Source organism: Chitinibacter tainanensis DSM 15459 (assembly GCF_000429785.1).
GTDB lineage: Bacteria > Pseudomonadota > Gammaproteobacteria > Burkholderiales > Chitinibacteraceae > Chitinibacter > Chitinibacter tainanensis.
In genome coordinates this window covers 1-52,078 of sequence record NZ_KE386951.1, presented here as the reverse complement: position 1 = coordinate 52,078, position 52,078 = coordinate 1, and the positions used below count along the sequence as shown (strand labels likewise).

The following is a 52,078-nucleotide window of genomic DNA, read 5'->3' as shown; positions in this document are numbered from 1 at the left end:
TGGAGCGGGATAAGAGGCTCGAACTCTCGACCTATACCTTGGCAAGGTATCGCTCTACCAACTGAGCTAATCCCGCACATCCAACTCGCTGTCACATTGCTGCGAAGCGATTTGCAGAGGAGGCGAATTATGGGCATCTGGCTGGGGGCTGTCAACCCTTTTGTCGAAAAATTTTCGCCGAAGTGGGGCAAGTGGCGGAGGCAAAAGGCGAAATTTCAGCCCGCCGCGCGGGGCGGGCATGCTAAAATGGCGGCCAGTTTTTGCTGCGCGCTTGCCGCAGTCTATCCATTGCCTGATCGAGGATTTGTTATGCCACGCGTTGTCACGCTTGCCCATTACTACACGCAGCCAGAAATTCAGCAAATGGCTGACAAGGTGGGCGACAGCCTGGAACTTTCCCTGTTTGCACGCGATGCCGATGCCGACATCATCGTGTTTGCCGGGGTGCGCTTTATGGCCGAAACGGCCAAGATTCTGAATCCGAATGCCACGGTGATCCTGCCGGACGCCGGCTCGACCTGTTCGCTGGTGACCCAGACGGATGTCACTGCCCTGAAGCAATGGCGCGAGGCGCATCCGGATCATGTGCATGTGTCGTACATCAATAGCTCGGCCGAGCACAAAGCGCTGAGCGACTGGATCGTCACTAGCCGCAATGTGGACGACATCATTGCTCACCTGTATGCCGAGGGCAAACAAGTGATTTTCTCGCCGGATCGCAATATGGGCGCGTATCTGAACTTCCAGCATGGCTACGATATGCCGCTGTGGTCGGCCGTGTGTGAAGTGCACGATAAATTCAATCAGGCTGCGCTGGATGAAGCGTTTGCGGCAGTGAAAACCGCCAAATACCTGATCGCACACCCGGAAAGCCCGCTGCCCGTGCTGCAGCAAGCTGATTATGTGGGTTCCACTTCAGGCATGCTGAACTGGATCAAGTCGTTCGACAAAGAGCCCGATGCGGCGATTTTCGTCGCGACCGAAGATGGCATTTTGTATAACATGCGCCAGGCTCGCCCCGATCTGAATATCGAGCAAGCGCCGATTTACGCTGGCTGCCAGTGTAATTCCTGTCCGTATATGAAGATGAATACCATCGAAGCGGTGAAACGCGCGCAAGCCGGGCAGGGCACGGTGATTGATTACCTGAGCCCCGCTGATATGGATGCCGCCCGCGCCCCGATCGAGCGCATGCTGGAATTCTCTAAACGCTATTACGCCTAAGCATGGCGCCTGTGTTTTGGCCAATCAAAAAGCCCGCAACAGCGGGCTTTTTGATTGGGTATGTGCTACTAATCTAATGAATATATTGGCTGCAGGGCAATACCCCTAAGTGAGTGCCGCGAGGAGTTTGCCGTGAATGCCGCCAAACCCCCCATTACTCATCACCAGAATCTGATCACCCGGCTGCGCCTCGGCCACGATGGCGGCGATCAGGGTATCTAGCTCAGTAAAGCTCTGCGCCTTGCTGCCCAGCGGTGCCAGCGCTTCGGCGGTATCCCAGCCTAAATTCGCGCCGTAGCAAAACACCCGATCGGCGTCGGCCAAGCTGCCGGGTAGGGCTTCTTTCATCGTGCCCAGTTTCATCGTGTTCGAGCGCGGCTCCAGCACGGCCAGAATGCGCTGGCTGTCCACTTTTGCACGCAGTCCAGCCACGGTGGTGGCAATGGCGGTGGGGTGGTGGGCGAAATCATCGTACACCGTGATGTCGTTGACCACGCCTTTGATTTCCATCCGGCGTTTTACATTTTCAAAGCGGCTCAGCGCCTCGATTGCCACTTGCGGCGTAACGCCCACATGGCGGGCGGCGGCGATGGCGGCCAGTGCGTTGTGAGCATTGTGTTCGCCCATCAGGCTCCAAACCAGACGCCCTTGCCGCTCGCCATTAAAGATGACCTCAAAGCCATCGGGGTAGACGGTGCCCAGCGCCCAGCCCGCTTGGCCAGTCGGGGTGGCGAAGTGCTCCACCTCAGACCAGCAGCCACGTTCGAGCACACGCTGCAGGCTGCCTTCCTTGCCATTCACAATCACGCGGCCTTGGCCGGGGATGGTGCGCACCAGATGGTGAAATTGCGTTTCGATGGCAGAGAGATCGGCGAAAATGTCGGCGTGATCGAATTCCAGATTGTTCAAAATCGCCGTGCGCGGGCGGTAATGGACAAATTTGCTCCGTTTGTCGAAAAAGGCGGTGTCGTATTCGTCGGCTTCCAGCACAAAAAATGGCGAGGTGCTGGTCGCATCTTGCCGCGGTGTGCCCGGTGCACGCGCCGAAACGCCAAAGTTTTCCGGAATGCCGCCGACTAGAAAGCCCGGTGCCAAACCAGCGTCTTCCAAAATCCACGCCAGCATCGAGGTGGTGGTGGTTTTGCCGTGCGTACCTGCTACGGCCAGTACCCATTTATCGCGCAGCAGGTGTTCGCCTAGCCATTGCGGGCCCGAGGTATAGGGCAGCCCGGCGTTTAAAATCGCCTCCATCAGCGGCATACCCCGCTTCACCACATTACCAATCACGAATAAATCGGGCTTGAGCTCAATTTGCTCGGCGCCAAAACCTTCGATCAATTCGATGCCCAAACTTTCTAATTGGGTCGACATTGGTGGATAGACATTGGCGTCGCAACCGGTGACCTTATGGCCCGCTTCGCGCGCCAGCGCGGCAATCCCGCCCATAAAGGTGCCGCAGATACCCAAAATATGAATATGCATAATCGATCGATCCTGGTTGCCGAGTGCTAGCCCATCTTGGCGCAATCAGCAATATTGATTTTGAATAAAAAGGTGCATCATTGTAGCGAAGTTGCTTGGCTCAGTGGGAGCGCACGCCTTACAATCAAGCCGACTAGCTCTAACGTCCTAATGTATTAACCTAGGTTTTGATTGATGACCTCTGCAACACCGGTGAACCCGGTTGAGATTGCGCGTATCGCACTCAAACGGCTGTCCGAGCGGGGCCTGCCCCCCACGCCTGAAAATTACGCCCAGTTCTACAATGCCATTCTCACCATCAAGGCGCCCGAGAGCAAAACGGCCACCGAGATGCAGCTGGCTTGGCAGGTGCTGTATAAGCTCGATGATGCTGCGACTGATGTCGCCGACATCACCGATGGGCTGCTGCAGAATCTATCTGGCTCCAGCTCAGTGATGCAACAAAGCCTAGGCGATCTGCAATCGATGCGCGAAGCGCACGCTGAGCAGCGCGTAAGCCCCGAGCAGGCGCATGCCTCGCTGGAAGACTTGCTCAATGTGGTCATCAACACCACTAGCAATGTGCACTCTACCGTCACCAGTTCGCACACCGATCTGCAAAGCATCCGCGATTCGATCCGTCATATCGAAGAAGACCTCGCTTTCAACCGCAAAGTGCTGGAACAAGATGCACTGACCGGCGCGCTGAATCGGCAGGGCCTCGATCATTTGCTGATGCGCGAAGTGAAACGCGCCCAGCGCAATGGCGCTCGCCTGACCGCGGTGCTGGTGGATCTGGACGAATTCAAGCAAATCAACGATCGCTTTACCCATCTGGTGGGCGATCAGGTTTTGATTCACATGGCCAATCTGACCAAGGCTGTGTTGCGCGAATCGGATATTCTGGTGCGCTATGGCGGCGAAGAATTTCTGATTTTGCTGCTGGATACCGATCTAAAAGGCGCCAGCTACGTGATCGACCGCCTGCGCCTGGTAACTGGCCGCACGCCGTATATGCATCACGCCCAGCGCATCGAAGTGCGCTTCTCGGCCGGGATTGCCCAGCTGCGTGATGATGAAAATGGCCGCGCCATGGTGTTGCGAGCTGATGAAGCGCTATATCGCGCTAAAAACAGTGGCCGCAGCAAAACCGAGTTGGCGGATTAAGCCGCCGCGATCTACTTTGAAAACTATAAAAAGACCCGCAGTTGCGGGTCTTTTTTGCGTTAGAGGGTTCCAGCGCTTAGGCGCGGGGCTGGCCAGATGAGTTCGATGCACAACCCCCCGCTGGCGCTGTGGCTCAGTTTAAGCTCGGCCCCATGCAGCTCGGCAATGCGTCGCACAATCGACAAACCCAGACCAGAGCCACTTTGCGCCTGTCCTGGCGGACGGAAAAAACGCTCACCCAGTCGTGCCAACACGGCCTCATCCACGCCTTGGCCATGATCGCTGATGCTAAGGCCGTGCTGCGTTAGTGTGACCACCAACGGTGGCTGACCATAGCGCAGCGCGTTTTCAAAGACATTGCGCAGTAAGAGCTGCAGCAGGCTGGCATCGACCGCTGGCGCGAAGGGGGCTAGCTCGTGTACTTGTAAATCACTAGCTGGCGCATCGGGCGCCACTTCGTGCCAGGCCGCCCAAATCAGTGGTGCTAGCGGCTGGGGTTGGCAATCTTGCTGTTGCAGCCGGTCGAGCCGTGATAGCGCTAAAAGCTGATTAACCAGATGGGTCGCGCGATCCACCCCGAGCAAAGCTTTACCCAGCGCATTATGGCGAGTTTGCTCGCGCGGGCTGCTGCTGGCCAGCTCCAGCTGGATGCGCAGCGCGGCCAAGGGGGTGCGTAATTCGTGCGCGGCATCGGCGGTGAAGCGCTGCTCGCGTTCGATGGCGGTGCCGATGCTGGCGTATTGCTGATTGAGGTTATTCACCAAGGTGGCGATTTCCTGCGGGGCAGGGGTGGCCAATGGGCTTAGATCCATGGGCTCGCGCCGGGCAAGCTCCTCGCTGAGTGCGGCCAATGGCTGCAGCGCGCGCCGGCTGGCCCATTGCAGCATGAGCAGCAGCCCCAACGCGGCAACCAGCAGCGGCCAGCCAAGATGCTCCATCAGTTCTTCAAACAGCTCTTCTTGCCATTCGCTACGTTCGGCCAGTACCAGCAGCACTCCGGCGCGCTCCACCCGAATACTGACCCAGTGATGGCCATCATGACGCAAAGCGTGTAAATGGCCACGCCGCCCGGTTTCGCTGAGCGTAAAAGGGTGCGGGTCATTGCTGCTAATCAGCTGACCATCGGCACTGTAAAGAGCGTAACTCATCCGCTCCGCGGCCGCGAGCTCTTGCCGGGAGTTGAGCTGCCCATTTTGATGCAACTCGATCAGCATTTCGCCCGTCGCGCGCAAACGGTCTTCCAGTAGCTCGGCAAAGCCATGCCGCGCGACAAAGAAAAAAACCACTAACAACACCGCCCAGACGCCCAGTGTGGCCAGCCCGGTAAACCAGGTGAGCCGGTTGCTGAGCGATTGGCCAAGGTGTTGACGGATGGCTTGGCGAAGGCGGGCGATGCCCGTGCGTAATTTAGACATCGGCTAAGCGCCAGCCCAGCCCCCGCACATTGCGGATGGCTTCGCTGCCCAGTTTTTTGCGCAGATGCGATAGATGCACATCGAGCGAATTACTCTCCAGCTCGCTTTGCCAGCCAAACAGTTTTTCTTCCAGGGCATTGCGCGATAGATAGTGCGGATAGTGGTGGAGCAGTAGATACAACAGGCGGTATTCGGTTGCAGTCAGCTCCAGTGCTTGCTTGGCGAGCCATACCTGCTGGGTGGCCGGGTTTAGCTCCACATCGCGCCAGCTCAGCAGATGACTTGCCCGCTGCTGGCTGCGGCGCAGCAGAGCATTCAGGCGCGCCACCAGCTCACCCAGCACAAAGGGCTTGGCCAGATAATCATCGGCGCCGGTATTTAGGCCGGTGATGCGTTCATCCGGCTCGGCGCGGGCGGTGAGCACCAGAATTGGCGTGGTGTCGCCCAAGGCACGCAGCTGGCTTAATACCTGCAGCCCATCCAGCCGGGGCAGGCTTAAATCGAGCACGACGGCATCAAATTGATGCGGGCTGGATAGTACATGCCAGGCATCTTGGCCGTCTTGCAGCCATTCCACCGTGTAGCCGGCATCAATCAGGCCTTCTTTTATGCCATCGCCCAGGAGGGGGTCATCTTCAACCAGAAGTAGTTGCATCGTGTGAGTCGGTGTCTGCTGGTGGGCGCTTATAGCCATGAATCATGGCCAGCACCAGATTATCTTGGTGGCGGATGCTTTCGGCGATGGCGGCCAGCACGTGCAAGGCGACGCAGCCGATCAGCACATTGGCAATGCCTTCATGCAGCTCTTCCAGCCACTCTTCTCCCCAGTAGGCATCCAGTCCCATCATATAACCAGTGGTGCCCAAGCTGATCACCAGCGCCAGCAGCAATAACATCATCACTGCGCCGGCGGGATTATGCCCAGTGTAATGGGGCGGCTGGCCACGCAGCAAGGCACGCAGGTAAGGAAACAGCCGTGAAGGCCAGGGAAACCAGTCGCGAAAGCGCGCATACGGTGTACCGATAAAGCCCCAAAGTAGGCGGGTGAGCACCACGCCAGTGGCAACATAACCGGCATAGCGATGCACAGTGGCGCCACTTTCATTGATAAAGTTACCCAGTACGCACAGTACCAAGGTCCAGTGCAGAATGCGGACTAACGGGTCCCAGACTCGTAGGCGAGACATGATGATGCTCCTTTCGCTTGTGGCCACAGCAGCCAGGCACACAGCAGACTAACGATCAGCCAAGACAGCCACAGCGTAGCCAAGGTGTGACTGAGAAAATGTGCGCCTCGCAGTTGCTGAATCCAGCCCAGCATGAGTCCGGGCAATAACAGGAGGGGTAGGCGAATCAAGGCTTGGCGCCGCTCAAGCGGAAGCCACAGCGCAATAAAGCCCAGCAGCCAACTGCCGCTGCTGGCATGCCCAGCCGGATAACACTGCCCCGCGCCCACGCCCAGCGGCAGGCGATCAAATAGACGCAAGTACGGCGCATGGCCGCCAAACTGCTGTAAATCCCAGGGGCAATGCAACACACTCAGGTGTTTGAACTGAGTCACCAGCACCGGAACCAGCAGGGCCGAGAGCCCCACCACCAGCCATTGCCGGGTGGCTAAATCTTGCCAGCCCGCAAGGCGCTGCTGGCGATACAGTTGCCAGGCCACGGCCACGCCCAGCATGACGGAGAGTTTTTTCATCCAATCGTGCCCCAGCTTGGCGGTGAGCCATTGATCCCGCCAGGGAAACTGCCCACTGGCCGGATCAAACACCCAGTTGGCCAGCCACAAATCCACATTGCTGTATTGCTGCAGAATAATCAGTCCGACTAGGCTGCTGATCAGCAAGACGGCATTGCCCAGCAACCACTGTTGCCGGCTAAGAGATGGGCTGGCGTGCGGCATGGCTTACTCGATTTCAGATTTCACGACATCCATGGTTTTGGTGTCGAAATAGATCTCGGCTTTTTTGCCATCTTTGGTTTTGCCATACATTTCATAGCAATTGCCATCGACTTTGAATTTCTTGATGGTGTAGCCCTGTTCGGCCAGCTTGGCTTTCACTTGGGCTTCCGGCATCCATTCTGCTTTCGGGTGCGCGGTACATTTGGCTGCGGCCATGGCTTGGCCAGCAAAAACTGCAGTCACGAGGGCAAGTGCGGTGTACTTCAGCATGATGTGCTCCTTGAGCAGGGTGAAAAGACCAGCGTATTTCACCACCGCTGTATGAAGCGAAACTTAAGCCAACCACCGTTCGTCGCTTGTGATAATGTGTCGCCGCCCTGTCGCGAAACCGTATTATCTTTTTATGGGGGCACAGTTTAGGCGCTTCATTTTCGCTTAAGTCTGCCTGCGCACACTGGCGCGCATCGCCCGATTGTTATTTTTGAGGAAGTCCATGTTGGCCCGAATTTTGGCTCGTCGCTTTGCCTTTACGCTGCCCCAGCTCACGGCCCTATTTGCGCTGTATCTGGTGGCGCTGTGCAATACCGCTTTTTGGAGCAAAGCCTGGCAAGCCATCGCCGGCACGCCGGGCAGTAAATTGCCCTTGTTTGCCGGTATGGCGGTATTGCTGATCGCCGGTTTTCAACTGATTCTGACTTTGCTGTGCTGGCCGCGCTGGGCCAAAGGCCTGCTGATGGTGCTGGCCCTGCTGGCGAGCATCACCGCCTATTTCACCGCCAGCTATGGGGTGATGATCGATAGCGCCATGCTGCGCAATGTGTTTCAAACCGATACCCGGGAAGCGCTGGAATTACTCAATCTCAAGCTAGTGCTGGATGTATTGCTGCTGGGCGTATTGCCCGCCTGGCTGATTAGCCGCGTGGAGCTACAGCCTGTGCGCTGGCCACGGCTATTGCTGGGTAAATTGGGGCAGCTGGTGCTGTGCCTGGTGTTGATGGTGGCGGTGATTGGCGTGTTTTATTCGGCGCTGGCCTCGTTTACCCGCAATCACAAGCCGATTCGCTATCTGATCAACCCCGCCAATGGCATTTACGCCACCATTCGCTATGTGGTGGGGGAGCGCATGAAAGCGCCGGTAGTGGCCGAGCCCTATGGCCGGGACGCGAAAAAAATCGCGCCAACCCAGCCGCATAAACCTACCCTGCTGGTGCTGGTGGTGGGCGAAACCGCCAGGGCGGAGAATTTCTCGCTCAATGGTTACGCCCGGCCCACCAATCCAGAATTGGCCAAATTGCCGATTATCAATTTTAGTCAGGTGAGCTCATGCGGCACTGAAACCGCTGTCTCGGTGCCCTGTATGTTCTCGGGTTTTCCGCGTAGCGACTTTAGCGTGAACAAGGGCGAGGCGCGTGAAAATCTGATCGATATTTTGCGCACTGCGGGGCTGAAAGTGGTGTGGATCGACAATAATTCGGGCAGCAAAGGCGTGGCCAAGCGCCTCGGTGAAGTAACGATCCCCGATGGTGGCCCGGCACCCGATTGCCGTGCAGATGAATGCTACGACACGGCGATGTTGCCGCAGCTGCAGCAAGCGCTACAGGGCGCGGCGCAAGATACGGTGGTAGTGCTGCATCAGAAGGGCAATCACGGCCCGGCCTACTGGTTGCGCTATCCGGCGGAATTTGAAGTCTTCAAGCCCGTGTGCCGTACCACGCAATTGCAAGATTGCCCGCGCGAGCAGATTTTGAATGCCTACGACAATGCGATTCGCTTTACCGATCATTTCCTCGCGCAATTGATCGGTCAGCTGCAGCAACGCAGCGATTACGATAGTGCCATGCTGTATGTTTCGGATCATGGCGAATCCACTGGCGAAAATGGCCTGTATCTGCATGCTGCGCCATATATGATCGCCCCAAGTCAACAAACGCATGTACCCATGGTGGCGTGGTTTTCGCCTAGCTATGCGGCCAGCCGGCAGCTGGATCTGCAGTGCCTGCAAGGCGAGCGTAGCAAAGCCTTTAGCCACGACAATTGGTTCCATACCGTCTTGGGGGCCATGGGTGTGAGCACGAGCGTGTATCAGCCGCCGCTGGATATGCTGGCGAGCTGCCGCAAGTAAATCGCGGCTAGTAAACCAAAAGGCCAGCAATGCTGGCCTCAGGCTGCGAACAGGCTGGCAAAACAATATGCTTCAAGTCTCGGCAAAGCCGAACCTAGGAAATCAGGCTTTGAATCTGCAGCCTTGATGTTCTATCCCCACCCCTCCCGTCCCCTCCTTGAGGGGAGCCTCGCTGCGCGAGTGGGCTTGCTGATCAATTTGCGGGGGTGCTGCCGGCCTTTTTAATGGGCTAATTAGGGCGCATGCACCCGGCTTTATTTGAGCAGAGCGTGATAGCCGTTGGTGATCACCAGCCCGGCAAAATACAGATACAGCATCGCCGAAGCGAGGTGGCAGCCTTGTTTAAAGCGCGGCCCCAGCGTTTGGCCGCCATGATGCGCCACCAACACGATGAAGGTGCTCCAGGCCAGGCCACCGAGGAAAAACCCACTGAGAAAATCGGCCGTGCTGCTCAGGCTACCATCGGTAGCGCGGGCAATCAGCGTGCCGCCCACGGCGGCAAACCACAAAATCGAGGTGGGCGAGGCCATGGCCAGCGTTAGCCCGCGGGTAAAGAGCTGGCGGCGCGCAGGTAGTGGTGGATGCTCGCCCTCAGCGGCGCTGGCATCGCGCCAGGCTTCGCGGGCCATTTTATAGGCCAGCCACAGCAGCAGCGAGCCGCCGCCCAGCCAAGTGAGCCATTGCACCAGTGGAAATTGCAGCAGAAAGCTCATGCCGATCAGCGCCAGAATGGCATAGGCTAGATCGCCAAAGCAGGAGCCAAAGCCCATCCAGAAGCCAGCCTGACGGCCATATTTGAGAGTGGCGTCGATCATGGCCACATTCACAATGCCAATGTCGAGGCAGAGCGAAATCGACAGCAAAAAGCCGGTAATAAAGGTTTCCATGCCGTTTAGCTTACGGCGCAGGCGCTGGCCTGACTATTGGGGATGCTCGCGATTCGCGGGTTGTATAGGTGTATTTAGGGGTATTGCCCGCTAGCCAATTTAATATATAACGTAGCGGGCAATACTGGCCTGGGTATGCTTAATTGCGCCAGAATGCGCGGGTAAACAGGATCAATACCGAGAAAATCTCTAGCCGGCCCAGCAGCATGGTAAAGCTGCACACCCAAGTCTGAAAATCGGTCAGCCCCTGGAAATTGCGCGCCGGGCCCACTTCGCCCAGGCCCGGGCCGGCATTATTAATGCAGGCAATAATCGCCGAGAAACTGCTGATGAAATCCAGCCCCGACACCAGCAACACCAGCGTCAGTACCACAATGCTGGCGAAGTAGATAAACACAAAGCCCATCACGGAAAACAGGATATTCGGTGGAATCACCTGCCCGTTTACCCGCAGCGGATGCACGCCCTGTGGATGCAGTAGCACCGACATCTGGCGGCCCACTTCGCGCACCTGAATAATGGTGCGGATCATCTTGATCCCGCCGCCGGTGGAGCCGGCGCAAGCGGTGATGCAAGATAGAAACAGCATCACCAACGGCACAAAAATCGGCCACGCACCAAAATCCACGCTGGCAAACCCGCAATCGGTGGCCAGCGAAACCAGATTAAACGCCACATGGCGCAGGGCGGTGAGGTACTCCGGGTACACCTGTTGCCAGTACAAATAGCCGGCCAGCGTGAGTGTGCTGCCCAAAATCAGCAGCAGCATGGCTTTGAATTCGCTGTCTTTCAGGTACACCGATAATTTCCGCCCTGACAGCGCAAAATAGTGGGTGGCAAAATTGGTGGCCGCCAGCAGCATAAAGACAATCAAAATGCCTTCGATCAGCGGCGAATTGAAATATCCGACGCTGGCATCGTGGGTGGAAAACCCGCCCAGGCACATGGCCGCAAAGGCGTGGCACACCGCATCCAGCCAGCTCATACCGCCAGCGTATTTCAGCAGCAGCGCGCAGATCAGCGTGAGGCCAGCGTAAATTAGCCACAGATTGCGGGCGGTTTCGTGAATGCGGGGCGTGAGTTTGGCGTCTTTGATCGGGCCCGGGGTTTCAGCCTTGAAAAGCTGCATACCCCCCACCCCTAATAGCGGGAGAATGGCAACAGCCAAGACGATGATCCCCATACCCCCTAGCCAGTTGAGCAAGTGGCGCCACAGATTAATCGAGGGCGGTAGATGATCCAGCCCGGTAAACACCGTGGCACCGGTGGTGGTGAGCCCCGACATGGTTTCAAAATAGGCGTCGGTAAAACTGGTGGCCGGATTAAACAGCAGCAGGGGTACGGCCGCGACTGCAGGCAGCAAGCTCCAGATGCCCACTACCAGTACAAAGCCATCGCGCGGCCGCATTTCGCGTTTATAGCGGCGGGTCGCCAGCACGGTGAGCCCGCTCACCAACATTAAGCCGCCCAGCGCATCAATAAATGGCCACAGGCCAGCGTCGCCAGTGAAAAGAGCGACGACGATGGGCACCACAATCGAAATCGAAAACAGTGCCGACACCCGGGCCAGCACATTGACGGTGGGGAGAATACGTTGCGCCAGCGTCATTTAGAAAAACCCGATTTTGACCGCGAATAATTGCTCGATTTCGCGGATATGCCGTTTATTGTCGATAAACACGATCACGTGGTCTTCGTTTTCGATCACGGTATCGTGATGCGCCATCAGGACTTGCTCGCCGCGGATCAGCGCCGCCAGATTAGCGCCTTGCGGTAGTTTGATTTCTTCGACTTTGCGCCCGACCACGCGCGAATTATTGCGATCACCATGAGCAATCAGCTCGATGGCTTCGGCTTCGCCGCGGCGCAGGCTGTGGACCGCCACAATATCGCCTTGCCGTACGTGGGTGAGCAGCGCGCCGATGGTAGCTTGCGCAGGGGAGATCGCCACATCGATTTTGCCGCCTTGCAGCAAATCGACATAACGCGAGCGATTGATGATGGCCACGACCTTGCGCGCGCCCATTTGCTTGGCCAGCAACGAGGACATGATGTTGTCTTCATCATCCGAGGTGAGCGCCATAAATAAATCACAGCGGTCGATCTGCTCGGTATCGAGCAGGTTTTCATCGGTGGCTTCGCCGCGCAGAATCAGGCAATTGGGCAGGTGTTCGGCCAGCCATTGCGCCCGTTCGCGCTGCACTTCGATGATCTTGACCTGATAGTCGTCAGCCAGCGCGCGTGCCAGCCGGTAGCCGACATTGCCACCGCCGCAGAGGGTAATGCGTTTGATGGTGCGCTCGCTGGCGCGAAACTGGCGGATCACGCTGCGAACATGCTGCCGCGCCGCGAGGAAAAATACTTCATCACCGACGCTGAGGGTGGTGTTGCCATCGGGGGTGATGCGTTTATTGCCGCGGTAAATCGACACAATGCGGCAATCGATTTTTTCTAGATACAGCGGCAGGGTGGAGAGGTCTTTGCCATCCATCGCGGCGCCCGCTTCAATGCGCACAGCCACCATTTGCGCTTTACCGGCGCCAAATTCCAGCACTTGCAAGGCCTCGGGCGTGGCCACCAGCCCTTGCAGCAGATCGGTCACGATCTGCGCCGGGGTAATGATATGGTCGATGGCAAAGCCATCTTCGGTGAATAACTCTGGGCGGGCCAGAAGATCCTGATCGCGAATGCGGCCAAGGCGGGTGGGCACATTAAACAGGCTATGCGCGATTTTGCAGGCCACCATATTGAGCTCATCCGATGGCGTTACCGCCAAAATCAGATCGGCATCGGCCGCGCCGGCTTGTGCCAGCGTTACCGGATTAGAGGCATGCCCGCACAGGGTACGCAAATCGAGCTTATCGGCCAGTGGCTGCAAATTGCTTGGCTGTTCATCCACTATGGTGACATTGTAATTTTCGCGCACCAGCTGTTCGGCCACCGATGAGCCAACCCGGCCAGCGCCCAGAATCAGGATATTGGGCAAGTGGTATTCCTTTGCCTGCTGAGCAGGCGATCAAACAACAACGCCGACAAGGGGAGGAGCTTGTCGGCGTTGGTGGGGCGTAGTGGTTTACGCTTCTTCCAGATTGCGCAGCTTGCGCGGCATCTGAATGCCCAATTGCTTGAGCTTGCGATACAGATGCGTGCGCTCCAGACCAATGCGCTCTGCCACGCGGCTCATATTGCCGTTGGAGAGCTCGATCTGGCGTTCCAGATAAAAGCGTTCAAACTGATCCCGCGCTTCGCGCAGCGGCAAATCCAGATCGATTTGCGGCAGCGGCATCGCTTGCTGCACTTCGGTGGTGGCAACTTGCGATTCGGGCGAGAGCTGGGCCAGAAGGCGGCTCACCGGCAGAATATCAATATCGCCATCCCGACCGGTAAGGGCCAAGCTTTTGACCACATTAGCCAGCTGGTCGATATTGCCAGGCCATTCTTGCTGGCTGAGCAGCTGCAGAGCCGATTTGGAAAAACGCCGCACGCCCAGTTTATTGGTGGCTACGGTCTGCGCCAGCAGGCTTTCCGCCAACGCCGGGATATCCTCGGCATGATTGCGCAGCGCCGGCACCGGCACAATGATCTGCGTCAGCTGGCGCAGCAATTCCGGCTCGATTTGGCCGGTGAGCTGATCCAGAGGGCGGGTAGAGGCCGTTACCAAGCGAACTTTTTGTTTTTCCAGTTTTGGAATCAGATTCAGTAAGCCGGCTTGGGCTTTGCGATCCAACCAGGCGATATCCCGCACGAAAATCGTGCCGTTGGCGGCGCGATTGAGCATGTCTTGCGGCGGCAAAGCCAGCTCTTCATTCGAAGTGGGCGACACAAAGCCGCCATTGGCTTTGGTCAGATGACGCGCGCAGGCTTCAAAGCCGGCGCCAGGTTCGCCGGTCAGGATGATGGGCAGGGTCTGACTTGCTACCTGATCAAGTGCCTCTCGCAGCGCCTGAATGGCACTGCTATTCCCGAGGCTCTGCAGGCCCTGCGTCGGCTTTACCGTGGCAGCGGGTTGAGCAAAAGCCCGTTTGACTGCCGCCAGCAGTTTTTGCAAGCCGATTGGCTTTTCCAGAAAATCCAGTGCGCCAATGCGGGTGGCCTCAACGGCCGTATCCACGGTGGCGTGGCCCGACATCATGATCACCGGCATGGTCAGCTGACCATTGCGCGCCCATTCTTTGAGCAGGGTGACGCCATCGGTGTCGGGCATCCAGATATCGAGCAAGACCAGTTTTGGTTCGGCTTGATTACGGTATTTGCGTGCAGCCTCAGCATTTTCGGCTAGTGCAACGCTATACCCCTCATCAAGCAAGATTTCTGACAACAGTTCGCGAATGCCAACTTCGTCGTCAACAATCAAAATTTCCTGATTAACCACTTGTTGTTTCCTCCCAGAGCGGCAACTCTATCCGAACGAAGGCGCCAGTGGCATTGCCCACTTGTACCCGCCCGTGATGTTCTTCGATAATTTTTTTCACGATCGCCAGACCTAATCCGGTGCCTTTGGCCTTGGATGTTACATAAGGCTCAAAAACCCTAGGCAGTAAGTCTGGAGCAAAACCTTTGCCGCTATCTTCGATGTAAAGACGCGCCCATTTTTCGTCTTTTTCGAGAATAAGGCAAATCTGTTTTTCTTCGGCCTCGGCAATCGCGTCTTGCGCATTTTGCAGCAGGTTGTGAATGACCTGGCGCAGATGAGTCGCATCGCCATTCACCATTAGGGCATCGTGTACCCTAAATTCACGTAATACTGGCGCAGCTTCGTACAGCACCAACACCTCTTGCACCAGCGCCAGTAGATCCAGTGGCTTTTTCTTGCCCGATGGCTTGCGCGCATAATCGCGGAAGGCATCCACCATCTGCTTGAGGGCCGCCACCTGCTTGATGATGGTTTGGGTGTTGCGGGTGAGAAATTCCGCGCCAGTCTGGTCGAGTTTATCCACCAGTTTGATTTCCATCCGCTCGGCCGAGAGTTGAATCGGCGTGAGCGGGTTTTTAATTTCATGCGCCAGGCGGCGGGCCACTTCGCCCCAGGCCGCGTCGCGCTGGGCTGACAGGAGCTCGGTGATGTCATCAAAGACCAGTACATAGCCATGCAGATCTTCTGCGTCATCAATCAGCTGGCTCAGCCGCGTGCCGCGTACCAGCAGTACCCGTTTTTCTTCGGCCAGCTCAATCTGACGCTGCCAGACTTCTTCATCCGACAAAAAGCCGTGAATAGTGTGGGCCGAAAACGCGGTGAGGGCCGGGTAGCTTTCATTCCAGCGTGATAAGGGCTGGCCATGAATGCGCTCTGGGTCTAAGCCCAGAATGCGCAAGGCGCTCTGGTTGGCCGATTGCAGCTGCCATTCTTCATCAAACGACAGCACGCCGGCTGATAGCGAGCCCAAAATTGCTTCGACATAGGCCTTGGCCTCGGCCTGCTCGGCCTGGTTTTCTTCCAGCTTATCGCGCGCATCGGCCAATTGGCGGGTCATGCGGTTAAAGGAGTGGGTGAGGATGCCCAGCTCATCGCGGCTGATGACCGGATGCTGCTGGGTGAAATCCCCTTGCGCCACTGCGCGCGTTCCCGCGGCCAGCACGCCCAGTGGCGCGGCGAGTTTGTCCGAAAGGTAAATCGCCAGCGCCAATGCGCCCAGCAGGGCAATAGTGAGCGCAATGGTCAGCGTTAGGCTGTAAATGAGTTTAAGCCCTTGCCGCGACTGCGCGAGCTGTTTGTAATCACTGCGCACTTGCTCGACCAGCTCGGCATCTTGCGCCAGCTGGGTCGGCACGGGCTGCATCAGTTGCAGTAGCCGCACGCGATTGCTGATGTCGCTGTCGGGCATCGGCACGATCACCCGCATCATCAGCGCGCCGTTATCGCCTTTTTCAATCCCTTTGTAGCTACCGATCACGGCTTTGCGCACCAGATCACGTGAGGGTAGCTGCGGGATTAGTGGCGCCATTTCGTTGCCGATATTGGCGTAGAGCTGGTTGTTGTCATCAAACAGCGTGATTTCCTGCACGCCGGTTTGCTCGCGCAGCTTGGATAGGCGGGGTAGTAGGCTGCTTACGCTATTGTCGTGGACATCCCAGGCAATGACCGAGGCTTTGCGTTCTAGCTCAGCTAGCTGAAACTCGATGGCGTTGTGACCTAGATTCAGGCCGCGATCCAGGGCGTTATCTACCCGAACATCAAACCACGCCTCGATTGAACGATTTAAGAACTGCACCGACAGCGTGTACACCAGCGCCCCGGGTAAGACCGCCACCAGCGAGAACATAAACACCATGCGCAGGGTCAGGCGGGAGCCAAATACCTTGCGTTTCACCCGACCCAGCAAGCGTGTCATGCGCGTGCCAACAAACAGCGCCATGCCCAGTAGCAGGGCCACATTCAGCCCCAGCACTAAGCCGTAATAATTAGAAAAATGCGAGGTGTTGCCCGAGGCTGTGGCGAGCAAGAACAGTAGGACGGTGGCCAGAACCCCAATAATCAGCAACCAGCGTTTCACTGCACAGGCTCCGTTTCGGCCGGCCGCCGCAGCTGAATCTCACTCCAGCCTGATTCCAGTTGCCAATTGGTGTTGCCGATGGTGCTCAGCTGAAAGGCTTTGGGTAGCTGTGAGCCATCCAGTCGCAGTCGCAGCTTGCCGGCAAAATCTTCGCTTTGCAGATCCGCGCCATCCATCACTACCCAGTTTTTCAACGTGCCCAAGGCCGTGAGGGCTTCATCGAGGCTATTAAAATGCCGCACTACACCGGCGGCCGCGATGCGATATTGCTTGGTCAGTGGCTGAAAGCTCAGCCGATGGGTGGCCGTGGCATTGGGGCCAAACCCTTCGGCCACTTGCCGGTACCAGGCATACAGGCGCGGTTTGGTGAGTTTGAATTCGTAAACAAAGGGGAGAGTGAGGCCATTGCGCAAAGCCTCGTCCAGCTCTGGATTCAGGCTCACGGTAAAGCGGGCAAACAGCTCAATGCGGGGCGGAAGGATATCGGCTTCGGTTTTGATGGTTTTAATGCCGGCAGCATGGGTGCTAAACGCACCCATGAGCCCGGCCAGCAGCAGGAACAGGCGAAGCCAGGCCGCCAGATTAAGCTGCAGCCTTGCGAAATAACGCGTAAAAGAAACCATCATGATCTGCATTGGGTAATAACTGCCCACCCTGTCCGTCGCGAATCAGATCGGCAGGAATGGCCGGGTGCTGCAAAGGTTCGGCGATGGCATCGGGATGGCGCGCGGCAAATGCTGCCACGGCGGCCTGATTTTCCGCCGGAAACACAGAGCACGTAGCGTACAGTAGTTTGCCGCCTGACGCTACGAGTGACCAAAGCTGATCTAACATTTTTTCTTGTTGACATTGCAATTCAGCAAAGTCGTCGGGGCGGCGCAGCCATTTGATATCCGGGTGGCGGCGAGTCACACCCGTGGCCGAACAAGGCACGTCGGCCAGAATGCGATCAAACAATTGGCCATCCCACCAGTTCGCGGGTTCGGCGGCATCGGCGCAGGCCGTGCGGGCCGATAATTGCAGCCGTTCGAGGTTATTGCTCACGCGCTCTAGGCGTTTGGCATCAGCGTCCAGTGCCAGTAAGTCCAGCTCGGCCAATTCCAGCAAATGGCCCGTTTTACCGCCTGGAGCCGCGCAGGCATCGAGCACGCGCTGACCATCGCGCACATCGAGCAGATAAGCGGCAGCCTGAGCACCCCAATCCTGCACCGACACCCAGCCCGCGGCGAAATCAGGCAGCGCATCCACCGCTTGGGGTTTATCCAGCTGGATGGCTTGCGGGCCCAGTATGCGGCCGGTGATGCCGACTTCGTTGAGGCGCGCCAGATAGGCCTCGGCGCTCGTGTGGCGACGATTCACCCGCAAAGTCATTGGTGGGTGGCTGTTATTGGCCTGCAAGATTTGTTGCCACTGCTTGGGATAAGCCTGCTTCATGGCGGTGAGCCACCATTTCGGATGGCTAAAGCGGCCGCGTTCGTTCTTTTGCGCGGCGCTAATCAGCTCGGCTTGCTGACGCAGGAAATTGCGCAGCACCGCGTTAACCAGCCCTTTGGCTTTGCCGCTGCCGATTTTGCTGGCCACTTCAACCGCGTGATCGACGACCGCATGCGCGCCGGCGCGGGTGAATTGCAGCTGATACAGGCTGATTAGCAGCAATATCCGCACTTCCTGCTCTTTCACTGGCTTGGTGGCCAGCTGCTGTAATACCGCCTCCAGCAGGCCCAGATGCCGCAAGGTGCCGTAGCTAATATCTTGCACGGCGCCGCGCTGCTGCGGGGTGAGGTTGGGGTTTTGTCGCCAAGTGGTGCCAAGGGCTTCGGTCAGATTTTGTCCGCCGAGCACAGCAAACAGCGTTTCACAAGCCAGGGTTTGGGTCAGTAACATCCGCTTCTTCTAGGGTATGTGGCGCTAGGCCTTATTAAATAATAACTGCAGGGGTATACCCATTAGACGCCAAAGCGTTGCCCTGCTGTGAGCGGGCTGCCAGCGAGAAAAGCCTGGGTGGGGAGACGCTTGCCGCCAGCCTTTTGTAATTCGCTGATGCGCAAGGCGCCGCTACCGCAGGCGACAATCAGCGCGTCTTTTTCTACCGCCAGGATTTCACCTGCGGTGCCATCGCCCGCGCATACGCTGGCTTGCCAGATTTTTACCGCTTGGCCATCGAGCGTGGTTTGTGCGCTGGGGAAGGGGTTAAACGCGCGGATCATGCGGCACAGCGCGTCGGCGCTTTGTTGCCAGTCGATTTGCGCCTCTTCTTTTTTTAGCTTTTCGGCGTAAGTGACGCCGGCTGCGGGCTGTACCTGCCGCTGGGCTTGCAAGGCGGGTAGATCGGCCAAAGCGGCTACAATCGCCTCGGCACCTTGGGTAGCCAATTTGTCATGCAGAGTTTGGGCGTTGTCTTGCGCGCTGATCGGCGTGGTGTGGATGCTGAGCATATCGCCCGTATCCAGGCCGGCATCCATTTGCATAATGGTGATGCCAGTTGCGTCATCGCCCGCCAAAATCGCCCGCTGAATCGGCGCCGCTCCCCGCCAGCGTGGTAGCAGTGAGGCATGAATATTCAGGCAGCCAAAGCGTGGTAAATCGAGTACGGCTTGCGGGAGTATAATCCCGTAAGCCGCAACCACCATCACGTCGGCGTTGATACCCTGCAGGGGTTCCTGTTGTTCGCTGGTGCGCAGTTTTTCCGGCTGATACACCGGCAGGCCATGTGCCAAAGCAACGCTTTTCACCGGCGAGGCGGTCAGCTTCATGCCGCGGCCGCTGGGGCGATCGGGCTGGGTGAGCACTAGGGCAATCTCATGGCCGGCTGCAATCAGGGCGCTGAGGGCGCTGGCGGCAAAATCCGGGGTGCCGGCAAAAATAATCTTCATGCTTCAATCTCGGGTGGGCAAAAGCAAAAACGCCAGCCGCTGCTGGCGTTTACCGTGGGCCATGCGTTTACATGGCTTTGCGTTTTTTCAGTTTTTGCACAATGCGGTTCAGTTTCAGGCGCGAGAGCTTTTCGACAAACACTTTGCCATTGAGGTGATCGATCTCATGCTGGATACAGATTGCCAGCAGGCCATCCGCCGCCAGCTCAAAGGCTTGGCCGCTGCGATCAAGAGCGCGGATTTTAATGGTCTCGGCCCGCTCCACTTCTTCGTAGATGCCAGGCACCGACAGACAGCCTTCTTCGTAAGTTGTGACCCCGTTCATTTCGATAATTTCGGGGTTAATCAACACTAATAAGTCGTCTTTGCTCTCGGACGTGTCGATCACGATCAGCCGATAGTGGTAGTTGACCTGCGTGGCGGCCAAGCCGATACCCGGCGCGGCATACATGGTCTCGGCCATGTCATCGATTTGCCGTTGTAAAGCCGCATCAAATTCGGTAACGGGCTGCGCCACAGTGTGCAAACGCTCGTCGGGGTAGTGCAAAATATTAAGAATTGCCATCTTTGCTTGCTAGACCAAAAGTTTATGCTGCAGAATCGGTTAAATAATTGCTTTAGCTTAATTCATCATATAGATATTTGAATAGTGGCAGCATTGCCCTGCAAAGGTTCAAATATCAAAAAATCCTTGCTGTTGCTGGCGAGAACTGGGCTCACACTATGCGTAAATCGATTATATCCTTTCTACTGGCCGCCGGCGTGATGGCCGGTGCCGTCCATGCCGACGAGTTGAAGCTGGCTGACAATGCGCCAGATCGCTACGTGGTGGTCAAAGGCGATACGCTGTGGGATATCTCGGGCAAATTCCTCAAACAGCCTTGGCGCTGGCCAGAAATCTGGCAACTGAACAAAGCTGAGATCAAAAATCCGCACTGGATTTACCCTGGTGACGTGATTGTACTGGATCGCAGTAGTGGCAAACCACGCCTGAAACTGCTGAAAAACAGCAAAGCCGACGGACGTGGTGGCAATGGCAAACTCAGCCCGCGCGTGCGCGTGTCACCACTGGATCGCGATGCGACCCCAAGTATCTCGCTGCAATCGATCGAGCCTTTCCTCTACAAACCGCTGGTGATGGATTTACCCACCTTCAAGGCTGCCCCGCGGGTGGCTGCGGGCTCGGATAATCGGGTGATGTATGTGCCGGGTGACCAAATCTATGCGGTGGGGTTAAACGAAGCTCAGGCCGGCGATACCTACCAGGTGTTCCGCCAAGGCAAAGACATCAAAAATCCGGATAACGACAAAGAAACCCTTGGTATGGAAGTGCAGTACCTAGGCGATGTTCGCATTCAGCGTGAAGGCGATGTAGTGACATTGAAAGTCGTGTCGGCGGTGCGGGAAATTCAGGTGGGCGACCGCCTGATGAAGGCGCCGGAGCGCACTTTTATCAACTACGCGCCGCATCTGCCGCCGCAAGCCTTGCAAGGCAAAGTGGCCGCAACCTTTGGTCGAGTGAGTGAAGTGGGCTCACTGATGACCGTGGTGGTGAATAAGGGCGCCCTTGATGGCGTGGACATTGGTACGGTGATGTTTAGCTACAAGCCACCTCGGCAAGTAGTGAAGGAAGATAAAAGCGAGCCTGATCGTCTGACGCCGCCGATCAAAAATGCCAATCTCTTTATTTATCGCGTTTTCCCGCAGCTCTCTTATGCGCTGGTGCTGGATAGTACGATGCCAGTGAACCAAGGAGATGTGGTGGCTGCTGAAGCGGCAACGCCAGCGGAGTAAACTTGACGCTGGATCAAGATCTGCAGCAATGGGTGCGCCTGAGCTTAGTGAATGGGCTGGGCCCCCGTGGTTGGGTCGGATTACTGCGGGCTCTGGGTGAGCCCGCTTTTATTTTATCCGCCACCGAGAAAACACTGGCCGAGTTGGTATCGCCCTCAATTGCGACAGCGATCTGCCAAATGGCCGAGCGCAATCTGGATGCCGAATTTGCGCAGCTAGCCAATTGGTTGGCGCAGCCTAATTGCCAACTACTTACCCTGGCCGATGCGGCCTATCCCAAGCGCCTGCTCGATCTGCCTGATCCTCCACCGCTGCTATATGCGCAGGGCGATTTGAGTTTGCTCACTCGTCCGGCAGTGAGTGTTGTGGGGAGTCGCAATGCCACGGCACAGGGCATTGCCAATGCCGAGCAGTTTGCCGCGTTTCTAGCGCAGCAAAGCGTGTGTGTGATTAGCGGCATGGCTAGCGGGATTGATGCTGCAGCCCATCGCGGTGGACTGAGTGGGGCGGGTAGCAGCATCGCAGTGGTGGGGACTGGGCTTGATCGCGTGTATCCGGCCGCGAATCGGGCGCTGGCACATCAATTGGCCGCGCAAGGGCTATTGCTCTCTGAGCTAGCCTTAGGTTCGCCGCCCAAGGCTGAGCACTTTCCCCGCCGTAACCGCCTGATTGCGGCATTAGGGGCGGGGTGTCTCGTGGTGGAGGCAGCGCTGGAAAGTGGCTCGCTGATTACTGCGCGACAGGCGGCGGATTTGGGCCGTGAAGTGTTTGCCATTCCGGGCTCGATTCATTCGCCGGTGGCCAAAGGATGCCATCGCTTGATTAAGCAAGGCGCAAAATTAGTCGAGGCCGGGGCAGATATTCTGGAAGAGCTGTCCGGTAATTTGGCGCTGGATTTTTCGCCGCAAAAAACGCCGAATGCGAGCCCAGAAACTCCAGACGAAGAGTCTCCATTATTGGGTTTAATGGGGTGGGACGCGGTCGAATTTGATTGGCTGGTGTTGCAAAGCGGCTTGACGAGCGAGGCGCTGTGCGCGATTCTGTTGGGTTTGGAACTGGAAGGGAAAGTGGCCAGTCTGCCGGGGAACCGGTATCAGCGACTGGGCATTGCAAAATAAGACGCCAATCATGCTTGAAGTACTTGCCTATTTATTTGAACAATTTTACAACGCAGATGGCCTGCCGGATGTCTCGCAGGTGGCCAAAAAGCTGTCGTTGGCCGGTTTTGAGGGCGAGGATATTCATGATGCGCTGACTTGGCTGGGGGAGCTCAAACAGCTGGATATCACCCCTTATTTGGCACTGGACGAGCAGGGCATTGCCTATCGGCCGCTGCAGCAAAATGAAGTACAGCGTCTGTCAGACGACGCGGCGCAATTTTTCTTTTCGCTAGATGCCACCCGCCTGCTGAGCACCGGTGAACGTGAGCTGGTGCTCGATCGCCTCTGGCGTGAGCCCGATGGTGAGGTGGGCGCCGAGCGCCTGAAGCTGATCGTGTTGATGGTCATTTGGCAAAAGCGAGATGCATTGTCTAATCTCCTGATCGAAGACCTGTTGTTCGGCCGCGACGGCGCGGCCTACCATTGAAAAGCATCCGCAAAGCTTGATATATATATTGGCGGTGACCATAGCATGGTTGTCGCCATCCTTCGAACTTGTAACCGTAACGGGGAATCATGCCCGCTAATCTCCTGATCGTTGAGTCGCCTTCTAAGGCGAAAACCCTGCAAAAATACCTCGGCAAAGACTTCCAGATTCTGGCCTCGTATGGCCACGTGCGTGGTCTGGTGCGCAAGAGTGGTTCGGTCGATCCGGATAACAGCTTCAAGATGAAGTATCAGGTCATCGACAAAAACAAAAAACATGTCGATGCCATTTGTGAGGCCGTTGAGCGTGCCGATCATGTCTTTCTGGCTTCCGATCCGGACCGCGAAGGCGAGGCGATTTCCTGGCATATTCTGGAAATCCTGAAAGCGAAAAAGCTGCTGAATCCGGAAAAAACCTTCAAACGGGTGGTTTTCCATGAAATCACCGAAACAGCGGTGAAGCAGGCGGTGGCCCACCCGCGTGATCTGGATTTCAACCTGGTTAATGCCCAGCAGGCGCGCAGTGCGCTCGATTATCTGGTGGGCTTTAATCTCTCGCCATTGCTATGGCGAAAAGTGCGTACCGGCTTGTCCGCCGGGCGCGTACAAAGCCCGGCTTTGCGGCTGATCTGTGAACGTGAGCTGGAAATCCGTGCCTTCACCGCGCAGGAATACTGGACGATCCATCTGGATACCAAAAAAGGCCGCAGCAAAGTCGCGGCCAAGCTCACGAGCTGGCAAGGTAATAAGCTCGATCAGTTCGATATTCCGGACGAAACCACCCAAGCCAAAGTGTTAGCCAGTCTCTCAGGCCAGCCCGCACAAGTGCACGCGGTGGAAAAGAAAAAGAAATCGCGCTCACCCACTGCGCCATTCACCACGTCCACCTTGCAGCAGGAATCGGTGCGAAAACTGGGCTTTACCACCGATCGCACCATGCGCACGGCTCAATCGCTGTACGAGGGGGTGAACTTAGGCGGTGAAACCGTCGGTTTGATTACCTATATGCGTACCGACTCGGTGGCGTTGTCCAATGATGCGCTCACTGAAATCCGCGAATTTATCGCCAACCACTTTGATAAAGACTACCTGCCCAATGCGCCGGTGGTGTACAAAAACAAAGCTAAAAACGCGCAAGAAGCCCACGAAGCGATTCGTCCTACTTCGATCTTGCGCACGCCCGAATCGGTTAAAACCTTTTTGTCGCCAGAGCAATTTAAGCTCTATCAGATGATCTGGAAGCGGACATTGTCCTGTCAGATGACTGCGGCCAAGTTTGATACTGTGGCCGTGGATATCGCCGTGGGTGGGCCGGAAAATCTATTCCGCGCCACCGGGCAAACCTTGGTGTTCCCGGGCTTTATGGCGGTTTATCAAGAAGACGCCGATGATGTTGAAGACGATGAAGACGAAGCGCGCCTGCCGGTTCTGACCGAAGGCGATGTACTGCCCGTCGAGCAGATCTATGGCGAGCAGCATTTCACCCAGCCACCGCCGCGTTTTACCGAGGCCAGCTTGGTCAAATCGCTGGAAGAGTTCGGCATCGGCCGGCCTTCAACCTATGCCTCGATCATCTACACGCTGAAAGACCGTGAATACGTCATTCTGGATAAAAAGCGCTTCACCCCCACCGACACCGGCGAAGTGGTGAATAAATTCCTGACCGAGCATTTCACGCAGTACGTGGATTACAACTTCACCGCCAAGCTGGAAGACAAGCTAGATGAGATTTCCACTGGCTCGCGTGAGTGGGTGCCGGTGCTGGAAGAATTCTGGAAGAAATTCCACAAGCAGGTCGAAGACAAGCAAGCGCTGTCGCGGGCGGAAGTCACCCACGAGGCGCTGGACGAAGATTGCCCGAAATGTGGCAATAAGCTCTCGATCCGGCTGGGTAAGCGTGGCCGCTTTATCAGCTGTACCGCTTATCCGGAATGTGACTACACCCGCAATCTGGGTGATGATCCGAATGCCGCACCGGTCGAGCCGGAAGTGGTGCCTGATCGCACCTGCCCGAAATGTGAATCGGCGCTGCACATCAAAGTGGGGCGCTATGGCAAGTTTATTGGTTGCTCCAATTATCCGAAGTGTAAGCACATCGAGCCATTGGAAAAGCCGAAAGACACTGGCGTAGAATGCCCTGAATGCCACAAAGGTAGCCTGATCGAGCGCAAGAGCCGCTATGGCAAGATGTTCTATTCCTGCAATACCTATCCGGATTGCAAGTACGCTACATGGAACCCGCCGATTGCCGAAGCTTGCCCGCAGTGCCAGTGGCCGGTGATGACCATCAAGGTCACCAAGCGCCGCGGAACGGAAAAAGTTTGTCCGCAGAAAGAATGTGGCTACAGTGAGGTGATTGAGCCGCCAGCGCCAAAAGCCTGACGGCCCCACGCCAGCAAGTAAGACGGGGATTGGCGACAATCCCCGTTCGTTTTTGGCTGCCAGCCATGGCTTGGTAGCGAGCAGAGGTGGAATTTTGCGCTCTGATTCGGTTGGTTTTTCTCCGCTAGGCCCGGCTGAGCAGCAGGCGCTGGGCACCTATCACACCTATTTCAACGCTTTTGATAGCGTTGTGAATATCCTCGCGCATCCGGAAGAACCTGAATATCTGCAAGATATGCTGCAGGTCTTGGGTCAGGCTTCGGCTAGCGGGATGACGGGCCTCTATCTCAATGAAGGTCAGCGTAAAGCCCGCTTGGTGGCGGCGTGGCGGCGGCCCGATTGCCGGCTGCTCCAATATACCCCCGAGCCGTTTCTGCATCTAGACTATGACCAGTATGCCTTGCTGGCAGATACCCTGGCTGTTGGCATGGTGCTGAATAAATCGCTACTGGAGTTGCCGCTGGCCGAACAGATGCTGCTGGCCCAAGTGGGAGTGCGGCAGCTTTTGTGTATACCGCTACTGCAGCGTGGCGAAATGTTCGGGTTTTTGGCGTTTCTGAACGACGATGAGCGTCATCAGCGTGATTCGGTCGAGCTGCGCCTGCTGTCGATGTTGGCCAACCATGTGGCGCAAGCCTTGGTACGGGCGCGGCTGGAAAGCGAAGCGCTGGCCAATCAGCAGCGGCTACGGGCGCTGGTGGGCGCCACGCAGGATATGGTGTTCGAGCTGGATGCGCAGGGCGTGGTGCGGCAGGTCTGGTCTGGCCACCCGGCCTTGCCCGCTGCCGAACAGCTGCTCAATCGCCCGATGGCGGCGGTCTTGCCTTATGAGCTGGCCAATGAGCTCATCCGGGCCTTGCCGGCGATCATGGCCGGACAAGCCAGCCGGCAATTTAATTGCTATCTGCCGCAACAGGAAGTGAGCCTGCTGGTGCGCATTCAGCCGGTGGGCGAAACCCATGAACGGCAAGCCGTGGTACTGCTGCAAGACGTCACCGTGCTGATGCAAGATGCTGCGCGCAAGCGCACGATGCTCGATACGCTGAATCTGTTGGAAGAAGCGATCGTGGATTTATTGCCGAGCGGCATTCTGGTCGAGGCGACTGCGGCTTGGGCTAATCTGCGGGCGATTGAGAGCCGCGAAGTGGCGGCCGAGTTGGGCCGCCCGCTCACCACCTGGGTGCATCCGGAAGACGCCGCGGCGCTGCAGGCGCTGATGAGCCAGCAGCTAAAATCGCTTGAGCCCGCCAGCTTGCGTTTCCGGCTGCTGCGCTCGGATGGCGACTTTATCTGGGTGGAGCTCCGATTGATCGCGCATCGCGGGCCAGAAGGGCGCATTACCGCCTTGCGCGGGGTCTTGCGCGATGTCACCGTGGCGCATATCAATGAGCAAAACATCACCCAGATGGCGCTCTACGATGGCCTGACTCGGCTGCCCAACCGGATTTTGCTGGATGATGAAATTCACCGGGCGATTGATGACGCAGCGCGCTTGCAGCATAAAGTGGCGCTGGGCTTTATCGATCTGGATCACTTCAAGCAAATCAACGATGCTTTTGGCCACAAGACCGGCGATGAACTGCTGATTACCCTCGCCCATCGCCTGCAGGGCGCCTTGCCTGAGGGCGGGTTGCTGGCGCGCTGGGGTGGCGACGAGTTTGTGGCCTTGATTCCAGAATTACACGATCAGCGCCAGCTGGCCGTGATTGCCGAAAACCTGCGCCTGGCTGCGCGGCAAGGCATTTTGATCAATGGGGTAGAAACCCAGCCCACAATTTCGCTGGGCTTCGCGATTTACCCTGATAACGCTGAAAGTGGCGAAGAGCTACTCTCTGCGGCCGATCACACCATGTATCACGCCAAACACGCTGGTCGCAATAGCGTATGTTTCTACAGCGATATCGTGCATTTAAAAGCACTGGGGCGGGAGCATGTGGCGATTCAATCGCGGCTCTCGAGCGCCATTCAGCACAGTGGCCTGCAGGTGTTTTATCAGCCGATTGTAAATACCCGCAGCGGCGAAGTGATGGCGGTAGAGGCGCTGGCGCGCTGGCAAGATGACAAGAGCGGCTGGATTAGCCCTGAGCTCTTCATCCCGATGGCAGAAAAAGTCGGGCTAATTCAGGAGCTCTCCGAGCAGATTATGCTGCAAGCCTTTGCCAAGCTGCGCGACTGGCGCGAGGCCGGGCTAAGCCAGCGACTGATGGTGAATATCTCGCGCAGCCAGCTATATCTGCCAACCTTTGTGCCGCAGATGGTGGAGCGGCTGGCGCAATTCAAGCTACGCCCAAGCGATATTATTATCGAGATTACCGAAGGCATTGCGCTGACCGATTACGCGCGGCAAATGCGCCATCTGCGCCAGCTGGCCAATGCGGGCTTTGTGCTGGCGATTGATGACTTTGGCACTGGTTATTCTTCGCTCTCGCAACTGCACGAAATGCCGGCCAATATGCTGAAAGTGGATGTGTCATTCTCGCAGCGCCTGCATACCGAAGAAGGGCGCCGGGTGATGCAAGCGATTGCGCAAATGGCGCAGGGCTTGCAGCTTGATCTCGTGATCGAAGGGGTGGAGAACATCGAGACGGTGCGCTTTCTGCAGGGGATGGGCGTGCACTATATGCAGGGCTTTTACTTTAGCCAGCCGGTGCCGCCAGGGGTGGCAGAGCTCTGGATGCGACTGGGCATGCAGGCCCGCACCTAACGCGGGTTGGCAAAGCGATAGGGGGCGAGTTTTTGCTGCCACGCAGGGTCGGCATTGAGCTCGCGTACCGCAGTGAGCACAAATTGCGCCAGCGCCGGCTGCCGCTCCGACACCAGTAGCTGGCGCGGATAGTGATTGCGCGGCTGGCGCGCCACGCTTAAGCCCTCGATGAGGCCCGGATTGGTGTGCTGGTAATCCCCCCAGCTGCTTTGCGGCACAAAGATTACATCCACTCGCCCTGAGGCCAGTTTGCGCAGATTGCTTTCCTGATTAGGGGCGTCATCGCGTTGCAATTGGCCGCTGTTGAGGGCGTCGCTCAGCTCCACATAATGGTGCCCCAGAATGCCACCCAAGGTGAGCCCCGTGAGGCTGGCCGGGCCGCTGTATTGCAGCGGTTTGCGGCTGATGACCAGATCGGCATCCAGAAACAGCATCTCGCTCCAGAGCCCGCCTTGGGTCGTCGGAAACCATTGTGGGTTGACCCACGGTACCACCCCTTGCCAATTGGGCTGGGCGAGCAATAAATCCAGCCGTTTGCGCGGGGTGAGTTGCACCACAAACTGATACCGACCTTGGCTGCGGCGGGTGAGCTCGTCGGCCAAGTCGCGACTTAGGCCTTGTTTAGCGGTGAGGAAGGGTGGGTAATCGTAATGGGTATAAATGGGTACCACACTGGCGGCCCAGCTGCTGGTAGCACTAAGGCAACTGATGCCCAGCCAGCATAATAAAAGTCGGAACACAGACATCGAATAGCGCCGCCATAGCGATGGGTAGAGCTATTAGCTTAGCTAGTCAGCGCTGTTTTGTGAATCCAGTGGGGTATATAAAAAAAGCCATTCATATGAATGGCTTTCTGGCATATACCTGGTAGGGGTTATTGGTGCAGCGGCGCAAGGATCTGGCGCAGGAACTGCTTGGCGCGATCGGTGCTCGGGTTGGTGAAGAAAGCCTCTGGCGTGGTGTCTTCCAGAATCTCACCTTGGTCGAGGAAGATGATGCGGTCGGCCACTTCGCGGGCAAAGCCCATTTCGTGGGTCACCACCATCATGGTCATGCCTGATTCGGCCAGCGATTTCATGACCGACAGCACTTCGCCAATCATTTCCGGATCCAGCGCACTCGTCGGCTCGTCAAACAGCATTACCCGTGGGCTCATCGCCAGGCCGCGCGCAATCGCTACCCGTTGTTGCTGGCCACCGGAAAGATTGCTGGGGTAGGCATCTTTTTTATGCGCCAAACCCACCCGCTCCAGCAGCTCCAGCGCCGTTTTTTCGGCTTCGGCTTTACTTTGCTTTTTCACCTGGATCGGGGCAATGGTGATGTTTTCCAGCACCGATAGATGCGGGTAAAGATTAAAGTGCTGAAACACAAAGCCGACTTCTTCGCGCAGCTTGTTGATATTGGTTTTCGGGCTATTGGCCTGAATACCATCAACCCAGATCTGGCCGTCATTGATCGGCTCGAGCTGATTGATGGTGCGGATCAGCGTTGATTTACCCGAACCCGAAGGCCCGCAGACGACGACCACTTCGCCCTGTTTCACTTCCAGATTCAGATTTTTCAGCACATGGTGGTCGCGGCCATACCATTTGTTTACTTGCTCGAAGCGGATCATTATTGTCGGTGCATTCATCAATCAAGCCTTTGATTGTCCGGTCTTTGTTGGGGCCAGCCTAGCGGGGAAAACCCTAGCTGGCGAGGGTGTTCGACAGCGCCACATATTGCGCGACGCTGATGTTTTCGGGCCGCCAGCTCGGCTCAATCCCTACCGCCGCCAGCTGTTCATCGCTGGCAATGCCTTTGAGATTATTGCGGATGGTTTTGCGGCGCTGGGCAAAGGCGGTGATCACCAGTTTTTGCAGGTGCTCTTCGTTCACGGCCGGATGCGGCAGCGTATCGTAGGGCACCATCCGTACCACAGCCGAATCCACCTTTGGCGGTGGATCGAAGCTTTCAGGCGGTACATCAATGATGTGATCCATCAAATAGCGATACTGCAGCATGATCGAGAGGCGGCCGTAATCGGTGGTGCCCGGTTCGGCCACCATGCGGTCAACCACTTCTTTTTGCAGCATGAAGTGCATATCGTGGATTACCGCGCCAAAGCTGGCCAGATGAAACAAGAGCGGGGTCGAGATATTGTAGGGTAGGTTGCCCACGAGCTTGATTCGCCCGCCGGGGGCAATCTGGCGCGCCAGCGCACCAAAATCGAATTGCAGCGCGTCGATATTGTGAATGACCAGCCGCTCAGCGCTATAGCGGGCGGAAAGGTGCGTCACGATGTCGCGATCGATCTCGACCACATGCAGGGTCGGTACGCGATCGAGCAGCGGGGCGGTGAGCGCCGCCAAGCCGGGGCCGATTTCCACGATGGCATCGTCTTTATGCGGATCCACGGCATTGATGATGCCGGCGATCACGCCCTGATCTTGCAAAAAATTCTGCCCGAAGCGTTTGCGCGGGATATGGGCCATACAAATTCCTTTGAAAACTTTAAGCTGCGCGCGCTGCCGCCAACTGGCTGGCAAGCTGATAGGCGGCGAGTAAACTGCCGGTTTCGGCACGCCCGGTGCCCGCCAGATCGAGCGCCGTGCCGTGATCCACCGAAGTGCGGATCAAGGGCAAGCCCAGGGTGATATTGATGCCCGCGCCAAAAGTGGCGAACTTGAGCACCGGCAAGCCCTGATCATGGTACATCGCCAGCACGGCGTCGCCCTGCGCCAGGATGGGCGGATTAAACAGGGTGTCGGCCGGTAGCGGCCCAATCAGCTGCATGCCTTGGGCGCGCAATTCATTCAGTACCGGGATAATGACGTCGATTTCTTCGCGCCCCATATGCCCGGATTCGCCCGCATGCGGGTTGAGCCCCGCCACCAGAATGCGCGGCTGGGCGAGACCAAAATGCTGCTGCAGATCATGGTGCAAAATCTGTAGCGTGCGGCGCAAAGAATCTGGCGTCAGGGCTTCCGACACGGCCTGCAGTGGTAAATGCGTGGTTGCCAGTGCGACCCGTAGCATCTGCTGCTGGCCATATTCGCCCGCTAGCATCATGACGACTTGGGGGGTATTGGTCTGTTCGGCAAGGTATTCGGTGTGCCCGGAGAAATACCCACCATCAGTACCTTCGTTAATCACCCCTTTGTGAATCGGGGCAGTGACCATGCCGGCAAATTCACTGCGCTGGCAGCCGGCAATGGCTTGGTCGAGCAGGCTGAGTACATAGTGGGCGTTCGCTGGGTTGAGCGAGCCAGCAAGGGCGGGCGCGGCCAGTGGCACATCGGCAATGGCCACTGGCGGGTGTTCTGCTGAAAGCTGGCTAGCCTGATAAGCGGGCCAGCTTGCCACCAAGGCCGGGTCTACCCCGACGCAGGCGGCGCGCTCGAGCAGTAATTGCCGGTTGCCCAGAATCACGCAGGGTAGCGGCAAGGCGCCGGCGGCGACTTTTACGCAGATTTCCGGGCCGATGCCCGCCGGCTCGCCACTGGTGATGACCAGTGGCGCAACAGCTGCCTGCATTATTCGTCCTTCAGGCGGATTTCGATCCGCGCGCGGTCACGCAATTGGCGCAGCCAGTCTTCGTATTGCTCTTCGGCTTTGCGCTGGCGCAGCTCATTGCGGATTTTGAAGCGGGCTTGTTCCAGTGTCACGTCCTGATCACGGCGCTCTAGCACCTGGATCAGGTGAAAACCAAAGGGAGATTGCACCGGCTGGCTGATTTCATTGAGCGCCAGCGCATCCATGGCCTGCTCAAATTGCGGCACTGTTTCACCCGGGTTGAGCCAGCCCAGATCCCCGCCTTTGGCGGCGCTGGGGTCTTCGGAGAAGGCTTTAGCGACCTGTGCAAAATCCTGGCCAGCCATGATGCGGGCGCGCATTTGCTGCAGTTTTTGCTGTGCATCGGTGGTGGATACCAGCTCGTTGCTGCGGATCAGGATATGGCGAGCGTGAGTTTGCTTCACGATGACTTTTTGGTTTTGATCGCGTTTATCCAGTAGCTTGAAAATATGCAGAGCTGCCGGGGTGCGCACGATATCGGTTAATTCACCGGGCTGTAGTTTTTCCAAGAGGGCGGTAAAGGCCGGTGGCAAAGAGCCAGCAGGGCGCCAGCCTAAGCTGCCGCCTTTCGTGGCATTCGCGCCTTCTGAATAGCTGGCCGCGACAGTGGCAAAAGATTTGCCTTCTTCCAGCTCTTGGCGAGCCTTCTGGATTTTGACGCGTTTAGCGGCGACTTGTTCGGGGGTGGCATTTTCCGGGATGTTGATCTGGATTTGCGCAAGTTCAAACTCGAGTTTCGAGTGGTTGCCAGCGATTTTCAAGTAATCATCGATTTCCGATTCGGTGACCACCACCCGGTTATCCACTTCGCGCTCTTTCAGGCGGCCCAGCGTGATTTCCTGGCGAATGTCTTCGCGCAGCTGGCGCCAGGTGATGCCGGAGGCTTCGACTTTTTTGCGAAACTCGGGCAGCGAGAGCTGGTTTTGCTCGGCTAAGCGGTTCAAGGCGATTTCCAGCTGACGATCATCGATGCGCAAACCACTTTGCTCGGCATATTGCAGCTGGACTTGGTCGATGATCATCCGGTCGAGGACTTGCTGTTGCAGCACATCATCTGGTGGCAATTTCACTTTTTGCCGTTCCAGATTTTGCTTGATGCTGTCGACTTTGCGCGCCAGCTCGACCTGGGTAATGGCGCTACGATTGACCACTGCCACCACGCGATCGACGGTCACCACGCTGGCACTGGCACCCGCGCTGAGCAAGGCGGCAATCAGCGGCGCGCTGTAGCGGATGCGGTTAAGCAAAGAGCTGAGTTTAGGGCTGCTTGTCATAGAAAACCTGTTTAACGCAATTTGGGCGATGCGTATGTATCCGCATAGCCAGGAATCGATTGGCGCAAAGTCGAAATCGGGTTCATCCCGATGCCGGCCAAGCCACCCAGTTCGAGCAGAAGGAAATAATTGGTTTTGTATTCGCTATTGGTGGTAATAAAGCGTTGCGCCGCGATCCGCAGCGCCCAGCATCCGGCATTATATTCAACCCCGGCCAGTGCCTCTAGCGCCTGATTGTCTTTCAGCGAGTAGTTATAGCGGGCAACGCCGTACCAGCCCCCGCCCAGCGGCCATTGCGCACTGGTATCCAGTTGCTCGGTATTCGTTAGGCGGTTCACGCTGTAGCGCAGATTCAAGGTTTTGAATTCACCCGGGTGCCAGTTCAGATTGACATCGGAGCGCACGGTTTTGTCATCCCGTGTATTGTGCTGCAGACTGTAATCCACTCGAATATTGTGCGGCAAATTCCCGCCAAGCAAGAACAGCATGTCCGAGGTTTTAACCTGATCATCGGTCAGGTTGCCCGAGAGGCCCACCTTCGGCGAATGCAGGTACAGGCGCTGACCAATCCCGGCAAAAAAGCGTTCAACCCCGCTCTCGTCATCAAAAATGCGACTATTGAGCGCTAGGGTGATTTCGTTGGCATCGTTGATGCGGTCATTGCCCGAATATTTGTTCTCGGCAAATAGGCCCGACCAAGAGAGATCCGTGGCGCCAGAGTCATAGTTAGGCAGCTTGGACTGATCTTTGTACGGCACATACAAATAATACAGCTGGGGTTCCAATGTTTGGATGATGTTGCTGCCAAACAGGCGGCCCTCACGTTCGAAGAACAGGCCACCGTGCAGGCTGGCGATAGGGAGCACGCGACTTTCACTTCCCAGATCGCGGCCGTTGGCGGTTTCGGTACTGTAATACGTCGCATGCACCCCAAGTTTCGGGGTGAGGAAACTGTATTGATTCGCCAGTGGCAGACTCACAGTTGGGTAAATCCAGCTGCGTTGGCCTTGATCTTTGGTGTCGTGGGTAAAGCGGGTGAATTCGGCGCTGACATTGCTTTGTGTGCCATACCCCAAGCTTGGGTTATAGCTGGCGTACCACTGCGGCAAACGACGATAGGGCTCTTCGACGGGTGAGGTGGTACTTTGCAGCGTTTGGTATTGTTGCGCCCGCAGATAGGTCGACCAGTTGCTCCCCGAATAGCTCAGCACGGCTTCTTGGGGCAGATTGACTTGCGATGCCACACTCAAGCGATCACCAAAATCACTAAAATACTTATCATCCGACACGCGCTGGTAGTTTAAATCCAGCTGCAGCCGCTCAGCCAGCTGCTGGCTGTGTTGAAAGAGCAGGCTATAGCGGCGATCGTTGGCGAGGCTGTCATCAATGCCTTCCAGCTTAAGCATCCCGCGGTATTCTGGCTGCAAATAGCGAAACTCTCCGCCCAGCATCATGCCGCGCTTGGAGAAATAACTCGGGAAAATCGTGGCGTCGTAGTTGGGCGCGATATTCCAGTAAAACGGCGTGGTGAGCTCAAAACCGTTGCGATTACTGTAATTAAAATTCGGCATTAAAAAGCCGGTTTTGCGCCCGCCATCCAGTGGGAAATCGATCCACGGATAGTAGAAAATCGGTACGCCCTGAAATTCCAGCCAGCCATTCCAGGCCTGACCGTAGTTTTGCGTGTAATCGAGCTGCATTTCGCGGGCGTGCACATACCAGGCGTTTTGTTCCACCGAGCAGGTGGTGAGATTACCTTTGTGTACACGGTATTTATCTTTGCCCTCGAAATCTACCTTTTCGGCCTGCCCGCGGGCTTGGCCGTAGTTCAATTCGTAAGTGGCATCATTGAGCGCGCCTTCGCGCGTACCCAAGGTGATGTCCAGCTGCTTGCCGCAGATAGTGTCGCCATCTTTTTTCAGTTTGACCTGATCACCCGCCAGCAATTTGTCCGCCGCAAACTGGTAGCGCGCCCAGTCGGATTCGACCTCGACCGCATCGCGGTTCATCACCACATTGCCGCGGGCTTCGGTGTATTCGCCTTCCTGCACCATGGCCTGATCGGCTTCGATAAAGACCGGCGGTTCGGTGGGAGTGGACGGGGCGCTCTCGGCGAAGGCCCAGCAGGGCAAAATGGCCAGTGAGAGTTTCAGAATCGACAGGTGAAAGGGCGGTGAATGGCGCAACGGCATGTGGCCTTGTTCAGCTAACTGGTAGAATGCGACGATTCTAGCAGATTCGATTGGATTTCCTCGCATGAACCGACAAGAACAAATTACCAGCTGGCTCAGTCAGGTCATGGGGCAAGCGCCCAGTGAGCTGACCTTGGCTGCCAGTGATGCCAGTGTGCGCGAATACTGGCGGGCCAGCTGGCCCGAGCGCACGGCGATCGTGATGGATTTTGACCCCGCGGCATTTAGCGCCGAGCCCTTTGTACAGCGGCAGGCGCAGCTGGCCGGCGCCGGCGTAGCGGTGCCGCAGCTGCACGCCCATGCGCCTGAGCTGGGCTTGGTACTGCTGGAAGACCTTGGTGATGTCACGCTGGCACAGGTCTTGAATGAAGAGAATGCCAAGGGGTGGTATCTGCGTGCAATCCACGATTTGATTCAATTGCAGGCACATACCCTTGATGAAGGCTTGCCGGTATTTGATGCAGCGTTTATTCAGCGTGAGCTGGATATTTGCAAAGAGTGGTATATCGGCCAGCAATTTGGCCATACCCTCACCGCCACCGAAGAAAAAATCTGGGCGCATAGCTGCCAGCTTTTGCAGCGCGAAATCTTGCTACAGCCCACGGTGTATATGCATCGCGATTACCACTGCCGCAACTTAATGGTGCAGGGTGAGGCACTGCGGGTGATCGATTTTCAGGATGCGGTGAAAGGCCCGGTGGCCTACGATCTGGTGTCGCTGCTGCGCGACGCTTATGTCACCTGGAACGAAGCCTTTGTACTCGATCTGGCGATCCGCTATTGGGAGCAAGCCCGCGAAGCGCATCTGCCAGTGCAGGAAGATTTTGCCGATTTCTACCGCGCCTTTGAAATGGCCGGCTTGCAGCGGCATATCAAGATTTTGGGGCTGTTTGCGCGCCTGAATCTGCGTGATGGTAAGCCGCAATATCTGGCCGATCAGCCGCGCGTATTCGAGTATGTGCGCCAGGTGTGTCTGCGCTATCGCGAGCTGACACCGTTGGGGCGCCTGCTGCTGAATCTGCATGGGCAAAAAATCGAATCGGGTTTTACTTTCTGAGGCATAGGCCTTAAGGGCGGCGCAGATGAGCAAAGTGTATTGCATTGTCAATATCCTTCAGGTGCACGATCCACAGCGCTTTGCGCAGTATGTGGCTGGCCATGCTGAGACCATAAGCCAGTATGGCGGACGCTTTTTGGTCAAAGGTGATGCTGGTGACGTGTTAGAAGGCGAGCTGGCCAGCAATAAAATGGTGGTGCACGAGTTCCCCAGCGCGGCACAGTTTTACGCATGGTACGATTCGCCCGAGTACCGGCCGTGGAAAGCGCTGCGCCAAGCTTGTGCTGAAGTTACGGTGATCCTCAGTCGGGGTTGTGCCGACTAAATCTGCGTCTATTGGGTACAGCAATGAAAGCAATGATCTTGGCCGCAGGCCGTGGCGAACGGATGCGCCCGCTCACCGATACCACCCCCAAGCCGCTACTGGATGTGGCTGGGCAGCCCTTGATTGGCTGGCACCTGCAGGCGCTACGGGCGGCGGGCTTTGCGCAAGTGGTCATCAATCACGCCTGGCTAGGGGCGCAGATTGAGGCGCGGCTGCAAGATGGCGCGGCCTATGGCCTGCAGCTGACGTATTCAGCGGAAACTCAGGCGCTGGAAACCGCTGGCGGCATTGCCACGGCCTTGCCGCAATTAAGCCCGGATGGCGCAACGCCATTTCTGGTGGTGAACGGCGATGTGTTTACCGACATTGATTTTGCTCAGCCAGCGCTGCAAAGCCTGGCGCCGGGGCGCTTGGCGCATCTGATTTTGGTGCCTAATCCCGAGCATCACCCCACTGGTGATTTTGCTCTTGCGGCAGGGCTGGCCGTAGCTGAGGGCAGCCCGCTCTACACCTTTAGCGGTGTGGGGTTGTATCACCCCGCCTTGTTTGCGCAAACGCCAGCCGGCCAACCGGCCAAGCTTGGCCCCTTGCTGCGCGAGGCCATGGCGCAAGGTCTAGTGAGTGCCAGCTTGCATCAGGGGCAATGGCTGGATGTAGGCACGGTTGAGCGGCTGCAATGGGCGCGAACGGTGGCATTGCAGCGCCTTGGCGACTTACTGGCGGCAGGGGGCGATTGAGGTCGGGCTGATGCCACTGGTCAGCCGTTAAAAAGGCCATTGAAAATTGCTGCGCTGCAGCGTAGATTGAAAGATATCGCCGCGCGGAGCCGCCATCATGCCTGAGAAAGTCGTCACGCAATTCGCTGCCGAACAACAGCAGCGCAATCAGACCCTGCAGCATCAGATGCGGCAGCTGTTCGATCCCTTCGGTTTGTGGGCCACCACGCAGCAAGCCCATCAGGCCTGGCTGGCGCATCCGCAGCAGCTCTTGGAGGTATGCGGCACTTACAATCGGGATTTAATCCGCCTGTTGGGCTTTGCTACTCGCCGCTACTGGGGCGAGCCCGATACCGATGTGATTCCGCCTCATCCCGAAGACCCACGTTTTGCCGATCCGGTCTGGTGCGATTCACCGTACTGGGACAGCATCAAAGAGCTGTATTTACTCAATACCCGCTGGCTGCAAAATTGCCTGTACGCTACGCCGGGCTTGAATGAGCAGCAACGCAGTATCAGCGCCTTCTGGTTACGCCAATGGCTCAATGCCTTGGCGCCGACAAATTTCCTGCTCACTAATCCCAATGCGCTGGCCACTGCGCTAGAAACCCGCGGCGAGAGCCTGGCGAAAGGCTGGCAGAATTTCCTGGCCGATATGGCGCGCGGCGATATTTCCATGACGGATCTGAGCGCCTTTAAAGTGGGCGAAAATCTCGCCACTACCCGAGGCGCTGTGGTGTATCGCGGTAAACTCCTTGAAGTACTTCACTTTGAAGCCAATACCCCCTCCGTGCATAAGGTGCCGCTGGTGCTGGTGTCGCCGTGGATCAATAAATACTACGTGCTGGATTTGAATCCGCAAAAGAGCATGATCCAGTATCTGGTGGACCAAGGCTTTTCGGTGTTTGTTACCAGCTGGAAAAACCCCGATGCCAGCATGAGCGAAGTGGGGCTGGATGATTACCTCACCGACGGCGTGGCGCAGATTATTGATGTGGCCTGCGAGATTTCCGGTAGCGATAAAGTCAATCTCTTGGGCTATTGCATTGGTGGTACCTTGGTCACCACTTATCTGGCCTGGGCCAATCGGGCGCAGCCGGGCAAAGTGCCAGTGCAAAGCGCCACCTTGCTCACCACACTGACCGATTTTGCCCGCCCGGGCGATATCGAAGTCTTTATCGATGAAGATGGTCTCGATTACATCGACCGGATTATGGAAAACAAAGGCTATCTGGATGGCAAAGACATGGCGGCGAGTTTTCGCCTGCTGCGTAGCAATAGCCTGATCTGGAATTACTGGGCCAGCAATTATCTGCTCGGTGAAACGCCGATGGCCTTTGATGTGCTGTATTGGAATATGGATACCACCCGCATGCCCAAGTGTATGCACCACACCTATCTGCGCGAGCTGTACTGGCACAATAAACTGGTCCAGCCCGATGCCCTTACCCTCGCGGGCCAGCCCATCGATTTGGGGCTGATCACCCAGCCGATTTATATGGTGAGCGCCGAAGAAGACCATATCGCGCCGTGGAAGCAAACCTACACGCTGGTCGAGCGCGTGGCCGGGCCGGTGCAATTTACCTTATCGACCTCAGGCCACATCATCGGCATCATCAACCCGCCGGGGCCCAAGTGTAAACGTAGCTACTGGCAGGGCACGCCAACTAAAGGCGCCGGCGCTGAGGACTGGCTAGCTGCTCAGACTCAGGTGGCTGGTAGCTGGTGGCCTAATTGGGTGGAATGGTTGCGCCCGCAGTCGGGTAATCAGGTGAAGCCCAAACTGTCGAGCCGTAAACACGCCAAGCTCTGCGCCGCACCCGGCACCTACGTGCTCGAATAAACAGCGCGACATTCACCCCCGCACCCGCCGCCCATTTGCGGCGGGTTTGTTTTTCCGCAACATTACTGGCATGGCTGCGTGCTCTAATGGGCGCGTGGATTTTTTTAGGCTGGCCACTATGCCAATTTGGTGTGGACAGCGATAATGCAGAGACTTTTTTGACCTTGGGTTGTGGCCTGGATTGGGCGGCTAAACATGGCTGATCACGGGCGGCAATTCGTTTTTCATTGATTAAGGAAAACCGTGATGGCAGCTACGCGTACTGATTTAGCAAATGCAATTCGCGCACTGGCGATGGACGCTGTGCAAAAAGCCAATTCAGGCCACCCAGGCGCACCGATGGGGATGGCTGAAATTGGTCTTGCATTGTGGGGTGGCCATATGCGCTTTAACCCACAAAACCCAGCTTGGGCGAACCGCGACCGCTTTGTACAATCGAATGGCCACGGCTCAATGCTGCAATACGCATTGCTGCACCTCACTGGTTACGATGTATCGATGGAAGACATCAAAAACTTCCGTCAATTCCATTCAAAAACCCCAGGTCACCCAGAGGTTCACTACACCCCAGGTGTAGAAACAACGACTGGCCCGCTTGGCCAAGGTATCACCAATGCCGTGGGTTTCGCTTTGGCAGAAAAACTGCTGGCGGCGCAATTTAACAAACCGGGTCTGGACATCGTTGACCACCACACTTATGTGTTCCTGGGTGACGGTTGCTTGATGGAAGGTATCTCTCACGAAGCGTGCGCGCTGGCCGGCACTTGGGGCTTGGGCAAGCTGATTGCCTTCTGGGACGACAACGGTATTTCAATTGATGGCCACGTTGAAGGCTGGTTCACCGATGACACGCCAAAACGTTTCGAATCTTACGGCTGGCACGTCATTGCTGGCGTAGATGGCCACGATGTAGATGCACTGAACGCCGCCATCCTTGCCGCCAAAGCGGAAAGCAACAAACCAACGCTGATCTGCTGCAAAACCATCATTGGTAAAGGCTCGCCCAACAAAGCCGCTAGCCACGATTGCCACGGCGCACCATTGGGCGACGCGGAAATCGCACTGACTCGCGAAGCGATTGGTTGGCCACATGCCCCATTTGAAATCCCTGCTGACGTGTACGCAGGTTGGGACAAAAAAGCCGCTGGTGCTGCGCTTGAGGCCGAATGGAATGCGCTGTTTGCGAAATACGCCGCGCAATACCCAGCCGAAGCCGCTGAATTCACTCGCCGTATGAAAGGCGACTTGCCAGCGAACTGGCAAGATCTGGTGAAATCTGCCGTTGCCGAAGCCAATAGCAAAGCAGAAACCATCGCAACGCGTAAAGCCAGCCAAAACGCGATTCAAGCCTTCGCGCCAAACTTGCCAGAAATGCTCGGCGGTTCGGCTGACTTGACTGGTTCTAACTTGACCAACTGGAAAGGCTCGAGCAGCCTGAAAGTTGAAAACGGCCAAATTAGCGGTAATCACATCAGCTACGGTGTGCGCGAATTCGGTATGAGCCATATTATGAATGGCCTAGTACTGCACGGTGGTTTCCGTCCATTCGGCGGCACCTTCCTGATGTTCTGCGAATACGCGCTGAACGCAGTGCGCATGGCTGCGCTGATGAAAACCAACAATATCTTCGTTTACACGCACGATTCAATCGGCTTGGGTGAAGATGGTCCAACTCACCAACCAGTTGAGCAATTGCAAACCCTGCGTTGCATCCCGAATCTGAACACTTGGCGTCCAGCGGATACCGTTGAAGCGATGGTGGCTTGGGCTGATGCGATCGAGCAACGCACTACGCCATCTTCACTGATCTTCAGCCGTCAGAACTTGGCTTTCCAAACGCGCACTGAAGAGCAAATCGCCAACATCAAACGCGGTGGCTATGTACTGCGCGATGCGGCGAATGCCAAAGTGGTCTTGCTGGCCACCGGTTCTGAGCTGGATCTGGCGGTGAAAGCGTTCGACGCTCTGGCGGCTGAAGGTATCGCAGCGCGCGTGGTTTCAATGCCAAGTACCAATGTGTTCGACAAACAAGACGCGGCCTACAAAGCATCCGTCTTGCCAGCCGGCGTGCCACGCCTGGCGGTTGAAGCGGCTACCAGCGACTTCTGGCGCAAATACGTGGGTCTGGAAGGCGATGTGATCGGTATCGACACCTTCGGCGAATCAGCACCTGCGCCATTGCTGTTCAAGCACTTCGGCTTCACGGTAGAAAACGTGGTGGCACGTGCGAAAGCACTGGTGAAATAAGCGTCACCACGCCAAACACAACGGGCCCTGCGGGGCCCGTTTTTTATTGAAGCTTAATGGCTTGTGTGGAGGGTATGGGGCAGTAAGCCTTATAAAATAAACCTCGCACGGCAATACCTGCGAGTGTATTGCCAGGCAAGGTGCGTACTGCGCATGTCTTGTGCTCAGCGTGATGGCGAAGGGATGTGGATATAAAAAAACACCCCAGCGCGCTGGGGTGTTTTTCTGTGGCTCTAACAGCGGCTGTGCTCAGCTGGCCTCCGCCGGTTTGCTCTCCGGCAAGAGCCGGGTCAGGATGGAAAACAGCGGTGGGTTGAGCAAGATCGACAGCAGCGCGCCAGCGATAATCAACGCGTTGGCATCGGTGCTCAGCAGCCCCAGCGCCATGCCCATGCTGGCCAAAATAAACGAGAATTCGCCAATCTGCGCCAGGCTCGCGGCAATGGTGCTGGCCACGGCATTGTTGTAGCCGTACAGCCGCACAATGCCCCAAGCCGCCAGCGATTTACCCACCACAATCACCAACACGGTGCCCAGCAGCGCCAGCGGTTGCTCCAGAATAATCGCCGGGTTAAACAGCATACCCACCGAGACGAAAAACAGTACCGCAAACGCATCGCGCAGCGGCAGCGATTCTTCGGCCGCGCGATGGCTAAATTCCGATTCGGCCAACACCATGCCGGCGAAGAACGCCCCCAGCGCAAACGACACACCAAATAAATGCGCTGCGCCGTAGGCGACACCCAGCGCAATCGCCAGTACGCCTAGCCGAAATAGCTCGCGGCTACCGGTCCAGACGGTTTTTTCCAGCACCCACGGGATCACTCGGCGACCCACCACCAGCATAAAGGTCACAAAGGCGGTGACTTTCAGTAGCGTCATCAAAATCAGCTGCCCCAGCGCCACATCGCCGTGCCCACTGCTGGTGCCACCCAAGAGGCCTGCCAGCGCCGGCAGCAAGACCAAGATCAGCACCATGGCCAGGTCTTCTACAATCAGCCAGCCAATTGCAATCCGGCCTTGCGGGGTTTGCTCCAGCTCGTATTTTTGCAGTGCTTTTAACAGCACCACCGTGCTCGCCACCGACAGCGCCAAGCCAAACACCAGGCCCTCGCCCCACGGCCAGCCCATTGCCCACGCTAGGCCCATGCCCAAGGCGGTGGCGCAGGCAATCTGTAGCACTGCGCCGGGGATGGCGATTTTCTTCACGCTCAGCAGGTCTTTCAGCGAAAAATGCAGGCCCACGCCAAACATCAGCAAAATCACGCCCACTTCGGCCAATTCATTGGCCAGCGCCTGATTGGCCAAGGGCCCCGGGGTAAAGGGGCCGACGATAATCCCGGCACACAAATAACCGATCAGCGGCGGCATGCGGCAGCGCTGGGCCAGCATGCCAAACACATAAGCTAGGCCCAGGCCCAAGACTAAAGTCGTTAACAGCGGTGTATCGTGGTGCATCGCATCTCCATCGCTTTGATTCTGCTCGATTATGACAGACGCACAGCTTGAAGCTGAACGGCAAATTCACATCCATGGTTGAAATTGTAATTTTCCCCTGCGGTTTTTGAGCTGGCGGCACAAGCAGGTACAATGGCGGTTTTGGCTCGCTGGCTGGCATTTGGTTCGCCACAGCGCCCCCTGCGCGGGCCCCACTTACGAATTTAGGCCGCTTCATGACGATTTCCCAACTCCTGAACCAGCGCGTACAAGCTGCGCTGGCCGCTGCTGGCGCCCCCGATGCGCCGGCCGTAATCCAGCCTTCCGGTAAACCAGAATTTGGCGATTTCCAGGCCAACGGGGTGATGGGCGCCGCCAAAGCGCTGAAAACCAACCCCCGCGAGCTGGCGGCCAAAGTAGTGGCTGCGCTGGATCTGGCCGGTATCGCCGACAAAGTCGAAATCGCCGGCCCCGGCTTTATCAATATTCACCTCGCGCCCGAATTTCTGGCCCAGCGCCTGAGCGCCGCGCAAAGTGACGACGCCCTCGGCATCGCCAAGCCCGCGCCACAAAAAGTGATGGTTGAATATTCATCGCCGAACTTGGCCAAAGAAATGCACGTGGGCCATCTGCGCTCCACCATCATTGGCGACGCCATCGCGCGCGTTCTGGGCTTTGTGGGCCATGATGTGCAGCGCTGTAACCACGTCGGCGACTGGGGTACGCAATTTGGCATGCTGGTGGCTTACCTCGTCGAAACCCGTCAATCGGGCGATGCCGAGCTGGAGCTGGCCGATCTGGAAAACTTCTATCGCAAATCCAAAGTGCGCTTTGATGAAGACGCCGTTTTTGCCGATACCGCGCGTCAATACGTGGTGAAACTGCAAGGCGGCGACGCTGAAGTGCTGGCGCTGTGGAAACAGTTTGTCGAAGTCTCCATGCAGCACTGCCAAGCGGTGTACGACAAGCTGGGCGTAGGGCTGGATCTGGCCGCGGTGCGCGGCGAATCAGCCTACAACGACGATCTGCCTGTGGTAGTCAGCGATCTGCGCAATGCCGGCCTGCTGGTGGAAGATCAGGGCGCGCAAGTGGTGTTCCTGCCGGAATTCAAAAACCCGGAAGGCGAACCGCAGGCGATGATCATCCAGAAAAAAGATGGCGGCTTCCTGTATGCCACCACTGACCTCGCCGCCGTGCGCTATCGCCACCGCAGCCTTGATCTGAAACGCGTGGTGTATGTGGTGGATGCGCGCCAAAGCCTGCACTTCCAGCAACTCTTTACACTGAGCCGAAAAGCCGGTTTTGCCCCCGCCGATATGGCCCTCGAACACGTGGCGTTCGGTACGATGATGGGCGAAGACGGCAAGCCGTTCAAAACCCGCTCAGGTGATACAGTCAAACTGGTCGAGCTGCTGGATGAAGCCATCGAGCGGGCGTATACGCTGGTAAGCCAGAAAAACCCTGATCTAGCGGAAGATACCCGCCGCAGTATCGCCAAAGCCGTAGGTATTGGCGCAGTGAAATACGCCGATCTATCCAAAAACCGCACCAGCGATTACATCTTCAACTGGGATACCATGCTGGCCTTCGAAGGCAACACCGCCCCGTATCTGCAATACGCCTACACCCGCGTGCAGTCGGTGTTCCGCAAAGTGGGCGCGGTAAATACCAGCGCCGCCATCGTCATCACCGAGCCCGCCGAAAAACAGCTGGCGCTGCAATTGGCGCAGTTCGACGAAGTGATCGAATCCGTGGCCAGCACCTGCCAGCCGCATCAGCTGTGTGCGTATCTATTCAATCTGGCCCAGCAGTTCTCGCGCTTTTATGAAGCCTGCCCAATCCTCTCGGCCGAAGGCGCCGCTAAAGACAGCCGGCTGGCGCTGGCGGCCTTAACCGCCAAGACATTGAAAACTGGGTTGAGTTTGCTGGGGATTGCGGTGTTGGAAGAGATGTAATTGGATTGACCAATAAAAAAGCGACCGGAAGGTCGCTTTTTTATTGGTCAGCTCATGAAAAACTGCCTTGAATTTAATACAACATTTAATGTTTGAAATTTAAATTTTCGACAAAGAAATGGAGTGTTATGAAAAAACTTATCGTACCTTTTGTTGGGTTAATAGCATGTTTTGCCATTTTTGTCGGGTTAGATACTAGGCGTGATGGGCTAGTTTCAATGAATAGTGGGTTTAAAATTGCCGAGCGGGATATGCCAATGGTGATTAAGCAGGCCAATTTGGGGCGGCTAGACGCAATGAAAAAACTCGCGCTCCATTATGGTATGTATGACGAGAATTATGTTTTGGAGCGTTATTGGCAATTTCGGGTTGCAGAGGCAGGGGATGTTGAAATGCGCTTGTTTCTCGTTGAAACGCTAGAATCTAGCAAAATCCCTAAAGGCAGAGAAAATGCATTCCAGCTAAGAAAAAAGTGGAATTTAGGTGTCTCGCTATATAGGTCGCAATAGCTGCAGTGCTGTAGGTTGGGCTAAGCTTGCACAGCCCAACATAAATGAACCGCTGAGCTTATTATGGCGGTTTTGTTTTATGCGCCGTTGGCGCGATGTTTTCAATGCGCGTTCCGCCGCGCTAACGGGAAGGGTATTTGCTTCGCCAAATACCCCTTCACCCCAAAGGCGACCCGGGCGAAAAGCGCTCCGCGCTGCCCTTGCTGCGTCGTGAGCCAAACGATAAAGCCGTTCGTCTCCCTCCTTGCTGCGGTTTTCGCTACACGGGAAACCAAGCCCCAACTTCACGAGCGCGGTAAATACTGGCGGCAGTATTGTGCTGAAGGCATTGCCGGTATTTGTTTTGGTGAACATACCCCTGCCGTGGTTAGTACGAGTCGCCCGTGGAGCCGCGCCGTTCGGGAGGCACTTGGCAAGGTTTTAAGATGCGGCTGTTTGAGCGTTGCGACGCTAGCGCAACGCGAGTTTCCGCATCGCCTTGCCAAGCGCTGGACGGACGGGGTTTCGCGGCGATCGGGCGCGTTAGGGTTGCAAGGGGCAAGGCAAGACTGCCCCTTGCTCGTCCGGCGGGCGAAACCTCCGGTTTACCGCCAGCGCAGCAGGCTAAGCTTCAAGGAAAAAGCTCTGGCAGTGATTAACGCGACTGGCCGCTAATCGTCTCTGCTGCCAGCTCGCCAAAGCGCGATGGCGTGTCGGCGAGGATTGGGCGGGCTTTGTGGAGGGAATGGTAGCCATTGAGCCAATGCCGGGCGGTGAGGACGGCGCCGGCGAGGGTGAGTAGGGTCAGCATCGGTGAATCGCCGCGCAGCCAGCTGCTGATGGCCGCGGTGATCAGCAGGCACAAGATCATGGTATCGATCTGCCAGCTGCGACGCGTGGTGCGCAGGCTCAGCTGGATGGGCGTGATTTGTAGCGATTGCCAGTCATTCAGCAAATGGCGGGCGGCGATGGTGAGCAAGATCAGGCTCAGGCAAGCCGGATAAAACTCGCCCAGCCAGCCGTAATAGCTCAGTGCCCCGAGGCTCAGTACGGTAAACGTGGCATCCAGGGCTAAAATCCGAGGGTTCGCGCGACGTGGCATGGTGGTCTTTCCGTTCTCGTTGCTTGATACCATTAAGGGTAAAACCTGATGCGGTTTTTGCCTAGTGCTAGCCGCTGGCCGTGGTGGCGATGTTGCGCCCAGCATTGACCCCAGCCGGGCTGCGCGCGAAGATGCGCTGATGGTAAAACGCTAGGGCAAAGCGCGCAGGGGGCATGCATGGATCAGGATTTCAGCGCACAACTGGCGCGGCTATTAAGTTTGGGCGAGGCGGCGCTGCAGCAATGGCAGCAAGGCCAAGCTAGCCGCGCAGCACCGGATTGGCTGGCGGCCGCGTGGCGCTGGCGGGCGACGGCCGCGGGTGGATTTTTGCAGCCAGTGCGCCAGCCGCATGAGGTGGCGCTGGCCGATTTACAGAATGTCGAGGCGCAAAAGCAGCGCCTGCTGACCAATACCCGCCAGTTTGTGGCCGGCTTGCCGGCCAATAATGTGCTGCTCACCGGCGCGCGTGGTACCGGAAAATCATCTTTGGTGAAGGCCGTGTGGCAGGCCTGCCGCGCCGATGGGCTGAAACTGATCGAGGTGGAGAAAACCCATTTATATGATCTGCCCGAAATTGTGGAGCTGGTGGCCACGCGGCCCGAGCGCTTTCTGATTTTTTGCGATGATTTGTCGTTTGAAGAGGGCGATCACGGCTATCAGGGGCTGAAAACGGTGCTGGATGGCTCGATTGCCGGCCCGTCGGCCAATGTGCTGATTTACGCCACGTCCAACCGCCGGCATCTGGTGCCTGAGTATTTCAGCGAAAACGCCGCCACCCGCTATGAAGGCGGCGAGATTCATTTTGCCGAGGCGGTGGAAGAAAAAATTGCCTTGTCCGAGCGCTTTGGCATCTGGCTGTCGTTCAGTAGTTTTAGTCAGGATGAATATTTGCGCGCGGTGGCGCATTGGCTGTCGGTGCTGGGCCCCGCGCCGTGGGATGCCGAGGTGCAGCGCGAAGCTTTGCTGTGGGCGCACACGCGCGGCGCCCGCAGTGGGCGGATTGCCTGGCAGTTTGTGCGCGATTACTTGGGGCGACGCGGGCTGGCGCAGCAGGCGGCGGGCTAAGCGGGTGGCTGCGGAAGTCGCGGTATGGTTTGGCGGGCGCAACTCTGGCCGGGCGGGCTTGTTTCTTGCCCGTTTGGCCACATCTGCCGTGCATGGATAACCGCTGGAGCCACCGCATGGCTTGGAATGCAGAAGATTTATCGCGCATTATCGAAATGGCATGGGAAGATCGCACCCCGTTTGAAGCGATTGAGCAGCAATTTGGGCTCAATCAAACCCAGCTGGTGCGGCTGATGCGGCGTGAATTGCACGCCAGCAGTTTTCGCCTGTGGCGTGCGCGCACCGCGGGCCGCGTGACCAAACACGCCGCCTTGCGCCACCCCGACATCACGCGCGCCTACGCGCCGGGCCAATACAAACCGCGCTGAGCGTGGTTGCCTGCCGGCGGGCTTGATGCGATATTGGCCGCTTTCGCCCGCGCGGCGCAGATAATCTGGCTGCCCACTATGAATAAGCAGACTCGCTATACCTTTTATGCCCGGCTGGCCGAGCTAGACCCCAACCCCACCACCGAGCTGAATTACAGCACGCCATTTGAACTATTGACCGCGGTGCTGCTGTCGGCGCAGGCCACCGATGTCGGCGTGAATAAAGCCACCGCACGCTTGTTTCCGGTGGCCAACACGCCGGCGGCGATTTTGGCGCTGGGCCAAGACGGGCTAGAGTCCTATATCGCCACCATTGGCCTGTATCGCAGCAAGGCCAAGCATCTACTGGAAACCTGTCGCATCTTGATTGAGCAGCACGGCGGGGAAGTGCCGCGCGATCGCGAAAGCCTAGAGGCGCTGCCCGGCGTGGGGCGCAAGACGGCCAATGTGGTGCTCAATACCGCATTTGGCGTGCCCACGATTGCGGTGGATACGCATATTTTCCGCCTCGGCAATCGCACGGGCCTAGCGCCAGGTAAGGATGTGCGGGCGGTGGAAGATAAATTACTGAAGGTCACCCCGGCTGAATTCATGCTCAACGCCCATCACTGGCTGATCTTGCATGGCCGTTATGTGTGTAAGGCGCGCAAACCCGAATGCTGGCGCTGCGTGGTGAATGATGTTTGCGACTATCGCAGCAAGCAGCTTACGCCCCCGCCGGGGCGCTAGGGGTATTGCTCGCTGCGCTATGTTAAATAATGGCTAGCGAGCGATACATTGGCGGGTATGGGGACGTACCGAACGCGCATGGCCTCGGCGGGTGTGGCTTAGCCAACTGCGTGGCAATACCAGCCGCTTTATTGCTCTAGCAGTGCGTGAAAAATAAAATGCTCTACCACCAGCCGCTCGGCCACGCCCAGCGGCGCAAACTCCACCCCGTATTGCATGGTAACTGCGGGTGGGTCGATGTGGCAGTTGCGGACGGTGGCACTGATGCTCAGTGTGTGGTCTTCGCCAGCGGCGTGCAGGCGCAGGCCGATCTGGATGGCTTCGCCCGCTTCGAGCTGTAATTGCGCGCCTTCGAGCATGGCGCCGGTGGCGGATAGATTAATCACCCGCGCGGCAACGCCCGCCTGCTGCGTGCGGTTTACGCTCACGATTAGATTGCTATTCACTCGCAGGCTATTGCGCAGTTGGTGGATATCCAGCTTATCCGGCCAGCTTAGATGCAGGTAGGGGAAGGGGCTGAAGCAGACTTTCTCGACCGTGCCCTTAAAGCTCACCACGTCTTTGCCGGCGATGGTTTTGAGCTGCAGCGTTTCCCCTTCGCGAAACGGCAAAATCGCCCCATCGTTGCTCAGTGTGCTAATCAGCACGCCGGCTTTATCCTGCCAGCCGATCAGTTTTACCGCGGCTTTGGGTTTGAGGGGATCGCCCAGCGATTGCACATGCAAAGTGCTACCAGGGGTGATTTTGAGTTGTGGCAGATGGCGCGCTTTGGTGGCTTTTTTGGGGGTAGGGGGTATTGGGCTGGCTGGCTCATCCTGATTGGCGCTGGGGGCTATACTGCTGCGCTTGATGCTGGCTTGCGCCGTGCCCTGCCACAGCGGATTCCGAAACAGCCCCTGTGTGCGTAAGGCGTCTAGCTGCGCCGCATTACGGATAATCTGCCCCTCGCGCAGTAGCAGTTGCCCCTGCGCATCATAAATGGTGTACGCCAAGGGCTGGCCCACATGCAGATCTTGGGCGCGGACGGGTTGCAGATCGGGCTTACTCATTCTGGGTGGCCTGCGGAGCGAATAAACCATTGTTCGCTAATTCTTACAAATGGCCAAGCATCAGCCGACCTGCGTTGCAGTTTATCGACGTGATACCATTTTGCCCTTTCTGGCAGGATTTCTAGGCCTACTTCATGCTGCATTTACTGAATGCGCCGCAGCGCGCGGCGGTGCAATATCTGTCTGGCCCATGCCTGGTGCTAGCCGGGGCAGGCTCGGGCAAAACCCGGGTGATCACGCAAAAAATCGCCTACCTGATCGAAACGGCCGGTATGGATGCGCGCAATATCGCTGCGATTACCTTTACCAATAAAGCGGCGCGCGAGATGCAGGAGCGGGTGGCCACCTTATTGCCACCCGAGCGCTTACGCGGGCTGACGGTTTCCACCTTTCACAGCCTGGGGATGAAAATCCTGCGCGAAGAAGCGCCGCATCTGGGCTATAAAACCCAGTTTTCGATTCTGGATTCGGCCGACGCCAATAAAATCATCGCCGATCAGCTGGTCACCACCGATAAAGCGCTTATCCGCCAAGTGGCGGGGCAGATCTCGATGCTGAAAAATGACCGCATCTCGCCTGACAAGGCCATGGCCACCGCTAGCTCCGAGGGCGAGCTGCAACTGGCACGGATTTATCGCGCCTACCAAGACACGCTGTTTGCCTATCAGGCGGTGGATTTTGATGATCTGATTCGCCTGCCGGTTGATCTCTTTGAAGACAACGATGAAGTACTGAAAAAATGGCGGCACAAGCTGCGCTATTTATTGATCGACGAATACCAAGACACCAATACCACCCAATACCAGCTGGTGAAACTCTTAACCGACATCACCGGCTACTTCACCGCCGTAGGCGATGATGATCAGAGTATTTATGCCTGGCGCGGCGCCAATGTGGAAAACCTCAAGCAACTGAAGATTGATTTCCCCAAGCTGGAAGTGATCAAGCTGGAGCAAAACTATCGCTCGGTGGCGCGCATTTTGCGTTGCGCCAACGCGGTCATCGGCAACAACCCCAAGCTATTCGAGAAAAAACTCTGGTCGGAGCTGGGCGAGGGCGATCTGATCAAAGTGGTGGAAACCAAGAGCGACGAAGACGAAGCCAAATGCGTGGCCGATCGGTTGCGCCAACATATGCTGCTCAATCGCACCAGTTTTAAAGATTACGCGGTGCTGTATCGCGGCAATTTCCAGTCGCGCATTATCGAAGCGCAACTGCGCGCCGAGAAAATCCCCTATGTGATGGCGGCGGGTGAGAGCTTCTTTGATCGCGCCGAGATTAAAGATGTACTGGCCTATCTGCGCTTGGTGGCCAACGAAGACGATGATCCGGCGTTTATCCGCGCGGTAACCACGCCCAAGCGTGGGATTGGCAATGTGACCTTAGAAAAGCTGGGGGCATATGCCGCTAGCCGGCAGATTTCCTTGTTTGCAGCGGCATACGAGGAGGGGTTTATCCATCAGATCCAGCCTGCTCAATCCGAAGCGCTGCAGACCTTCTGCAATTTCATCAATCGTCTGCAAACCCGCGCCCCACGCGAGCCGGCTGGGCCATTGCTGCAAGAGCTGCTGGCGGCGATCGATTACGAAACTTGGTTATACGATAGCGAAGAGCCCAAGCCCGCCGAAAATAAATGGAAAAGCGTGCAGGAGCTGGCCAGCTGGATTAGCCGCAAGGGCGAGCAAGATGGCAAAAACCTCATCGAGATCGTGCAGACCATTGCGATTATCACGATGCTGGAAGGGCGCGATGAAGAAGAAGTCGACGCGGTGCGCCTCTCGACTTTGCACGCCAGCAAGGGGCTGGAATATCCGCATGTCTTCTTAATCGGTTGCGAAGAGGAAATCCTGCCGCATCAGAACTCCATCGAAACCGGCATGGTTGAGGAAGAGCGGCGGCTGATGTACGTGGGCATCACCCGCGCTCAGCGCAGCTTGACCATTACCTATTGCAGCAAGCGCCGGCGTGCCGGCGAATGGCAAATCACGCGCCCAAGCCGCTTTCTGGATGAGCTATCGATGACCGATGTGCATTTTAGCGGCCGGCTCTCTGAGAAATACGCGCCCAGCGCCGACATTAAAAAAGAGCACGCCAGTCGCGCTGCGCAGCTGATGAGCAGTCTCAACGCCCTGATGACCCCGAAAAACTAGATAAAGAAGGGGCAATCTAGCCAAACCACAGCCCGCGTCAGCGGGCTGTGGTGTTTTTAGGCTGGGTTTTGCGAGGGTTGCGCTGGTGTTGCGGTGTTGCTGGGCCTGGGGTTTGATAGCTCTTCTTGGTTGGGTGCGATTTTCTTTGGCGTTCGCTTCTTTGAAAATCAAACGCTTATCGACTTGTTGGTGCTTTTTCGTTCGGTAGGTGTTGACGTGTTTTCGATGGGTGGGTATAGTTCGGCCTCTCTGCTGATGACGCAGCGAAACAAAACGAGTTTCTCTAGTCGCCAGCCCGATCTTTAACAATATACAGCCGATGAGTGTGAGTGCTTGATTCGTAAGTCGAAACAAGTGCTTGCACTCAGATGATAGGAAAAAAACAAGTCAGCAGGCTTTGCCTGTTAACTCGTGATTTTCTTTGAGTATTGAAGTACAAGCCAAGTAGTAAAAATAGCTTAGAGATTAAACGAAAGAGTTTGATCCTGGCTCAGATTGAACGCTGGCGGCATGCTTT

44 protein-coding genes and 1 tRNA gene are annotated in these 52,078 nt (G+C 56.9%); 20 read left to right on the top strand and 25 right to left on the bottom strand.

Annotated elements, in window-relative coordinates:
* Positions 1-76, bottom strand: a tRNA-Gly gene (locus tag G482_RS0109795).
* A gap of 233 nt (positions 77-309) precedes the next feature.
* Here G482_RS0109795 and nadA point away from each other — a divergent pair.
* Entirely contained in the window at positions 310-1,224 is a 915-nt protein-coding gene (gene nadA, locus G482_RS0109790; protein ID WP_028449890.1) for a quinolinate synthase NadA, read from the top strand.
* A 105-nt stretch (positions 1,225-1,329) separates the two neighbouring features.
* On the opposite strand, the gene mpl is transcribed toward nadA, so the two are convergent.
* Positions 1,330-2,706 carry a UDP-N-acetylmuramate:L-alanyl-gamma-D-glutamyl-meso-diaminopimelate ligase gene (gene mpl / locus G482_RS0109785; protein WP_028449889.1) on the bottom strand — a complete coding sequence of 459 codons (1,377 nt, stop codon included), beginning with the start codon at positions 2,704-2,706 and terminating at the stop codon, positions 1,330-1,332.
* Positions 2,707-2,880: 174 nt separating this feature from the next.
* Here mpl and G482_RS19610 point away from each other — a divergent pair, with 174 nt between their 5' ends.
* A complete protein-coding gene (locus G482_RS19610; RefSeq protein WP_028449888.1) occupies positions 2,881-3,852 on the top strand; it encodes a GGDEF domain-containing protein in 972 nt (323 codons plus the stop codon).
* A gap of 59 nt (positions 3,853-3,911) precedes the next feature.
* Here G482_RS19610 and G482_RS18080 read toward each other — a convergent pair whose 3' ends face one another.
* Genes G482_RS18080 through G482_RS0109755 form a run of 5 tightly spaced genes read right to left on the bottom strand, consistent with a single transcriptional unit; the run spans position 3,912 to position 7,440 of the window.
* Positions 3,912-5,267 (bottom strand): ATP-binding protein, encoded by a 1,356-nt coding sequence (locus G482_RS18080; RefSeq protein ID WP_051258900.1) that lies wholly within the window; start codon positions 5,265-5,267, stop codon positions 3,912-3,914.
* Positions 5,260-5,922, bottom strand: a complete 663-nt coding sequence (locus G482_RS0109770; protein WP_028449887.1) for a response regulator transcription factor — start codon at positions 5,920-5,922, stop codon at positions 5,260-5,262. The genes G482_RS18080 and G482_RS0109770 overlap by 8 nt, the downstream gene beginning before the upstream one ends.
* Positions 5,903-6,454 (bottom strand): cytochrome b/b6 domain-containing protein, encoded by a 552-nt coding sequence (locus G482_RS0109765; RefSeq protein WP_034619457.1) that lies wholly within the window; start codon positions 6,452-6,454, stop codon positions 5,903-5,905. Before G482_RS0109765 ends, G482_RS0109770 begins: the two co-directional genes overlap by 20 nt.
* Complete coding sequence (locus G482_RS18075; RefSeq protein ID WP_028449885.1) at positions 6,424-7,170, bottom strand: phosphatase PAP2 family protein; 747 nt, start codon at positions 7,168-7,170, stop codon at positions 6,424-6,426. Before G482_RS18075 ends, G482_RS0109765 begins: the two co-directional genes overlap by 31 nt.
* A gap of 3 nt (positions 7,171-7,173) precedes the next feature.
* Positions 7,174-7,440, bottom strand: a complete 267-nt coding sequence (locus tag G482_RS0109755) for a PepSY domain-containing protein (protein WP_028449884.1) — start codon at positions 7,438-7,440, stop codon at positions 7,174-7,176.
* 223 nt (positions 7,441-7,663) lie between these two features.
* Between G482_RS0109755 and G482_RS0109750 the strand changes: the two genes are divergently transcribed.
* Positions 7,664-9,292, top strand: a complete 1,629-nt coding sequence (locus tag G482_RS0109750; protein WP_028449883.1) for a phosphoethanolamine transferase — start codon at positions 7,664-7,666, stop codon at positions 9,290-9,292.
* Positions 9,293-9,546: 254 nt separating this feature from the next.
* Here G482_RS0109750 and G482_RS0109745 read toward each other — a convergent pair whose 3' ends face one another.
* The 9 genes from G482_RS0109745 to def all read right to left on the bottom strand — a co-directional run bounded on the left by G482_RS0109745 (position 9,547) and on the right by def (position 20,108).
* Positions 9,547-10,179 carry a LysE family translocator gene (locus G482_RS0109745; RefSeq protein ID WP_028449882.1) on the bottom strand — a complete coding sequence of 211 codons (633 nt, stop codon included), beginning with the start codon at positions 10,177-10,179 and terminating at the stop codon, positions 9,547-9,549.
* 139 nt (positions 10,180-10,318) lie between these two features.
* On the bottom strand, positions 10,319-11,788 hold the full coding sequence (locus G482_RS0109740; protein ID WP_197053833.1) for a TrkH family potassium uptake protein: 1,470 nt from the start codon (positions 11,786-11,788) through the stop codon (positions 10,319-10,321).
* Positions 11,789-13,165: a Trk system potassium transporter TrkA gene (gene trkA / locus G482_RS0109735; RefSeq protein ID WP_028449880.1), complete on the bottom strand. Its 1,377-nt coding sequence runs from the start codon at positions 13,163-13,165 to the stop codon at positions 11,789-11,791.
* Between the two features lie 87 nt (positions 13,166-13,252).
* Positions 13,253-14,551, bottom strand: coding sequence for a sigma-54-dependent transcriptional regulator (locus G482_RS0109730; protein ID WP_028449879.1), 1,299 nt, complete (start codon positions 14,549-14,551; stop codon positions 13,253-13,255).
* A complete protein-coding gene (locus G482_RS0109725; protein ID WP_028449878.1) occupies positions 14,544-16,670 on the bottom strand; it encodes a sensor histidine kinase in 2,127 nt (708 codons plus the stop codon). The genes G482_RS0109730 and G482_RS0109725 overlap by 8 nt, the downstream gene beginning before the upstream one ends.
* Positions 16,667-17,293 (bottom strand): DUF4390 domain-containing protein, encoded by a 627-nt coding sequence (locus tag G482_RS19605; RefSeq protein ID WP_051258899.1) that lies wholly within the window; start codon positions 17,291-17,293, stop codon positions 16,667-16,669. The genes G482_RS0109725 and G482_RS19605 overlap by 4 nt, the downstream gene beginning before the upstream one ends.
* The gene (gene rsmB / locus G482_RS0109715; protein ID WP_028449877.1) at positions 17,253-18,554 is read right to left on the bottom strand and encodes a 16S rRNA (cytosine(967)-C(5))-methyltransferase RsmB; all 1,302 of its coding nucleotides are present in this window, start codon (positions 18,552-18,554) and stop codon (positions 17,253-17,255) included. Before rsmB ends, G482_RS19605 begins: the two co-directional genes overlap by 41 nt.
* Positions 18,555-18,616: 62 nt before the next feature.
* On the bottom strand, positions 18,617-19,543 hold the full coding sequence (fmt, locus tag G482_RS0109710; RefSeq protein WP_028449876.1) for a methionyl-tRNA formyltransferase: 927 nt from the start codon (positions 19,541-19,543) through the stop codon (positions 18,617-18,619).
* 67 nt (positions 19,544-19,610) lie between these two features.
* Positions 19,611-20,108, bottom strand: a complete 498-nt coding sequence (gene def, locus G482_RS0109705; protein ID WP_028449875.1) for a peptide deformylase — start codon at positions 20,106-20,108, stop codon at positions 19,611-19,613.
* A 158-nt stretch (positions 20,109-20,266) separates the two neighbouring features.
* Here def and G482_RS0109700 point away from each other — a divergent pair, with 158 nt between their 5' ends.
* From G482_RS0109700 to G482_RS19600, 5 genes are all read left to right on the top strand, one after another.
* Positions 20,267-21,337, top strand: a complete 1,071-nt coding sequence (locus G482_RS0109700) for a LysM peptidoglycan-binding domain-containing protein (RefSeq protein WP_028449874.1) — start codon at positions 20,267-20,269, stop codon at positions 21,335-21,337.
* Positions 21,338-21,339: 2 nt separating this feature from the next.
* Complete coding sequence (gene dprA, locus G482_RS0109695) at positions 21,340-22,455, top strand: DNA-processing protein DprA (protein ID WP_034619454.1); 1,116 nt, start codon at positions 21,340-21,342, stop codon at positions 22,453-22,455.
* A gap of 10 nt (positions 22,456-22,465) precedes the next feature.
* Positions 22,466-22,924: a DUF494 family protein gene (locus G482_RS0109690; protein ID WP_028449872.1), complete on the top strand. Its 459-nt coding sequence runs from the start codon at positions 22,466-22,468 to the stop codon at positions 22,922-22,924.
* Between the two features lie 89 nt (positions 22,925-23,013).
* Positions 23,014-25,305 (top strand): type I DNA topoisomerase, encoded by a 2,292-nt coding sequence (gene topA / locus G482_RS0109685; protein ID WP_028449871.1) that lies wholly within the window; start codon positions 23,014-23,016, stop codon positions 25,303-25,305.
* A 94-nt stretch (positions 25,306-25,399) separates the two neighbouring features.
* Entirely contained in the window at positions 25,400-28,009 is a 2,610-nt protein-coding gene (locus tag G482_RS19600) for a bifunctional diguanylate cyclase/phosphodiesterase (protein WP_156905385.1), read from the top strand.
* Here the strand turns inward: G482_RS19600 and G482_RS19595 are convergent.
* The 6 genes from G482_RS19595 to G482_RS18055 all read right to left on the bottom strand — a co-directional run bounded on the left by G482_RS19595 (position 28,006) and on the right by G482_RS18055 (position 35,030).
* Positions 28,006-28,755 (bottom strand): substrate-binding periplasmic protein, encoded by a 750-nt coding sequence (locus tag G482_RS19595; protein WP_051258897.1) that lies wholly within the window; start codon positions 28,753-28,755, stop codon positions 28,006-28,008. The genes G482_RS19600 and G482_RS19595 overlap by 4 nt on opposite strands.
* 128 nt (positions 28,756-28,883) lie before the next feature.
* Positions 28,884-29,624, bottom strand: a complete 741-nt coding sequence (locus tag G482_RS0109670; protein ID WP_028449870.1) for an amino acid ABC transporter ATP-binding protein — start codon at positions 29,622-29,624, stop codon at positions 28,884-28,886.
* 73 nt (positions 29,625-29,697) lie between these two features.
* On the bottom strand, positions 29,698-30,483 hold the full coding sequence (rsmA, locus tag G482_RS0109665; protein WP_028449869.1) for a 16S rRNA (adenine(1518)-N(6)/adenine(1519)-N(6))-dimethyltransferase RsmA: 786 nt from the start codon (positions 30,481-30,483) through the stop codon (positions 29,698-29,700).
* A gap of 19 nt (positions 30,484-30,502) precedes the next feature.
* Positions 30,503-31,525: a 4-hydroxythreonine-4-phosphate dehydrogenase PdxA gene (gene pdxA / locus G482_RS0109660; RefSeq protein ID WP_028449868.1), complete on the bottom strand. Its 1,023-nt coding sequence runs from the start codon at positions 31,523-31,525 to the stop codon at positions 30,503-30,505.
* Complete coding sequence (locus G482_RS0109655; RefSeq protein WP_034619451.1) at positions 31,525-32,838, bottom strand: peptidylprolyl isomerase; 1,314 nt, start codon at positions 32,836-32,838, stop codon at positions 31,525-31,527. Before G482_RS0109655 ends, pdxA begins: the two co-directional genes overlap by 1 nt.
* An 11-nt stretch (positions 32,839-32,849) precedes the next feature.
* Positions 32,850-35,030, bottom strand: coding sequence for an LPS-assembly protein LptD (locus G482_RS18055; RefSeq protein WP_051258896.1), 2,181 nt, complete (start codon positions 35,028-35,030; stop codon positions 32,850-32,852).
* A gap of 64 nt (positions 35,031-35,094) precedes the next feature.
* Here G482_RS18055 and G482_RS0109645 point away from each other — a divergent pair, with 64 nt between their 5' ends.
* From G482_RS0109645 to tkt, 5 genes are all read left to right on the top strand, one after another.
* A complete protein-coding gene (locus G482_RS0109645; RefSeq protein WP_028449866.1) occupies positions 35,095-36,087 on the top strand; it encodes an aminoglycoside phosphotransferase family protein in 993 nt (330 codons plus the stop codon).
* Positions 36,088-36,112: 25 nt separating this feature from the next.
* A complete protein-coding gene (locus tag G482_RS0109640) occupies positions 36,113-36,412 on the top strand; it encodes a DUF1330 domain-containing protein (protein ID WP_028449865.1) in 300 nt (99 codons plus the stop codon).
* Positions 36,413-36,435: 23 nt separating this feature from the next.
* Positions 36,436-37,149 (top strand): N-acetylmuramate alpha-1-phosphate uridylyltransferase MurU, encoded by a 714-nt coding sequence (gene murU / locus G482_RS0109635; RefSeq protein ID WP_028449864.1) that lies wholly within the window; start codon positions 36,436-36,438, stop codon positions 37,147-37,149.
* A gap of 97 nt (positions 37,150-37,246) precedes the next feature.
* Positions 37,247-38,971 (top strand): PHA/PHB synthase family protein, encoded by a 1,725-nt coding sequence (locus G482_RS0109630; RefSeq protein ID WP_211227600.1) that lies wholly within the window; start codon positions 37,247-37,249, stop codon positions 38,969-38,971.
* A 246-nt stretch (positions 38,972-39,217) separates the two neighbouring features.
* The gene (gene tkt, locus G482_RS0109620) at positions 39,218-41,218 is read left to right on the top strand and encodes a transketolase (protein ID WP_034619449.1); all 2,001 of its coding nucleotides are present in this window, start codon (positions 39,218-39,220) and stop codon (positions 41,216-41,218) included.
* Positions 41,219-41,467: 249 nt separating this feature from the next.
* On the opposite strand, the gene G482_RS18050 is transcribed toward tkt, so the two are convergent.
* The gene (locus tag G482_RS18050; protein ID WP_051258895.1) at positions 41,468-42,676 is read right to left on the bottom strand and encodes a cation:proton antiporter domain-containing protein; all 1,209 of its coding nucleotides are present in this window, start codon (positions 42,674-42,676) and stop codon (positions 41,468-41,470) included.
* A gap of 215 nt (positions 42,677-42,891) precedes the next feature.
* Between G482_RS18050 and argS the strand changes: the two genes are divergently transcribed.
* Entirely contained in the window at positions 42,892-44,610 is a 1,719-nt protein-coding gene (gene argS / locus G482_RS0109610; protein ID WP_028449861.1) for an arginine--tRNA ligase, read from the top strand.
* A 128-nt stretch (positions 44,611-44,738) separates the two neighbouring features.
* Positions 44,739-45,119, top strand: coding sequence for a hypothetical protein (locus G482_RS0109605; protein ID WP_028449860.1), 381 nt, complete (start codon positions 44,739-44,741; stop codon positions 45,117-45,119).
* A 634-nt stretch (positions 45,120-45,753) separates the two neighbouring features.
* On the opposite strand, the gene G482_RS0109600 is transcribed toward G482_RS0109605, so the two are convergent.
* A complete protein-coding gene (locus G482_RS0109600) occupies positions 45,754-46,200 on the bottom strand; it encodes a hypothetical protein (RefSeq protein ID WP_028449859.1) in 447 nt (148 codons plus the stop codon).
* A gap of 177 nt (positions 46,201-46,377) precedes the next feature.
* On the opposite strand from G482_RS0109600, the gene G482_RS0109590 reads away from it, so the two are divergent.
* From G482_RS0109590 to nth, 3 genes are all read left to right on the top strand, one after another.
* The gene (locus G482_RS0109590) at positions 46,378-47,265 is read left to right on the top strand and encodes an ATP-binding protein (RefSeq protein ID WP_028449858.1); all 888 of its coding nucleotides are present in this window, start codon (positions 46,378-46,380) and stop codon (positions 47,263-47,265) included.
* Between the two features lie 116 nt (positions 47,266-47,381).
* Entirely contained in the window at positions 47,382-47,633 is a 252-nt protein-coding gene (locus tag G482_RS0109585) for a TIGR03643 family protein (protein ID WP_028449857.1), read from the top strand.
* A gap of 78 nt (positions 47,634-47,711) precedes the next feature.
* Complete coding sequence (gene nth, locus G482_RS0109580) at positions 47,712-48,362, top strand: endonuclease III (protein ID WP_028449856.1); 651 nt, start codon at positions 47,712-47,714, stop codon at positions 48,360-48,362.
* 128 nt (positions 48,363-48,490) lie between these two features.
* Here nth and G482_RS0109575 read toward each other — a convergent pair whose 3' ends face one another.
* On the bottom strand, positions 48,491-49,411 hold the full coding sequence (locus tag G482_RS0109575; RefSeq protein ID WP_028449855.1) for a flagellar brake protein: 921 nt from the start codon (positions 49,409-49,411) through the stop codon (positions 48,491-48,493).
* Positions 49,412-49,545: 134 nt separating this feature from the next.
* Here G482_RS0109575 and G482_RS0109570 point away from each other — a divergent pair, with 134 nt between their 5' ends.
* Both G482_RS0109570 and G482_RS0109565 read left to right on the top strand, forming a co-directional pair.
* Positions 49,546-51,561, top strand: a complete 2,016-nt coding sequence (locus G482_RS0109570) for a UvrD-helicase domain-containing protein (RefSeq protein WP_028449854.1) — start codon at positions 49,546-49,548, stop codon at positions 51,559-51,561.
* 93 nt (positions 51,562-51,654) lie between these two features.
* Positions 51,655-51,867 carry a hypothetical protein gene (locus G482_RS0109565; protein ID WP_028449853.1) on the top strand — a complete coding sequence of 71 codons (213 nt, stop codon included), beginning with the start codon at positions 51,655-51,657 and terminating at the stop codon, positions 51,865-51,867.
* Positions 51,868-52,078: the final 211 nt, after the last annotated feature.

Excerpts from the sequence above, each read along its gene's own strand:
- rsmA (WP_028449869.1), bottom strand. The coding sequence starts at position 30,483 with ATGGCCCATATCCCGCGCAAACGCTTCGGGCAGAATTTTTTGCAAGAT.
- G482_RS0109670 (WP_028449870.1), bottom strand. The coding sequence starts at position 29,624 with ATGATCCGCTTCGAGCAAGTAAACAAATGGTATGGCCGCGACCACCAT.
- G482_RS18080 (WP_051258900.1), bottom strand. The coding sequence starts at position 5,267 with ATGTCTAAATTACGCACGGGCATCGCCCGCCTTCGCCAAGCCATCCGT.
- tkt (WP_034619449.1), top strand. The coding sequence starts at position 39,218 with ATGGCAGCTACGCGTACTGATTTAGCAAATGCAATTCGCGCACTGGCG.
- G482_RS0109605 (WP_028449860.1), top strand. The coding sequence starts at position 44,739 with ATGAAAAAACTTATCGTACCTTTTGTTGGGTTAATAGCATGTTTTGCC.
- G482_RS19605 (WP_051258899.1), bottom strand. The coding sequence starts at position 17,293 with ATGGTTTCTTTTACGCGTTATTTCGCAAGGCTGCAGCTTAATCTGGCG.
- G482_RS18055 (WP_051258896.1), bottom strand. The coding sequence starts at position 35,030 with ATGCCGTTGCGCCATTCACCGCCCTTTCACCTGTCGATTCTGAAACTC.
- murU (WP_028449864.1), top strand. The coding sequence starts at position 36,436 with ATGAAAGCAATGATCTTGGCCGCAGGCCGTGGCGAACGGATGCGCCCG.
- G482_RS19595 (WP_051258897.1), bottom strand. The coding sequence starts at position 28,755 with ATGTCTGTGTTCCGACTTTTATTATGCTGGCTGGGCATCAGTTGCCTT.
- argS (WP_028449861.1), top strand. The coding sequence starts at position 42,892 with ATGACGATTTCCCAACTCCTGAACCAGCGCGTACAAGCTGCGCTGGCC.
- rsmB (WP_028449877.1), bottom strand. The coding sequence starts at position 18,554 with ATGTTACTGACCCAAACCCTGGCTTGTGAAACGCTGTTTGCTGTGCTC.
- nth (WP_028449856.1), top strand. The coding sequence starts at position 47,712 with ATGAATAAGCAGACTCGCTATACCTTTTATGCCCGGCTGGCCGAGCTA.
- def (WP_028449875.1), bottom strand. The coding sequence starts at position 20,108 with ATGGCAATTCTTAATATTTTGCACTACCCCGACGAGCGTTTGCACACT.
- G482_RS0109765 (WP_034619457.1), bottom strand. The coding sequence starts at position 6,454 with ATGTCTCGCCTACGAGTCTGGGACCCGTTAGTCCGCATTCTGCACTGG.
- G482_RS0109600 (WP_028449859.1), bottom strand. The coding sequence starts at position 46,200 with ATGCCACGTCGCGCGAACCCTCGGATTTTAGCCCTGGATGCCACGTTT.
- G482_RS0109750 (WP_028449883.1), top strand. The coding sequence starts at position 7,664 with ATGTTGGCCCGAATTTTGGCTCGTCGCTTTGCCTTTACGCTGCCCCAG.
- G482_RS0109590 (WP_028449858.1), top strand. The coding sequence starts at position 46,378 with ATGGATCAGGATTTCAGCGCACAACTGGCGCGGCTATTAAGTTTGGGC.
- G482_RS0109755 (WP_028449884.1), bottom strand. The coding sequence starts at position 7,440 with ATGCTGAAGTACACCGCACTTGCCCTCGTGACTGCAGTTTTTGCTGGC.
- G482_RS0109690 (WP_028449872.1), top strand. The coding sequence starts at position 22,466 with ATGCTTGAAGTACTTGCCTATTTATTTGAACAATTTTACAACGCAGAT.
- G482_RS0109745 (WP_028449882.1), bottom strand. The coding sequence starts at position 10,179 with ATGGAAACCTTTATTACCGGCTTTTTGCTGTCGATTTCGCTCTGCCTC.
- G482_RS0109640 (WP_028449865.1), top strand. The coding sequence starts at position 36,113 with ATGAGCAAAGTGTATTGCATTGTCAATATCCTTCAGGTGCACGATCCA.
- G482_RS0109570 (WP_028449854.1), top strand. The coding sequence starts at position 49,546 with ATGCTGCATTTACTGAATGCGCCGCAGCGCGCGGCGGTGCAATATCTG.
- G482_RS0109655 (WP_034619451.1), bottom strand. The coding sequence starts at position 32,838 with ATGACAAGCAGCCCTAAACTCAGCTCTTTGCTTAACCGCATCCGCTAC.
- G482_RS19610 (WP_028449888.1), top strand. The coding sequence starts at position 2,881 with ATGACCTCTGCAACACCGGTGAACCCGGTTGAGATTGCGCGTATCGCA.
- G482_RS0109585 (WP_028449857.1), top strand. The coding sequence starts at position 47,382 with ATGGCTTGGAATGCAGAAGATTTATCGCGCATTATCGAAATGGCATGG.
- G482_RS0109630 (WP_211227600.1), top strand. The coding sequence starts at position 37,247 with ATGCCTGAGAAAGTCGTCACGCAATTCGCTGCCGAACAACAGCAGCGC.
- nadA (WP_028449890.1), top strand. The coding sequence starts at position 310 with ATGCCACGCGTTGTCACGCTTGCCCATTACTACACGCAGCCAGAAATT.
- G482_RS0109575 (WP_028449855.1), bottom strand. The coding sequence starts at position 49,411 with ATGAGTAAGCCCGATCTGCAACCCGTCCGCGCCCAAGATCTGCATGTG.
- topA (WP_028449871.1), top strand. The coding sequence starts at position 23,014 with ATGCCCGCTAATCTCCTGATCGTTGAGTCGCCTTCTAAGGCGAAAACC.
- G482_RS18075 (WP_028449885.1), bottom strand. The coding sequence starts at position 7,170 with ATGCCGCACGCCAGCCCATCTCTTAGCCGGCAACAGTGGTTGCTGGGC.
- G482_RS0109645 (WP_028449866.1), top strand. The coding sequence starts at position 35,095 with ATGAACCGACAAGAACAAATTACCAGCTGGCTCAGTCAGGTCATGGGG.
- G482_RS18050 (WP_051258895.1), bottom strand. The coding sequence starts at position 42,676 with ATGCACCACGATACACCGCTGTTAACGACTTTAGTCTTGGGCCTGGGC.
- pdxA (WP_028449868.1), bottom strand. The coding sequence starts at position 31,525 with ATGCAGGCAGCTGTTGCGCCACTGGTCATCACCAGTGGCGAGCCGGCG.
- G482_RS0109700 (WP_028449874.1), top strand. The coding sequence starts at position 20,267 with ATGCGTAAATCGATTATATCCTTTCTACTGGCCGCCGGCGTGATGGCC.
- G482_RS0109740 (WP_197053833.1), bottom strand. The coding sequence starts at position 11,788 with ATGACGCTGGCGCAACGTATTCTCCCCACCGTCAATGTGCTGGCCCGG.
- G482_RS0109770 (WP_028449887.1), bottom strand. The coding sequence starts at position 5,922 with ATGCAACTACTTCTGGTTGAAGATGACCCCCTCCTGGGCGATGGCATA.
- fmt (WP_028449876.1), bottom strand. The coding sequence starts at position 19,543 with ATGAAGATTATTTTTGCCGGCACCCCGGATTTTGCCGCCAGCGCCCTC.
- mpl (WP_028449889.1), bottom strand. The coding sequence starts at position 2,706 with ATGCATATTCATATTTTGGGTATCTGCGGCACCTTTATGGGCGGGATT.